This window comes from Nocardia sp. CY15 (genome assembly GCF_009829295.1).
In the GTDB taxonomy this organism is placed as follows: Bacteria; Actinomycetota; Actinomycetes; order Mycobacteriales; family Mycobacteriaceae; genus Nocardia; species Nocardia sputi.
In genome coordinates this window covers 55538-111353 of sequence record NZ_VUOT01000003.1, presented here as the reverse complement: position 1 = coordinate 111353, position 55816 = coordinate 55538, and the positions used below count along the sequence as shown (strand labels likewise).

57 protein-coding genes (2 of these 57 cut by a window edge) are annotated in these 55816 nt (G+C 69.2%); 22 read left to right on the top strand and 35 right to left on the bottom strand.

What is annotated here, in order from left to right; all coding sequences use genetic code 11:
• Nucleotides 1-678, top strand: the 3' portion of a protein-coding gene (gene purU, locus GVY39_RS07280) for a formyltetrahydrofolate deformylase (RefSeq protein WP_159921526.1). It extends 213 nt beyond the left edge of the window; the window shows 678 of its 891 coding nt (coding positions 214-891); its start codon lies beyond the left edge, outside the window; it ends in the stop codon at nt 676-678.
• A gap of 27 nt (nt 679-705) precedes the next feature.
• Here the strand turns inward: purU and GVY39_RS07275 are convergent, their stop codons facing one another.
• The 5 genes from GVY39_RS07275 to GVY39_RS07255 form a co-directional block, all read right to left on the bottom strand.
• Nucleotides 706-1749, bottom strand: coding sequence for an alpha/beta fold hydrolase (locus tag GVY39_RS07275; protein WP_159921528.1), 1044 nt, complete (start codon nt 1747-1749; stop codon nt 706-708).
• Nucleotides 1750-1841: 92 nt separating this feature from the next.
• Complete coding sequence (locus GVY39_RS07270) at nt 1842-2132, bottom strand: DUF2516 family protein (protein ID WP_321209637.1); 291 nt, start codon at nt 2130-2132, stop codon at nt 1842-1844.
• An 82-nt stretch (nt 2133-2214) separates the two neighbouring features.
• Complete coding sequence (locus GVY39_RS07265) at nt 2215-2901, bottom strand: heparin-binding hemagglutinin (protein WP_201295171.1); 687 nt, start codon at nt 2899-2901, stop codon at nt 2215-2217.
• Entirely contained in the window at nt 2898-3404 is a 507-nt protein-coding gene (locus GVY39_RS07260) for a helix-turn-helix domain-containing protein (RefSeq protein WP_223519077.1), read from the bottom strand. The genes GVY39_RS07265 and GVY39_RS07260 overlap by 4 nt, the downstream gene beginning before the upstream one ends.
• A 105-nt stretch (nt 3405-3509) precedes the next feature.
• On the bottom strand, nt 3510-4844 hold the full coding sequence (locus GVY39_RS07255) for a DUF445 domain-containing protein (RefSeq protein ID WP_195069613.1): 1335 nt from the start codon (nt 4842-4844) through the stop codon (nt 3510-3512).
• A gap of 233 nt (nt 4845-5077) precedes the next feature.
• Between GVY39_RS07255 and GVY39_RS07250 the strand changes: the two genes are divergently transcribed.
• The 4 genes from GVY39_RS07250 (at nt 5078) to GVY39_RS07235 (ending at nt 9314) form a co-directional block, all read left to right on the top strand.
• A complete protein-coding gene (locus GVY39_RS07250; protein WP_283779456.1) occupies nt 5078-5746 on the top strand; it encodes a TetR/AcrR family transcriptional regulator in 669 nt (222 codons plus the stop codon).
• A gap of 220 nt (nt 5747-5966) precedes the next feature.
• Nucleotides 5967-7385: an AarF/ABC1/UbiB kinase family protein gene (locus tag GVY39_RS07245; RefSeq protein WP_159921532.1), complete on the top strand. Its 1419-nt coding sequence runs from the start codon at nt 5967-5969 to the stop codon at nt 7383-7385.
• Nucleotides 7386-7418: 33 nt separating this feature from the next.
• The gene (locus tag GVY39_RS07240; protein ID WP_159921534.1) at nt 7419-8669 is read left to right on the top strand and encodes a trans-acting enoyl reductase family protein; all 1251 of its coding nucleotides are present in this window, start codon (nt 7419-7421) and stop codon (nt 8667-8669) included.
• 12 nt (nt 8670-8681) lie between these two features.
• A complete protein-coding gene (locus GVY39_RS07235) occupies nt 8682-9314 on the top strand; it encodes a class I SAM-dependent methyltransferase (RefSeq protein ID WP_159921536.1) in 633 nt (210 codons plus the stop codon).
• Here the strand turns inward: GVY39_RS07235 and GVY39_RS07230 are convergent.
• Nucleotides 9311-9898, bottom strand: coding sequence for a TetR/AcrR family transcriptional regulator (locus GVY39_RS07230; protein ID WP_159921778.1), 588 nt, complete (start codon nt 9896-9898; stop codon nt 9311-9313). The genes GVY39_RS07235 and GVY39_RS07230 overlap by 4 nt on opposite strands.
• Nucleotides 9899-9997: 99 nt before the next feature.
• On the opposite strand from GVY39_RS07230, the gene GVY39_RS07225 reads away from it, so the two are divergent.
• The gene (locus tag GVY39_RS07225; protein ID WP_159921538.1) at nt 9998-10429 is read left to right on the top strand and encodes a tautomerase family protein; all 432 of its coding nucleotides are present in this window, start codon (nt 9998-10000) and stop codon (nt 10427-10429) included.
• An 85-nt stretch (nt 10430-10514) separates the two neighbouring features.
• Here GVY39_RS07225 and GVY39_RS07220 read toward each other — a convergent pair whose 3' ends face one another.
• Together GVY39_RS07220 and GVY39_RS07215 are read right to left on the bottom strand one after the other, a co-directional pair.
• A complete protein-coding gene (locus GVY39_RS07220) occupies nt 10515-10706 on the bottom strand; it encodes a hypothetical protein (protein WP_159921540.1) in 192 nt (63 codons plus the stop codon).
• A 62-nt stretch (nt 10707-10768) separates the two neighbouring features.
• Complete coding sequence (locus GVY39_RS07215; RefSeq protein WP_159921542.1) at nt 10769-11512, bottom strand: GntR family transcriptional regulator; 744 nt, start codon at nt 11510-11512, stop codon at nt 10769-10771.
• Nucleotides 11513-11694: 182 nt separating this feature from the next.
• Here GVY39_RS07215 and GVY39_RS07210 point away from each other — a divergent pair, with 182 nt between their 5' ends.
• The 4 genes from GVY39_RS07210 to GVY39_RS07195 are packed head-to-tail and all read left to right on the top strand — an operon-like array spanning nt 11695 to nt 14397.
• Nucleotides 11695-12087, top strand: a complete 393-nt coding sequence (locus GVY39_RS07210; protein WP_159921544.1) for a hypothetical protein — start codon at nt 11695-11697, stop codon at nt 12085-12087.
• A 41-nt stretch (nt 12088-12128) separates the two neighbouring features.
• Nucleotides 12129-12794, top strand: a complete 666-nt coding sequence (locus GVY39_RS07205) for a hypothetical protein (protein WP_223519091.1) — start codon at nt 12129-12131, stop codon at nt 12792-12794.
• A 5-nt stretch (nt 12795-12799) separates the two neighbouring features.
• Nucleotides 12800-13516 carry an ESX secretion-associated protein EspG gene (locus GVY39_RS07200; protein WP_236565317.1) on the top strand — a complete coding sequence of 239 codons (717 nt, stop codon included), beginning with the start codon at nt 12800-12802 and terminating at the stop codon, nt 13514-13516.
• 32 nt (nt 13517-13548) lie between these two features.
• Nucleotides 13549-14397: a polyphosphate kinase 2 family protein gene (locus GVY39_RS07195; RefSeq protein ID WP_159921548.1), complete on the top strand. Its 849-nt coding sequence runs from the start codon at nt 13549-13551 to the stop codon at nt 14395-14397.
• Nucleotides 14398-14655: 258 nt separating this feature from the next.
• On the opposite strand, the gene GVY39_RS07190 is transcribed toward GVY39_RS07195, so the two are convergent.
• Together GVY39_RS07190 and GVY39_RS07185 are read right to left on the bottom strand one after the other, a co-directional pair.
• Nucleotides 14656-15519, bottom strand: a complete 864-nt coding sequence (locus GVY39_RS07190; RefSeq protein WP_159921550.1) for an LLM class flavin-dependent oxidoreductase — start codon at nt 15517-15519, stop codon at nt 14656-14658.
• A 71-nt stretch (nt 15520-15590) separates the two neighbouring features.
• Nucleotides 15591-16928: a carboxylesterase family protein gene (locus GVY39_RS07185; protein WP_159921552.1), complete on the bottom strand. Its 1338-nt coding sequence runs from the start codon at nt 16926-16928 to the stop codon at nt 15591-15593.
• Between the two features lie 94 nt (nt 16929-17022).
• Between GVY39_RS07185 and GVY39_RS07180 the strand changes: the two genes are divergently transcribed.
• The 3 genes from GVY39_RS07180 (at nt 17023) to GVY39_RS07170 (ending at nt 19123) form a co-directional block, all read left to right on the top strand.
• Complete coding sequence (locus GVY39_RS07180; RefSeq protein WP_159921554.1) at nt 17023-17598, top strand: TetR-like C-terminal domain-containing protein; 576 nt, start codon at nt 17023-17025, stop codon at nt 17596-17598.
• Nucleotides 17599-17780: 182 nt separating this feature from the next.
• The gene (locus GVY39_RS07175; protein ID WP_159921556.1) at nt 17781-18560 is read left to right on the top strand and encodes a thioredoxin domain-containing protein; all 780 of its coding nucleotides are present in this window, start codon (nt 17781-17783) and stop codon (nt 18558-18560) included.
• On the top strand, nt 18560-19123 hold the full coding sequence (locus GVY39_RS07170; protein ID WP_370523776.1) for a vitamin K epoxide reductase family protein: 564 nt from the start codon (nt 18560-18562) through the stop codon (nt 19121-19123). The genes GVY39_RS07175 and GVY39_RS07170 overlap by 1 nt, the downstream gene beginning before the upstream one ends.
• Nucleotides 19124-19132: 9 nt before the next feature.
• On the opposite strand, the gene GVY39_RS07165 is transcribed toward GVY39_RS07170, so the two are convergent.
• On the bottom strand, nt 19133-20248 hold the full coding sequence (locus GVY39_RS07165) for a S1C family serine protease (RefSeq protein ID WP_159921560.1): 1116 nt from the start codon (nt 20246-20248) through the stop codon (nt 19133-19135).
• A 161-nt stretch (nt 20249-20409) separates the two neighbouring features.
• Between GVY39_RS07165 and GVY39_RS07160 the strand changes: the two genes are divergently transcribed.
• Both GVY39_RS07160 and GVY39_RS07155 read left to right on the top strand, forming a co-directional pair.
• Nucleotides 20410-21462, top strand: a complete 1053-nt coding sequence (locus tag GVY39_RS07160) for an NAD(P)-dependent alcohol dehydrogenase (RefSeq protein ID WP_159921562.1) — start codon at nt 20410-20412, stop codon at nt 21460-21462.
• Between the two features lie 72 nt (nt 21463-21534).
• Nucleotides 21535-22731 carry an AI-2E family transporter gene (locus GVY39_RS07155; RefSeq protein ID WP_223519101.1) on the top strand — a complete coding sequence of 399 codons (1197 nt, stop codon included), beginning with the start codon at nt 21535-21537 and terminating at the stop codon, nt 22729-22731.
• A 13-nt stretch (nt 22732-22744) separates the two neighbouring features.
• Here GVY39_RS07155 and GVY39_RS07150 read toward each other — a convergent pair whose 3' ends face one another.
• Complete coding sequence (locus tag GVY39_RS07150) at nt 22745-24034, bottom strand: hypothetical protein (RefSeq protein ID WP_159989286.1); 1290 nt, start codon at nt 24032-24034, stop codon at nt 22745-22747.
• 122 nt (nt 24035-24156) lie between these two features.
• On the opposite strand from GVY39_RS07150, the gene GVY39_RS07145 reads away from it, so the two are divergent.
• On the top strand, nt 24157-24723 hold the full coding sequence (locus tag GVY39_RS07145; RefSeq protein WP_159921566.1) for a TetR/AcrR family transcriptional regulator: 567 nt from the start codon (nt 24157-24159) through the stop codon (nt 24721-24723).
• Between the two features lie 139 nt (nt 24724-24862).
• Complete coding sequence (locus tag GVY39_RS07140; RefSeq protein WP_159921568.1) at nt 24863-26197, top strand: lipopolysaccharide assembly protein LapB; 1335 nt, start codon at nt 24863-24865, stop codon at nt 26195-26197.
• On the opposite strand, the gene GVY39_RS07135 is transcribed toward GVY39_RS07140, so the two are convergent.
• The 14 genes from GVY39_RS07135 to uraD form a co-directional block, all read right to left on the bottom strand.
• Nucleotides 26169-26753, bottom strand: coding sequence for a TetR/AcrR family transcriptional regulator (locus GVY39_RS07135; protein WP_159921570.1), 585 nt, complete (start codon nt 26751-26753; stop codon nt 26169-26171). The genes GVY39_RS07140 and GVY39_RS07135 overlap by 29 nt on opposite strands.
• Nucleotides 26753-27175: a VOC family protein gene (locus GVY39_RS07130; protein WP_159921572.1), complete on the bottom strand. Its 423-nt coding sequence runs from the start codon at nt 27173-27175 to the stop codon at nt 26753-26755. The genes GVY39_RS07135 and GVY39_RS07130 overlap by 1 nt, the downstream gene beginning before the upstream one ends.
• A gap of 106 nt (nt 27176-27281) precedes the next feature.
• Complete coding sequence (gene metE / locus GVY39_RS07125; protein WP_195139155.1) at nt 27282-29588, bottom strand: 5-methyltetrahydropteroyltriglutamate--homocysteine S-methyltransferase; 2307 nt, start codon at nt 29586-29588, stop codon at nt 27282-27284.
• 216 nt (nt 29589-29804) lie between these two features.
• Nucleotides 29805-30674, bottom strand: coding sequence for a 3-hydroxybutyryl-CoA dehydrogenase (locus tag GVY39_RS07120; protein ID WP_159921574.1), 870 nt, complete (start codon nt 30672-30674; stop codon nt 29805-29807).
• A gap of 216 nt (nt 30675-30890) precedes the next feature.
• A complete protein-coding gene (gene aceA / locus GVY39_RS07115; protein WP_159921576.1) occupies nt 30891-32180 on the bottom strand; it encodes an isocitrate lyase in 1290 nt (429 codons plus the stop codon).
• A gap of 384 nt (nt 32181-32564) precedes the next feature.
• Nucleotides 32565-33482: an allantoinase PuuE gene (gene puuE, locus GVY39_RS07110; protein WP_159921578.1), complete on the bottom strand. Its 918-nt coding sequence runs from the start codon at nt 33480-33482 to the stop codon at nt 32565-32567.
• A 154-nt stretch (nt 33483-33636) separates the two neighbouring features.
• Nucleotides 33637-34614: an allantoicase gene (gene alc, locus GVY39_RS07105; protein WP_159921580.1), complete on the bottom strand. Its 978-nt coding sequence runs from the start codon at nt 34612-34614 to the stop codon at nt 33637-33639.
• Nucleotides 34615-34658: 44 nt separating this feature from the next.
• A complete protein-coding gene (locus GVY39_RS07100; protein WP_236565318.1) occupies nt 34659-35873 on the bottom strand; it encodes an aldolase/citrate lyase family protein in 1215 nt (404 codons plus the stop codon).
• A complete protein-coding gene (locus GVY39_RS07095) occupies nt 35870-38677 on the bottom strand; it encodes a molybdopterin-dependent oxidoreductase (RefSeq protein ID WP_159921786.1) in 2808 nt (935 codons plus the stop codon). Before GVY39_RS07095 ends, GVY39_RS07100 begins: the two co-directional genes overlap by 4 nt.
• Nucleotides 38677-39519, bottom strand: a complete 843-nt coding sequence (locus GVY39_RS07090) for a xanthine dehydrogenase family protein subunit M (RefSeq protein ID WP_159921582.1) — start codon at nt 39517-39519, stop codon at nt 38677-38679. Before GVY39_RS07090 ends, GVY39_RS07095 begins: the two co-directional genes overlap by 1 nt.
• Nucleotides 39520-39786: 267 nt before the next feature.
• A complete protein-coding gene (locus GVY39_RS07085; protein ID WP_159921584.1) occupies nt 39787-41148 on the bottom strand; it encodes an 8-oxoguanine deaminase in 1362 nt (453 codons plus the stop codon).
• Nucleotides 41136-42041 carry a factor-independent urate hydroxylase gene (pucL, locus tag GVY39_RS07080; RefSeq protein WP_159921586.1) on the bottom strand — a complete coding sequence of 302 codons (906 nt, stop codon included), beginning with the start codon at nt 42039-42041 and terminating at the stop codon, nt 41136-41138. Before pucL ends, GVY39_RS07085 begins: the two co-directional genes overlap by 13 nt.
• Nucleotides 42042-42048: 7 nt before the next feature.
• Complete coding sequence (gene uraH / locus GVY39_RS07075; RefSeq protein ID WP_159921588.1) at nt 42049-42366, bottom strand: hydroxyisourate hydrolase; 318 nt, start codon at nt 42364-42366, stop codon at nt 42049-42051.
• Nucleotides 42363-42866, bottom strand: a complete 504-nt coding sequence (gene uraD, locus GVY39_RS07070) for a 2-oxo-4-hydroxy-4-carboxy-5-ureidoimidazoline decarboxylase (RefSeq protein ID WP_159921590.1) — start codon at nt 42864-42866, stop codon at nt 42363-42365. Before uraD ends, uraH begins: the two co-directional genes overlap by 4 nt.
• A 136-nt stretch (nt 42867-43002) precedes the next feature.
• Here uraD and GVY39_RS07065 point away from each other — a divergent pair, with 136 nt between their 5' ends.
• Nucleotides 43003-43599, top strand: coding sequence for an NTP transferase domain-containing protein (locus tag GVY39_RS07065; RefSeq protein ID WP_159921592.1), 597 nt, complete (start codon nt 43003-43005; stop codon nt 43597-43599).
• A 13-nt stretch (nt 43600-43612) separates the two neighbouring features.
• Complete coding sequence (locus GVY39_RS07060; protein ID WP_159921594.1) at nt 43613-44650, top strand: XdhC family protein; 1038 nt, start codon at nt 43613-43615, stop codon at nt 44648-44650.
• Here the strand turns inward: GVY39_RS07060 and GVY39_RS07055 are convergent, their stop codons facing one another.
• From GVY39_RS07055 to GVY39_RS07040, 4 genes are all read right to left on the bottom strand, one after another.
• On the bottom strand, nt 44651-45739 hold the full coding sequence (locus tag GVY39_RS07055; protein ID WP_159921596.1) for an ABC transporter substrate-binding protein: 1089 nt from the start codon (nt 45737-45739) through the stop codon (nt 44651-44653).
• 90 nt (nt 45740-45829) lie between these two features.
• Nucleotides 45830-46627: an ABC transporter permease gene (locus GVY39_RS07050; protein WP_159921598.1), complete on the bottom strand. Its 798-nt coding sequence runs from the start codon at nt 46625-46627 to the stop codon at nt 45830-45832.
• Between the two features lie 49 nt (nt 46628-46676).
• Entirely contained in the window at nt 46677-47423 is a 747-nt protein-coding gene (locus tag GVY39_RS07045; protein ID WP_159921600.1) for an ABC transporter permease, read from the bottom strand.
• Complete coding sequence (locus GVY39_RS07040) at nt 47420-48223, bottom strand: ABC transporter ATP-binding protein (protein WP_159921602.1); 804 nt, start codon at nt 48221-48223, stop codon at nt 47420-47422. Before GVY39_RS07040 ends, GVY39_RS07045 begins: the two co-directional genes overlap by 4 nt.
• A 155-nt stretch (nt 48224-48378) precedes the next feature.
• Here GVY39_RS07040 and pnuC point away from each other — a divergent pair, with 155 nt between their 5' ends.
• Complete coding sequence (gene pnuC, locus GVY39_RS07035; protein WP_195069629.1) at nt 48379-49068, top strand: nicotinamide riboside transporter PnuC; 690 nt, start codon at nt 48379-48381, stop codon at nt 49066-49068.
• A 35-nt stretch (nt 49069-49103) separates the two neighbouring features.
• On the opposite strand, the gene GVY39_RS07030 is transcribed toward pnuC, so the two are convergent.
• The 5 genes from GVY39_RS07030 to GVY39_RS07010 all read right to left on the bottom strand — a co-directional run bounded on the left by GVY39_RS07030 (nt 49104) and on the right by GVY39_RS07010 (nt 53891).
• Nucleotides 49104-49895 (bottom strand): DeoR/GlpR family DNA-binding transcription regulator, encoded by a 792-nt coding sequence (locus tag GVY39_RS07030; protein WP_159921606.1) that lies wholly within the window; start codon nt 49893-49895, stop codon nt 49104-49106.
• A 117-nt stretch (nt 49896-50012) separates the two neighbouring features.
• A complete protein-coding gene (locus GVY39_RS07025; RefSeq protein ID WP_159921608.1) occupies nt 50013-50756 on the bottom strand; it encodes a TetR/AcrR family transcriptional regulator in 744 nt (247 codons plus the stop codon).
• A gap of 111 nt (nt 50757-50867) precedes the next feature.
• Complete coding sequence (locus tag GVY39_RS07020) at nt 50868-51761, bottom strand: carbohydrate ABC transporter permease (protein ID WP_159921610.1); 894 nt, start codon at nt 51759-51761, stop codon at nt 50868-50870.
• Nucleotides 51758-52639: a carbohydrate ABC transporter permease gene (locus tag GVY39_RS07015; protein ID WP_159921612.1), complete on the bottom strand. Its 882-nt coding sequence runs from the start codon at nt 52637-52639 to the stop codon at nt 51758-51760. Before GVY39_RS07015 ends, GVY39_RS07020 begins: the two co-directional genes overlap by 4 nt.
• Before the next feature lies 1 nt (nt 52640).
• Nucleotides 52641-53891, bottom strand: a complete 1251-nt coding sequence (locus GVY39_RS07010) for an extracellular solute-binding protein (RefSeq protein ID WP_236565319.1) — start codon at nt 53889-53891, stop codon at nt 52641-52643.
• 160 nt (nt 53892-54051) lie between these two features.
• Between GVY39_RS07010 and GVY39_RS07005 the strand changes: the two genes are divergently transcribed.
• Nucleotides 54052-54963 carry an SIS domain-containing protein gene (locus tag GVY39_RS07005; protein WP_159921614.1) on the top strand — a complete coding sequence of 304 codons (912 nt, stop codon included), beginning with the start codon at nt 54052-54054 and terminating at the stop codon, nt 54961-54963.
• A gap of 82 nt (nt 54964-55045) precedes the next feature.
• Nucleotides 55046-55816 carry the 5' portion of an ROK family protein gene (locus tag GVY39_RS07000; RefSeq protein WP_159921616.1) on the top strand. 303 nt of this gene lie beyond the right edge of the window, so the window shows 771 of its 1074 coding nt (coding positions 1-771); its start codon is at nt 55046-55048; the stop codon falls past the right edge of the window.

The following is a 55816-nucleotide window of genomic DNA, read 5'->3' as shown; positions in this document are numbered from 1 at the left end:
CTGCGTGACCGGTTCGCCGCGGTGGCGGCCGCCCTGGGTCCGGAGACCGAATGGCAACTGCTGGACTCCGGCGCGCGCCGCCGGGCGGTCCTGCTGGTCAGCAAGGACGGCCATTGCCTGCACGACCTGCTCGGACGCGCCGCCAGCGGTGAGTTGCCCGCCACCATCGAGGCGGTGATCGGCAATCACCCGGATCTTGCCGCGATGACGGAGGCGCACGGCGTGAAGTTCCATCACGTGCCGTTCCCGAAGGACCCGGCCGAACGCGGTCCCGCGTTCGAAGAGGTCCGCGCCCTGGTGGACGCGCACGACCCGCACGCGGTGGTGCTGGCCCGGTTCATGCAGGTGCTGCCCGCGCGGCTGTGCGAGCACTGGGCGGGCAAGGCGATCAACATCCACCACAGCTTCTTGCCGTCTTTCGTCGGCGCTCGCCCGTATCACCAGGCGTTCGCCCGCGGCGTGAAGCTGATCGGAGCCACCTGCCACTACGTGACCGCGGAACTGGACGCGGGCCCGATCATCGAGCAAGACGTCATCCGCATCGATCACGCCGACGAAGTGCGCGACATGGTCCGCCAAGGCCGCGACATCGAGCGGGTGGTCCTGGCGCGCGGGTTGCGCTGGCACCTGGAGGGGCGGGTCCTCGTGCACGGTCGCCGGACGGTCGTATTCTCCTGACCTGCGCGCGAACGGGAACCCGGTAGATCAGCCCGCGAGATCCGCGCGGGCGGGTTTGCCCACCGCGGCTAGCAGGCGCGCGAGCTCCTCGTTGAACCGCTCGTAGGCCTCGACATTGCCGAGATGGCCGGTCGGCAGCATCTGGTAGCGCACCGGACTGCCGGTCTGCCGGAGCATGTCGACGATCCGCTCGGAGTGGACCGGCGGCGTCATGTCGTCGAATTGGCCCGAGAGCACCGTCGTGGGGACCACCAGGTTGCGCGCCGACTGCCCGACATCCATCGTGGCGAGCAGGAAACCGAACTTCGAACGCACCCAGGCCGGGCACGAGCGAACGATGGCCATGCTGAAATCCAGCAGGTCGCCTTTCGCCGCGGTGCTGAGAATCTGGCGCGCGAACAGCCAGCGCACCGGCGCGACAGGCGGGAAGACGATCGGAGCGCCGAGGCCGAACCTGCCGAACAGGAACGGCAGCGGCACCTTCAATTGCAGCAGCCGCAGCGGCCGGTTCAACAGCGGCACCACCGTGGTCTCCAGGATGAGCCGGTCGGCCGCGGTATTGGTCAGCAGCACCGCCAGCGCCTGCCGCGCGACCCGCTCGGGATAGCGTCCCGCCCACGCCTGCAGGGTCATGCCGCCCAGGCTGTGGCCGACCAGCACGGCTCGCTGTCCGGGGGCGAGCGCGGCGTCGAGCACCGCGGCCAGATCGTCGGCCAGCAGGTCCGTGGTCAACTCGCTCGACCCGTATTCGCTCTCGCCGTGGCCGCGCTGATCGTAGGCGATCACTCGATAGTCGCCGGCGAACGCGTTGATCTGCGGGTTCCAGTATTCGAGGCAGCAGGTCCAGCCGTGGACCAGCACGACGACGGGACGATCCGACGGACCGTAGGCGTGAACTCGCAGCCGTGCCCCGTCGCCTGCCCGGACCGGAATCACCTCATGGCGCACGGTCGGGGGATTGAACGCGGCGGTCCGGTAGGTACGGGAACGCAAGTCGGCGCTGTGCGCGGCGCGCAAGCTCCGGAGCAGCCCCGGGAAGCTGGTCAACGCGGTCGGCAGCATGGCACGCATCGGACACTCCTTTGTGTTACTGATAGATACAGTAACCCCGATTCGCACCGCTTGCTAGTGCAAGCACCCTTATCCGTCGGCGAACTCGCCTCTCACCAGCGCGGACCTCGCTGCACCTCGTCCACCTTGGGCCGGACGTCGGCCAGGTAGATGCCCGTCGCGATGATGGCCGCGAAGGAAAGCAGGCCCAGACCTGCCGGGAAGAGAACGAGCACGAGCACGGCCGCCCCGAGAATCGCCAGCCAGATCGGCTTGGTCAGCTTGTCCACCGCGGTGAACGCGTCCGGACGCTGACGCACGGCGTGGATCAGCGCGAAAATCGTCGCACCGAGCGCCGCCAGCCACAGCACCAGCAGGATCATCCCGGTCAAACCGTGCACCATATTCACCCCACCCATCATAGAAGCAACGCCCCCGCACACCAGGGGTGTACGAGGGCGTCGGGCAGCCTCAGCGGCGTATCGGTCAGGCCTTCTTGGGGGCGGCCTTCTTCGCCGGAGCCTTCTTGGCGGCGGTGGCGGTGGCGGGAGCGGCCTTCTTGGCCGGAGCCTTCTTCGGCGCGCCGTTCACGACGGGAGCCGCGGCGGGCTCGGTGGTCACCTCGACGACCTCGGCCTCTACGACCGGCGCCGGATCGGCCACCTGCTCGGCCTCGGTCTCGACCTTGGCCGGGCGGCCGAGCAGTCCGTTGACGCGCTCGAGCACGTCCTCGGCGCGGCTCACCGCGTCGCCGTAGATGGTCTCGACCTTGCCGATCCGCTCCTCGACGAGGTGGTTGGCGCGCAGCCGGTCGATGGCTTCCTCACCGCGGACGGCGAGGTCGGCGTAGATGTCGAGCGCCTGCCGGTAGTACCTCTCGGCCAGCGTGCGCAGCTCCTCGGCGGTGAACTTCTCGCGCAGCTCGGCGAGGTCCTCCGGGAGTTCCGACGGCAGCCCGGACAGCCGCTCGCGCAGCGACTCGAACTGCGCCTGCACGTCGGCGGGGACGTTGGCGAAGCGCTCGCGCGCCTCCTCCACCCGGGCCTGCACCTCGGTGGCGACCGCACGCTCGCGCACCTGCGCGACGACGTCGTTGACGGCGGTGTAGAGGGCGTCACCCGCGCCGACGGTGGCGAGTAAGGGCTTGGTGACGGTGGCGTTCTTCTCGGTCATTGTGTTTCGTTCTCCTGGCGTGGCGGAGTGTCGGTTGTCGTACGCGGAACGTCGCTGTCCCATACGTCCCCCCCTGCCTCGTTTCCTCCGTTTTCCCGGCGAAACGATTCATAGATGTCCAGCAGCACCTGCTTCTGCCGCTCACTGATGAACGTGTCGGCGAGCAGTGCGTCCCGGACCGGACTGTGCGGCCGCTGCTCGAGATAGCCAGCCCGTACGTACAAGACCTCCGAGGAGACCCGCAGCGCCTTCGCGATCTGCGTGAGCACTTCGGCGGACGGGTTACGCAGTCCGCGCTCGATCTGACTGAGGTACGGATTGCTCACCCCCGCCAGCTGGGCGAGCTGGCGTAGCGAGACTTGCGCGGCTTCGCGCTGCGCCCTGATGAAGCCTCCGATGTCGTGCGCCGCACTGACGACGCGCCCTCCTCGTTCGCCGACGCCGGACGAGTGCTCGTCCGATCTGTCGGTGTACTCGGCGGAAACCTCGGGCTGGTCTGCCATCACTCACCTTCTGGCGGTTTGTACGGGTTCGATTCTAGGTCAGGGTGCTAGCTATTGCAAGCAGTCTGCTAGCAGCGACTGGGCAAACGTTCCGCGTGCCGTGGATCAACCGCCGAACATCAGATGCGAAATCGTGTAGATCGCCAGTCCGGCAAGCGAACCGACGACAGTTCCGTTGATGCGGATGAATTGCAGATCCCGGCCGACCTGCAATTCGATCTTCTTGCTCGCTTCGTCGGCATCCCACCGGGCAACCGTGTCGGTGACCAGGGTGCTGATCTCACCCGCATAGTTTTCCACCAAGTAGCGAGCGCCGCGGTCGATCCAGCCGTCGACGTTGGCGCGCAGGTCCGCGTCGTCGCGCAATCGCTCCCCGAGCTGCTGGACGTTCTCGGCGACCTTGCGCCGCAACGTGCTGCCCGGATCGTCGGCGGATTCCAGGATCAGCCGCTTCGCCGCGCGCCAAGTGGCCGAGGCCAAACCGGTGATCTCCTCGCGACCCATGATCTGCGCCTTGATGCGTTCGGCCTTCTTGATCATGGCGTCGTCATATTGCAGGTCCTCGGCGAATTCCTCCAGGAAGCGATTCGCGGCGAGGCGGACTTCGTGCTCCGGATTCGAGCGGACTTTCCAGGTGAACTCGACCAGTTCCCGGTAGATCCGCTCGGAAAGCAGGATGTTGACGAATTTCGGAGCCCACTGCGGCGCGTCCCGCAACACGATCCGGTCGATGGTCTCCTGCGAGCCGAGCGCCCACTGGTGCGCGCGCTCGGCGAGCAGGTCCAGCAGCGCCAGCTGCCGGTTGTCGGCGAGCAGTTCCGCCAGCACCCGCCCGATCGGCGGACCCCACAGCGGCTCGGCGATGCGCTTGACGATCGTGTTGTCGATGACCTGCTCGACATCCTCGTCGCGCAGCACGCCGACGACGGCCCGCAGGATCGTCGAACTCTCCTGCGCCACCCGCGCGGCATGACCGGGATCGGCCATCCAGCGCCCTACCCGCCAGGAGATCTGCGCTGAGTTCACCTTGGCCGACACCACTTCCGGCGCCAGGAAATTCGTGCCGACGAAACTACCGAGACTGGCGCCGAGCTGGTCTTTCTTTCGCCGGATGATCGCCGTGTGCGGAATCGGCAGGCCGAGCGGATGACGGAACAGAGCGGTCACCGCGAACCAGTCCGCCAGCGCGCCGACCATGCCCGCCTCCGAGGCAGCCCGCAGATAGCCGACCCAGTCGCCACCCGCCCCGCGCGATTCGGTCCAGCGGCAGAACAGATAGATCGCGGTGGCCGAGGCGAGCAGGCCGGTCGCGAGCGCCTTCATCCGCCAGAGGTCGCGACGCTTGGCGGCCTCGTCGAGCACGGCGTCGAAGCCGAAGGACGCGGCGGCAGGCGCGGCGGGGGCGTCCAGCACCGCGGTGTTGCCGGGGGCTTTCTCCATACCTCCCATTCTGCTGTGCGCGGCGAAGTAGGCGAGCGGGCGAGCGGATCTCGACACGCCCGACGCGCCCGACGCTGTGGTTCGTACCGCATCCGGGCCCAAACGCGCATATCACGGGTAGCGGGGACCTAAGCTGGTAGCCACCGGAGAAGTTACGAACGAGGGAGCCCACGCTGTCCACCGAAGATCTTGTCGATATCGACGAGCGACCGTCGGCGGTGCGCGGCGGCCGGATGGACGGCCGCAAGCGCCGGTGGCGGCAACACAAGATCGATCGCCGCGAGGAACTCGTCGACGGCACCCTGGCCGCGGTGCGCGCCCGCGGCAGCAACGCGGGCATGGACGAGATCGCCGCGGAGATCGGCGTCTCCAAGACCGTGCTCTACCGCTATTTCTCCGACAAGAACGACCTGGTCCACGCGACCATGCAGCGGTTCATCGAGACCACGCTGATGCCCCGGGTCTACGGCGCGATCAGCCTGGACGCCGACGAGTATCAGCTGGTGCGCTCGGCACTGGCCGAGTACGTCGGCACGGTCGACGAGGACCCGGAGGTCTACCGGTTCATCATGGGCAACGGCTCGGCCGACCAGTCCTCGCTCGCGGAGTTCGAGAAGCTCTTCGCCGAGGTGGTGTGCGCGGTCATCACCGAGCGCGCGCGGGAGCGGGGCGTGCGGACCGAGGGCGCCGCGCTGGCGTCGTACGTGCTGGTCGGCGGCATTCAGCTGGCGACGCACTGGTGGACGACCAACAAGTCGCTGTCGCGCGAGGACGTCATCGACTACCTCACCATGCTCGCCTGGAGCGCCATCGAAGGCATGGCCCGCGCGGGCGGTTCGCCCGCGGCGTTCAACGCCCAGACGCACGTGCTGTCCACCCCTGAGGCGCCCGCGCAGGACTGAACCGGCCCGATCCCCGGGGTGCTAGCTGGGCCGCTTGCTGAAGTTCACCGGCCCTCTCGACTTTGCCGGAACGTTGGCTAGTCTGAACCCGAGCGGTGCGCCGAGTGCGCTGCGTCACCGCCGGCGCCGTACGCGACGGCGGTCTGCGCGGGACACCACGGTCACGCAAGGGGCCGCCTGCGTCCGTCGCTCCGACCGCGGCACCAACGGAGGTACCTCGATGGCGAAGCAAGTACCGACCTCTCGGCTTGCTCGTGGCACCAAGCTGGGTGCGGTGGCAGCCAGTTCGGTGCTTCGCACACAGCGCGCACGGTTGACCATGCGGGGCAGATCCGAAGCCGTCCGGGCGAAGATGGCCGAGGAATCCATGATTCGCACCACCGAGCAGGTGGTCATGGTGCTGGGCACCATGAAGGGCGTCGCCATGAAGCTCGGCCAGATGATGTCGGTGCTCGACCTGGATCTGGTCCCCGAGGACCACCGGGAGCGATTCCAGAAACGCCTGGCCGTGCTGCGCAACGCGGCCCCGACGGTCTCCTTCGCGGCCATGCGCCAGGTGATCGAGGACGATTTCGGCAAGCCGCTCGACGCGGTCTTCGCCGAGTTCGACGCCGAGCCGGTCGCCGCCGCCTCGATCGGCCAGGTCTACCGGGCGCGACTACACGACGGCCGCCAGGTCGCGGTGAAGGTGCAATACCCGGGCATCGACGCCGCGGTGCGCGCGGACCTGAAGAATCTCGCGATGTTCCGGCGCGTGCTGCAATCCGCGATGCCGTGGGTGACGCCCGCGGTGCTGGACGAATTGCGGCTGAACATGGAAGCCGAACTGGACTACCGGGCCGAGGCGGCCACGCAATTGCAGATCGCCGAGCTCTACGCCGAGCATCCGTTCGTCATCGTGCCGCGCTCACTGCCGGAATTCTCCACCACCCGAGTGCTGGTCACCGAGTATGTGCAGGGCAAGGGCTTCGAGGCGATCCGGCAGTTGCCCCAGGCCGAACGCGACCGGATCGGCGAGATCATCTACCGGTTCTACGTGGGGTCGCTGTTCACCTTCAACGAGTTCTGCGGCGACCCGCATCCCGGCAACGTGCTGCTGGCCACGGACGGCCGGGTCGGGTTCCTGGATTTCGGGTTGTTCAACCGGATGGATGCCGAGCACGTGCAGTTCGAGCTGACCTGTCTGCGGGCCGCCGCGGAAGATCGCGCGGAAGATCTGCGCGAGTTGATGATCGAGCGCGGCGTCATCGATTCGCCGCAGGAGATCGGCGCCGAGGAGTGCCTGGAATACGTGCTGGCCGCCTCGGAATGGTGTCTGGTCGACGAGGAGCTGACCATCACCCCCGAACTGGCCAGCGGCGCCTTCCTGCTCGCGGTCGACCCGCGGGCCAGCGAGTTCACCGGCATGAAGCAACAGAATCTGCCGCCGGAGCACCTCTTCTCCCGCCGCGCGGACTTCCTGACCTTCGGCATGCTGGGTCACCTCGGGTGCACCGCCAACTGGCACCGCATCGCCCGGGAGTGGCTCTACGACGAACCACCGGTCACCGAGCTGGGCCGGACCCATCACGCCTGGCTCGCCGACCGTGCCCACACCGCGTCGCAACGGCCGCGGGCGCGCAAGAAGACCACGAAGTAGCCGATCGGCGACACGACCCCAGAACGGAAAACCATGGCAGACACTCGGGAATTCGACCTGGTCCTCTTCGGCGCGACGGGTTTCGTCGGCCAGCTGACCGCGGAGTATCTCCTCGCGGCAGCACCGGAATCCGCGCGGATCGCGCTGGCGGGCCGGTCGCTGGACAAACTGACCGCCGTGCGGGAGGGTCTGGGGCCGAAGGCCGCGAGCTGGGGGCTGGTAGTGGCCGACTCGAAGGACCAGACCGCGCTGGACGAGCTGGCCGCGCGGACCAAGGTCGTGGTCACCACCGTCGGTCCGTATCTGCGCTACGGGATGCCGCTGGTGGGGGCATGCGCCAAGGCCGGAACGCATTACGCCGACCTCACCGGTGAGCCGCTGTTCATCCGCGAGGCCATCGACGCCTATCACGAACAGGCCGTGGCCACCGGCGCGAGAATCGTGAATTCCTGCGGCTACGACTCGATTCCGTCCGATCTGAGCGTGTACCAGCTCTACCGCCGCACGGTCGAGGACAACGCCGGTGAGCTCGTCGACACCACGCTGGTCGCCTCGTTGAAGGGCGGTGTCAGCGGCGGCACCATCGATTCCGGCCGCGCCATGATGGAGGCGGTCGCCGCCGATCCGGCCAAAGGCGCGGTGCTGTCGCATCCGTATTCGCTGAGCCCGGACAAGTCGATGGATCCCGATGTCGGCCGCCAGTCCGATCAGGCGCTGGCCCGGGCGAGCGCGATCGACCCGAGTCTGGACGGATGGGTGAGCACGTTCGTCATGGCCGCGCACAACACCAAGATCGTGCGCCGCACCAATGGGCTGCTCGGCTGGGTGTACGGCAAGAACTTCCGCTACCGCGAAGTGATGAGCGCGGGGAAATCGCGGGTCGCGCCACTGGTCGCGGCGGGCGTGGCCGGCGGCATCGTGGCGGGTCTGACCGCGGGCGCGCTGCTGTCGCGGGCCGCCGCGGGCCGCAAACTGCTGGACCGCGTGCTGCCCAAGCCGGGGACCGGGCCCAGCGAGGAGGCCCGCAAGAGCGGTTGGTTCACCATGAAGACGTTCGCGCACACCACTTCGGGCGCGAAGTACGTGGCCACCTTCTCCGGCGCTGGCGACCCGGGATATCAGGCCACCGCGGTGCTGCTCGGCGAGAGCGGCCTGTGCCTGGCGTTCGACACCGGCAAGCAACCCGAACTCGCGGGCATCCTCACTCCCGCGGCGGCGATGGGCGACGCGCTCACCGACCGGCTGCGCGCGGCGGGCATGACCATCACGGTCGAGCGTGCCTGAGGTCGCACGCCGGTGAATCTCGCACGCAAGACGATGAATGCCCCGGCCCTCGCCGCGGTGTACGAACGAGCCTGGCGGCCGACGCTGTTCTATCTCGCCAGCGGGCGCACGACCGCGGCGGACCGGCGCGACGCGGTCGCCACGCTGCGGCTCGGCGGCGCGCAGAAGGTTCTCGACATCGCCTGCGGGCCGGGCAATTTCACCAGATACCTGAGCGAGGCGCTGTCGGGTGACGGCTACGCGATCGGTTTGGACTACTCCGAACCGATGCTGGCGCGCGCCGTCGCCGACAACGCCGGACCGCGCGTCGGGTATCTGCGCGGGGACGCGCGCAGGCTCCCGTTCGCGGACGGAACTTTCGACGCGGTCTGCTGTTTCGGCGCGCTCTACCTCATTCCCGACCCGCTCGTCGCCGCTCGGGAGATGATCCGCGTCCTCGCTCCCGGTGGCCGCATCGCCATCACCACCAGCCACCGAGCCCCCAACCCCGTCGGCGAGGTGAGCCGCGTGGTCGGCGGCTTGAGCGGTCTGCGGGTGTTCGGCACCCGGACGTTCCCCACCCTCTTCGCCGAACACGGCTTGGTGGAGATCGACCAGCGGGTCCATCGCCTGCTCCAGTACGTCAGCGCGACGAAACCGGCTTAGCCCCGGCGCTGCTCACCGGTGACGGCTCGGATCAGGAATTCGAGTTTGTCCACGGTGTGATCGAGCGGACGGATGCTGCGTTCGGCCCGGCACATCGCCACCGTGCCCTCCATCGCGGCAACGACCAGGGTGGCGGTCTGCTCGGCGTCGATCTCGCTCGCGCCGTGCTCGCGCAACGACCGTGCCAGCATTCCGGTCCAGTTCTCGAACGCGGCGGCGGCGGCACGCTGCGGTTGGTCGTCGTCGCCCGGATCTTCGATCGCGACGGCGAGCACCGGGCATCCTGCCTGGAAGTCGCTGTCCAGCACCACCTTTCGCCACATGTCCACAAATGACCGCAGACCGGCGACCGGCCCGGCCGCAAGCCCCCCGGCGAGTTTGCGGGCGGCCAGCGCGTCGGTGAACCGAACCGCTTCGGCGGCCAGTTGCGATTTGCCGCCCGGGAAATAGTGGTAGGTGGAGCCCAGCGGCGCCTGGGCGTGCTTGGCGAGTTCCCGCACGCTGGTCGCGTTCAGGCCGCGGCGGCGGATCATGTCGGCCGCGCCGGCCACCATCCGCTCCCGCGCCTGCGGCGTCTCGGCCATCGCTTCTCCTCCCTTGCTCATGACGACTGTCATAGCGTACCGTGCAGGAGTTATAACGATCGTTATAGACGCCGGTATTCGTTTCGAATGGAGTTCGACATGCCGATGATCCAGCTGACCCTGCCCACCGGAGTCCTGTCCGCCGATACTCGCGCCGCGCTGCGCGGCAGGCTCGCGTCCACCTTGCTGAAGTGGGAGGGAGCGCCCGACGCGGCGTTCTTCCGCGCGCTGGCCTGGAGCCGCATCGATGAGGTCCCGGCAGGCGCTTTCGGCAGCGACGAGGACGAGCTGCCGAGATTCCGGGTCGACGTCACCGTGCCCGCGGGGGCACTGTCCGATCGCCGCAAAGAGGGCCTGATCAAGGAGGTGACCGCGGACGTCTCGGCCGCGGCGGGACTCGGCGACGCCGACGGCTTACGAGTGTGGGTGCTCATTCACGAACAGCCCGAAGGCACCTGGGGCGCCGCCGGGAACGTGGTCCGCTTCGCTGAGCTGGCCGCTGTGGCCAAAGGTCAGCGCGCCGATGCGTGAGCCGCGCCTTCTCGAGCCATCCGCCACAGCTGTCTGTCGCTGCCTCGACCGCGGCTCACCATCTGAGAGTGCGGGCGCGAGGGGATCAGGGCGTGGGCGGGGCCGCGCCGAGATCGACCATGCGGTGGAGGATGGCAGGGGCCAAGGCCAATTCGAATTCGGTTCCGCTACTTTCGAAGACGAAGGCCAAGTAGTCGTCGCGAGCTAGTGGGGCCAAGCGGACCGAGCACTGCTCCCCCACGACCACCCAGCCGCCGACGGTCAACTGATCGGACATCGCCACTCCCCACCCTCCGACACTTCCGACAAGTGGACTATGCCAGTTGCGGGCTCGGGGTGTCAACGGCGGAAATCGGCCGCTGAGCTGGTGAAATACTCCTGTGCGCACCACTGGCCGGGCGGATGGGTGATCTCACGGTACTCGAGCGCGACGCGCCCGGCGTCGAGGCCGACGCGGCGCACCACCAACACCGCAGCCGGGTGTGGGAGCGCGAGGTGGCGGCGTTCGTCCTCCGTGGCCAGCCGGGCGCCGACGCTCTCGCGCACGACCGTGGTGACGCGACCGACCGCCGATTCCAGGTAACGCCGGACTTCACAGGGCAACGGATCGGAGCCGAGCAGGAGGGTGGCGGGTTCGGCGAATCCACCCGGAAACCAGCAGGTGATCAGCCGCGTGCCCGCGGAACCCGACTCCCGCAGCGTTGTTCGCACGATCACCCGGCTTCGCGCGGGCACGCCGAGCGAGTCGGTCACCTCTCGTGGCCCTTCGACCACCTCCGCGCGCAGCACGGTCACCGACTCGCCCGCGAGCGCGGACGATCCGTATCGGGGCGCGCTTTCGCGCATCAGCACGCCGCGTTCGGCGACATAGGTGCCCGATCCACGGCGGGTCTCCACGATTCCCTGTCGGCGCAGGACATTCAGCGCCTTGGCGGCGGTGGGTCGTGCCACCTTCCAGCGCGCCGCGAGCTCCCGTTCGGAGGGCACCTCGGCGCCGGGAGCCAGCTCGCCGCTCTCGATCAGCCCCAGCAGATACGCCGAGATCCTCAGGTATTTCGGATATACGTCATGGATTTCGGCCACCGGTCGCCCTCCCCTGCCGACACCGCCCCTCGGACCGCTGGCCAGTGTAACAACGGCGCGCGGGGTCGCCGGGGGCCTCGCACAAGCCGGTACCGAGTCGGTCCACGGTGTTGTACCGACCGGTAAAGTGCGGATCCAGTACAGCGCGGTACGAACAGGACCGAGCGGAAGGGGGCTTCCACGTGGCGGTACCCGATACCGGACAGGGGACGGCGCGAGAGCTGTACGCGGCGGCCATCGGCGCGGGCGGGGGCGAACCGTTCGAGCTGGACACCGCGGTGGCGGAGAATCTCGCCGCGGCGTGCGACAAGCTGGTCGACGATCTGGGTCGCGTGATGACCGACCAGCACTTGGTCACCGACGTGACCGGCTTCCCGGATCTGCCCACCGGACATGGCCTCACCCGCGGATTCGCCGACAAAGGACGGCAATACCTGGACACCCTCGCGGCGTTCCAGGAAACCGCGCTGCTGTTCAAGGCCGCATATCTCGCCGCGGCCAACCGGCTGGCCGAGGCCGAAGCGGCCAACCAGGCCGCGCTGCGGCTGATCGCCGAATACCTGGAGCCCCGATGAGCGGGCCTCCGCACGCCGGGATCGACTGAGGGGGACGAAGAATGGCAGACTCCGCAGCACGGGCCGCCGCCGACGACATCCGGCAGGAGCTGGCCGGATTCACCGCTGGTGCGACCGATCCCGCCTACGCGCCGGATCGAGAGCTGTTCGGCGCCTACACCCATCAGCAGATATGGGACCTGGTGCACGAAACGCTCGACCCGGCGGCGCTCGGCCGGGTCGCCGCGGCGTGGCACACCAACGCCGCCGCGATGGCCGAAGCGTTCCAAGCCTTCTCCGATGCCACCAACCGGGAGTTCGCACGCTGGTCCGGCCGGGCAGCCGACGCCGCCGTGGGTGCGACCAGGCAGTTCGTCCGCGCGGGCGAGGAGGCTCACGACGTGTGCCGGGCGGTCGCGCGGCTGATGGAGTTGAATAGCGATGCCGCGCAAACGGTCCGGGGCGCGATCGCGCCACCGCAGCGGTATCGGCCACTGGCGGACCCGGCCGCCGAAGCGGTTTACGGTGGAAAACGTAGGATGGAACACGATAGTGCGGCGGCAGACATCGAGGCGGATGTCCGGGACACGATGACTTACGTCTACACCCCGACGATGCCCGCCACCGGCGACCGCGTTCCCCAATTCCCCCAGCCACACGAAGGCTCGACCGCCGACAACGGCGCACCCGCTGATCCGGACTCCGTCCGCGGAGGCGGCGCACGGTGAAATGGGTGCTCACCCCGGACGAATTCACGCATGTCTGGACGAACGAAACGAGCCTGGACCGTAGGCCCTACCCGGTCAACATGGTCCCCTCGGCTACCGTGCGCACCGAATCGGAGTATCACGCCCTCGGTTTGCCGCAGCGCTTCTCCCGGCAGGCCGACCCCGATCTGGCCGCCGCGCTGATGCTCTGCGCGCGCCACGACGCGACCACCATCACCGTCTCCGGCGAGCGTTCCGCGGCGTCGCACAACGGCAGCGCGGCGGAACCCGTACGGATTCTCGCGTTCGCCGCGGTGGTGCACAACCACGCGAGCATCCTGGTCGCCACGCCGGACCGGGTGACCGTGCACATGTGCCATGTCCGGGCAGTCGGCGAACGCCTGGTGCAGATCATCGGTTCGGCGCGGCCGGGCAGACTCGCCCCGATGCGTGAGCCGCAGGACGCCGTGCTCAGTCCGGACCGCACCGAGCCGTTCGTCACCAACGGCCAGCGCGGCGCGGCGAAATTCCGCCGAACCCTGCGCAAGCCGGTGGACGGGCGCGGCTTCATCACCGTCACGGTGGAGCCGGAGAATCCCATGTCCCCACCCACCCGCCACCGCACCTGGCTGGACTTCACCGGTGACGGGCGCTACCTGCTCACCACAGCGCACGATCTCATCCTGACCCCCGTATCGGACGAGGAGTTCGCCGCCCAACTCCTGCGCCTCGCGCAGATCTGACCACTCGCGACTACCGCGGGTAGGTTCGGAACATGTCGAAGCTGTGGACGGTCACACCTACCGAGGCCCTGAAAGCGGACGGGTTGCGAGTCGCCGAGCTGGACACCTCCGGGCGCCCTGGATTCACCGGCGACAAGAAGACAGGCCTCGAACTGCTCGCCGAACGCAGCGTGGTGCTGTCGGATCTGCAGGAGAAGCTGTACGCCAACGGCCGGTCCGGCGGCGACCGGCGCAGCGTGTTGCTGATCCTGCAGGGCATGGACACCGCGGGCAAGGGCGGCATCGTCCGGCACGTGATCGGATCGGTAGATCCGCAGGGCGTCGACCACGCCGCGTTCGGCGTGCCGACGCGGGAGGAGCGGCGTCATCACTACCTGTGGCGCATCCGCAAGGCGCTGCCGCGCGCCGGTCAGCTCGGCGTGTTCGATCGCTCGCACTACGAGGACGTGCTCGTGGTGCGAGTGCACAATCTGGTGCCGCCCACCGTGTGGGAGCCGCGCTACGAGGAGATCAACACCTTCGAGCGCGAACTGGTGGACGAGGGCATCTCGCTGGTGAAGGTCGCGATGTTCGTCTCGCTCGACGAACAGAAGAGGCGGCTGGCCGAGCGGCTGGAACGTCCGGACAAATTTTGGAAATTCAACCCCTCCGACATCGATGAGCGCGCGTTCTGGCCCGCCTACCAGGAGGCATACCAGGCGATGCTGGAACGCACGTCCACCGAGTACGCGCCCTGGTACGTCGTGCCCGCCGACCGCAAGTGGTTCGCCCGCCTCGCGGTGACCGAACTGCTGATCGCGGCGCTGGAGCGGCTGGAGTTGGATTGGCCCCCGGCGAAGTTCGACGTCGAGCGGCAGAAGCAGCGGCTGGCGCAAGCCTGAGTCGACACGTCCTGTTGTCGGGCCCCAAGCGGCTCGCGCAAGACCACATCGCCGTGCTCCAGTCCGCCGGAGCCAGGCCGCCCCGCTCGACGTAGATCTCCGATGCCGTCCCTTCGAGCTGTCCGCCGGCGCGGCCGGGGCGGCCTGCGGCGCGGGGTTCCAGCTCCGAGTAGGCGAGTGCGCTGCCGACGACGTGGTCGCGGTGCCGCTGACCCGGCAGCGGATGCGCGTCGGGGGCCTGGACGCACTCCTAGCTGCTCACGGGACCAGAGGCCGGACCTCCTCGGCGACGAACCGGAGGAAGGCGGCGGGATCCGGATCGTCGGCCGTGGTCTGGAGCACGACGGTGTCGGCGCCCGCTTCGGCGAGCATGGTGACCGCCGCGGCGATCGCCTGCGCGTCACCGGCCACACCCGCGCCCGGCGCGTGCGCCGGAGTGCGTTCGGCGGCCAGGCGCGCGTCGGCCTCGGGGCCGGTGACAGCCAGCAGATTCGCCACCACGTGGTGGTGATCGGTGCGCCCCGCGGCGGCGCGGCCCTCGTCGATCAGCGTGCGGGCGGCCCGCACACCGCCGGCATCGGTGATCGAATCGAGCAGGGTGCCGTCGGCGTGCTCGCCGGACAACCGGATCGAGCGTGGGCCGCGCGCGCCCGCGTAGACCTTCGGCGCGGTCGCGGGTGGCCAGTCCAGCGCGACGTCGTCGAGATGCACATAGCGGCCGGAGACGGTGACCCGCTCGCCGCCCAGGAGAGCGCGCAGCGCGGCCAAGTGCTCGCTGAGCAATGTCACCGGCGATTCGACGCGGCCGCCGACCTGAGCCATCCAGCTCTGCACACCGTGTCCGACGCCGAGAGTCAGCCGGGCGGGGAACAGACGATGCAGCGTGGCGGCCTCCATGGCGGTGAGAGCGACGTTGCGCAACGGCACGGGTAGCAACCCGATACCGACGCGCAACCGCTCGGTCCACGCCAGTACCGCGGCAGCGCTGGCGATTCCGCTTTCCAGGAAGCAGTCCTCCCACAGCCACAGTTCCTCCAGGCCCGTGGCCTGGGCCACCTGAGCCGCCTCGCGCAGCAGTTCGGGTGGATTTTGCGGGCGGAACACAGCACCGAGAACAGTCATCCCACCATTCCTACCCGCCGAGCCCGGCGGACGCGGGTTTTCTCGCGTGGAGACGGCCGACACGGCCGCGCTCAGGGTAGCTGCCGGGCGAAACGCGAGTTCGGTCGATGTGCCGTCCAGTCGGGGTCGCCGATTCGTCCGGTGTGGACGAATTCCCCCCAATACCGCCGGGTTCGGATGCCCAGCGCGTCGATCTCGGCGGGGGTGAGCGGCGCGAGCATCGGCGCCGCGCGCCATGTATCGGCGTCGCCGAACAACAGCGGCAGGTCGACGCAGTGGCAGGCGCCGTACGGGTTCGCCGGATGCAGCCGTCCCACGCGGTAACAGTAGACGGTGGCGCCGGCATCGACCAGCTCGTCGGCAAAGCGGAAAAGTCCTTCCTCGAACGCTTTTCGCCCGATCAGGCGCTGCCCCGCCGAGTCGAGCCTGCCCCCGATCCCGGGCAATCGCCGCAGCCTGCCGAAGACCGGGTGCGGGCCGCCGTAGAACGCGCGCGCTTCCTCGGCCGCGCAACCGAGCACCACCGGCAGTCCGCCCGCCGCGTCCCGCACCGCCTGTCGCCACTCGCGCTCGCCGGGCAGCGGGCCCGCATCGGCTACGGGCAAGAAGGGCGGTGCGGAGTTCAGTGCTGCCGGTCCCGCCGCGCGGCGCACCGTACGACCCTGCGCGGCGAGCAGGTCGGACACCGGCGCGGTGAACGGATCGGCGCCGAGTTCGGCGAGGAACATCGCCCCCGTCCGCTCGGCTTGCCGGTGGTTGTGGAATCCGACGCCGAAGGGAGCGCTCTGCACGATCGCCTGGGCGAACAGCGGCCTCGCTTCCGCGATGCCCAGCAGCGCGACGACCGATTGCGCGCCCGCCGACTGCCCCGCCACCGTGACCCGCCGCGGATCGCCGCGGAACTCGGCGATGTGCTCGCGCACCCACCGCAGCGCCGCGATCTGGTCGCACAGCCCGAGATTCCCCGCCGAGACGCCCGGCGCGCGAAGGTAGCCCAGCACGCCGAGCCGGTAGCTCACCGACACCACCACGACGCGCGTCTCACGCACGAGCCGGTCCGCGTCGTACAGGTTCCATTGCCCGCTGCCCGCGAGGTATGCGCCGCCGTGCAGCCACACCAGCACCGGACAGCTGCCCGGTTCAGCGCCCGCTGGGATGGTGACGGTTAGCGCCAAGCAGTCCTCCGACTGCTCGAGCGGGTCCGCCCGCCCGATCACCCCCTCGAGCCGTCCGGGCAGTTGGGGTGCGACGGCGTAGCGGCGCGTCGCGTCGTACACCCCCGTGTGTGCCGCGACCGGCTCCGGCGCACCGAATCGCTCGGCCCGCGCGTAGGGGATCCCGCGGAACACCACGGCCGAGCCGCGGGTCTCGCCCCGCCAGCGCCCCGAGGGCGCGACCACGTCGTTCATGCCTCTCTCACCTTCTATCGCAAGTCTACTTGCGATAGCACCACGCTAAGGCTCGAAGGCGAAACAACGCAAGAGGAGTTGCGATAATCGACGCATGAGTGACTCCCCCGCGCAGATCCGTGGTGCGCGCCTGCAGAAGGCAGTGCTCGACGCGACACTGGCCCGCATCGAGTCGGCGGGCATCGGCAACGTGCGCGTCGCCGACGTGGCCGCGGACGCCGGCGTGCACGAGACCTCGATCTACCGACGGTGGAAAACGCTGCCTCGGCTGCTGCTGGACGCGCTGCTGTCCCGAGTGGCCGAGGAGATCCCGCTGCCGGACACCGGGTCGCTGCGCGTCGACCTGGAGCGGTTCATGACCGATCTCATCCGGTTCGCGCGGACACCGTCCGGCCAGGCCCTGATCCGGGGCACCGTGATCGCCGAGTCCGATCCCGAGGTCGACGCCGCACGGCGCGAATTCTGGGTACGGCGGCTGTCGGCGTCGGAGGAGATCGTCCGGCGCGGTATCACCCGTGGCGATGTGGCCGCGACGGTGGACCCTCGGCTGACCATGCTGACCCTCGGCGGACTGGTCCACCTGCACGTCACGCAAATCGGCGCGGAACTGCCGCCCGGCTTGGCCCGCGACGCCGTCGACCTCGTCCTCGGCGGCATCACGCCGCGTTGAGCGCGTCTTCTCGGCACGCTCCCGCCCGGTATCAGCGACCGTAGGCGGGATGTTTCGGAATCTCTCAGGTACGCCGACGATGATGACCGCGTGTGGCCCGATCACCCGGCAAGGTGGTCGGCGGATCTACCATCGTGGCGGTAGGAAACCGTCCGGCGAGCGAAAGGCGTGGTGAGCGCACGGTGAGCAAAAACCAGGGTGGGAAGTCGAACCCGCTGCTGGCGGCGGAACGCGCCGACCGCAACCGCAAGATCTTGATCCAGGTGGCCGTCGCCGCCGTGCTCGTCGGGTTGATCGCGGCCATCGGCATCGGCATCGCGGTGCAGAAGGCCCGCAAGGACGACCCGGGCCCCACCCCGTCCATCGCCGCGACCGGCGCGGCGAACGCGGGCCCGGTGGCCGCCTCGATCACCGACAGCGGCGCGGTCCGGATCGGCAAGCCGGACGCGAAGGTCAGCGTGCGCGTCGTCGCCGACCTCCAGTGCCCCGCCTGCAAGGCCTTCGAGTCGGCCAACGGTCAGGTGCTCACGGACGCGGTGAACAACGGCACCGCCGTCGTCGAGTACAACATCATCGCCTTCCTGGACAAAGCCTCCACCACGCGCTACTCCTCGCGCGCGGGCAGCGCCTCCTACTGCGTCGCCGAGGCCGACCCCACCAAGTACCAGGACTGGCTGAAGGCCATGTTCGCGCAGCAGCCGCCGGAGGGCGGCGCGGGGCTGTCCGACGACCAGCTCGTCCAGATCGCCAGGAGCGTCGGCTATACCGACGACGCGGTCGCGCAGTGCATCACCGAGCACAAGTACGACAAGTACATCCAGGCCCGCACCAAGGAAGTGCTGGAAAGCGGCATCCAGTCCACCCCGTCGGTGTTCGTCAACGGCAAGAAGGTCGAGTCCAGCCAGGAGATCTTCGGACCCGGCGGCCTCGCACCCGTGATCAGCGCCGCCGCTGCCCAGTGATCACCGCGGGGCCGCGCGCCGCGTGGGTGCTGCTGGTCGGCGGACTCGCCGGCTGGCTGGCCGCCGTCGCGCTGACGGTGGAGCGGTTCAAGCTGTTCACCGACCCCGGCTACACCCCGTCGTGCAGCATCAACCCGATCCTGTCCTGCGGGTCGGTGATGGTGACCGACCAGGCTTCGGTCTTCGGGTTCCCGAACCCGCTGATCGGCGTCGTCGGGTTCTCCGTCGTCGTCACGCTCGGCCTGCTGTCGGTGGCCGGGGTCGGCTTCCCACGCTGGGTCTGGGGCAGCCTGTGGCTCGGCGCCCTGCTCGGGGTCGGCTTCGTCTGCTGGCTGATCTTCGAAAGCCTCTACCGGATCAACGCGCTGTGCCCGTACTGCATGGTGGTCTGGGCGATCATCACGCCGCTGCTCGCGGTGTGCACCGATCAGCTGTGGGGAGGCTCGCGCGGTCCGCTCGGCGTGCTCGCCGAATGGCGCTGGACGATCGTCGCGCTGTTCTTCGCGGTCGTGCTGCTGCTGGTGTTCCTGCGTTTCCAGGACTACTGGTTGTCGCTGGTCTGATCCGCCGGTTCAGTTCGGCGGGCCCGCGACCAGGACCACGGCTACCGTGCGCGCCCCGTGTGCGCCGGTGACGCCCAACCGGACGGTGTCGTTCGGCTTGCGCGTGTTCAGCGCGGCGCGCAGGGACTGCGCACTGCTGACGGCGTGACCGTCGATCGAGGTGATCACGTCACCTGAGGCGAGACCGGCGGCGTAGGCGGGCATGCCGTAGATCGCCACGTCCACGCGCGCTCCCGTGCCGACGGGCAGCGCGTTGGAAACGAGCACACCGAGGGTTGCCGTCGGGCCGATGTGCACGGTGTCGGTCGGGGTGCCGGAGCGAATCTGCTGGACCACTCGCATCGCGGCGTCGATCGGCACCGCGTAGCCGTTCGCCGGCTCGTCCGCCGCGCGCGCCCCGTCACCGGATGCCGCGGCGATGACACCGACCACGTGCGCCTTCCGGTCGACCAGAGCTCCGCCGGATTGGCCGGGAGTGACCGCCGCCGCGACCTCCAGCATCCCGCTGAGCGCTTTGCGCGACAGATCGGCGGCGTTGACCGCCACGATCGCGCTGTCCAGGTCGGTGAGCGGGCCGTGCACCGCGGTCGGCGCGCCACCGGTCCCGCCCGCGTTGCCGATCGCGAGGACCTCCTCACGCAGGCGCAATCCGGCCGAACTGCCGATCGTCGCGATCGGCAGCTCGGCGGCGTCCAGGTCGAGCAGCGCGATGTCGGCCTCCGCGTCGTAGCCGAGCACGACCGCGTCGTAGACCTTCCCGTTGCCGACGTCGGTGACGGTCACGGTATCCGCGCCTTTGACCACGTGGTGGCTGGTGAGCACCTCGCCGTCGGCGGTGAGGACGATGCCGGACCCCGCCGCGCCGGGCCCGGACCGCTCGGTGGAGGCGTTGACGTTGACCAGCGCCGGACGCACCGCCGCGGTGACCAGTCCCGGGTCCAGCGGATCGGGCGGGGCGAACGCGACCGAGGCCGGGGCCCCAACGGTGCGATTGTGATCGGGCAACTCGCCGCGATACCCGAGGAAAGCGACGACCGTGAGCACGAAGGTGACGACGAGCACGAACACCCGGCCACCGCCCGGCGTGCGCCGCGCCCCGGTCCACTGCTGCCGTTCTTCGTCCATGGCTCTCCCGCCTCGGCCGAACCGCTCACCGATTCCATTGTCCCCACCAGACGCCGCCGAAGATCATCGAACCGGGGACCGCGCCCGAAAAATACCCCGTGACCGCGCCGTTCTCGTGTCCCAGTTGGCAACCGCACCCATGCGACGGTAGGCATGTCCTCATGAGCACAGCCGCCGCCTACGCCCTGAACGCCCCCGAGGGCTCGTTCGAGAAGGTCACGATCCAACGCAGGGACCTGGGCCCGCACGATGTGCTGATCGACATCAAGTTCGCGGGTATCTGCCACTCCGACATCCACACCGCGCGAGGCGAGTGGGGCCGGACCCGCTACCCCTGCGTGCCGGGGCACGAGATCGCGGGCGTGGTCGCCGCGGTCGGGTCCGCGGTGTCCAGGCACCGGGTCGGTGATCGTGTCGGCGTCGGATGCATGGTCGGTTCCTGCGGGGTGTGCGCACCGTGCCTGGCCGACGAGGAGCAGTACTGCGCCGCGGGCGCGACCATGACCTACAACACCGTGGTCGACCCGGCGGTGCAGCCGGGCGGGCACACCCTCGGCGGTTACTCCACGCAGATCGTGGTGACCGAGAACTTCGTGGTCGCGATCCCCGAGGGCATCGGCCTGGATGTCGCCGCGCCGCTGCTGTGCGCGGGCGTCACGCTGTACTCGCCGCTGCGGCACTGGGGCGCCGGACCGGGCAAGAAGGTCGCGATCATCGGCATGGGCGGGCTCGGCCACGTCGGGGTGAAGCTCGCCGCCGCCATGGGCGCCGAGGTCACGGTGCTCAGCCACTCGCTGAGCAAGCAGGACGACGGCAAGCTCTTCGGCGCCGCCGCCTACTACGCGACCGGCGACGAGCGGACCTTCCGTGAGCTGCGCGGCCGGTTCGACCTGATCCTCAACACGGTGTCGGCGGACCTGCCGATGGACGCCTACTTACGCCTGCTCGCTTTGGACGGCACCCTGGTGCTGCTCGGTCTTCCCGAGAACCCGTTGACCGTCCGGCCCTTCCACCTCGCCGCGTACCGGCGCTCGCTGGCGGGCTCGTCGATCGGCGGCATCGCGCAGACCCAGGAGATGCTGAACTTCTGCGCCGAGCACGGCATCGGCGCGGAGATCGAGTTGATCGCCGCCGACGAGATCGATGGCGCCTACGACCGGGTCGTGGCCAGCGACGTGCGCTACCGTTTCGTCATCGACATATCGACCATGTGAGCCTGCTCGCCCACCGGCGCGGCCACGCGGTGTCCGGCCGCTAACCGAACGCGGCGTGGGTACTTTGACCTTGTGTCTGTGGAGGACGAAGACGAGACGCCACCACCCGACAACGGTGGAGGCCGCGGCATGCCGCCGTGGGTGCCGCGAGCATTCCTGCTGGCGGCGGCGACGATCACCGGACTGCTGGCGGCCTTCTGGGTGCTGGAGCGCCTGCAGGGTCTGCTGACGGTTCTGCTCGTCTCGCTATTCCTCGCCTTCGCGATCGAGCCCGCGGTGAACTGGCTGGCGCGGCGCGGCATGCGGCGTGGGCCGGCGACCGGATTGGTGTTCCTGGTGATGACGGCCCTCGTCGTCGCCTTCCTCTGGACCCTCGGCGCGCTGCTGGTCGAGCAGGTCACCACTCTGGTCGAGAACGCCCCCGAATACGCGGACCGGGGCGTGGAGTGGATCAACAACACCTTCAAGACGGATGTGTCCAGCACCGACATCCAGAAGTACGCCACCGACTGGAGTTCCACCCTGGAGGGTTACCTCACCGGACTGGCGGGTGACGTGTGGGGCATCGGCACCGCCGCGCTCGGCGCGCTCTTCCAGGGCCTCGGCATCCTGCTGTTCACCTACTATTTCGCCGCCGACGGTCCGCGCATCCGCACTGCCGTCTGCTCGCTGCTGCCGCCGCGGCGTCAGCGGCATGTGTTGCGCGCCTGGGATATCGCGGTGGAGAAAACCGGCGGCTACATCTATTCGCGAGCTCTGCTCGCACTCTTCTCCACGCTCGCGCACTACGTGGTGCTGCGCGTGCTGGACGTGCCATCCGCGTTCGCCCTCGCGCTGTGGGTCGGCGTGGTCTCCCAGTTCATCCCCACGGTCGGCACCTATCTCGCCGGTGCGCTGCCGGTCATCGTGGGGCTGGTGCACGGCCCGAGCACCGCGCTGTGGATTCTCGGCTTCATCGTGCTCTACCAGCAATTCGAGAACTATGTGCTGCAACCGCGCGTCACCGCGACCACCTTGGACATGCATCCGGCCGTCGCTTTCGGGGCGGTGCTGGCGGGCGCGGCGATGCTCGGCGCGACCGGTGCACTGCTCGCCATTCCGGTCACCGCGACGGTGCAGGCGTTCTCCGGCGCCTACATCCGCCGCTACGACGTCCCGGCCGACGTGGAAGCCGACCTCGACCGCACGGCCCCGCGCAAACGACGGCGAAAGTTGGCCAGGCAGTTGACCCTTCGTCTGGCGGGCCGCCACAACCCGCCTCCGCGCTGAACCCGGCGCGGGGTCAGCCGGCGCGAACGGAGGTCAACGCCCCGATCAGCGCCTGGCGTACCGCGCCGAGCTGGGCGCCGCTGTGCCGCGCGGTGTCGTACTCCACCTGAATGGTCATCCTGCCGTCGACCGTGAAGACGGTCAGTTTGGGCGGCATGCCCGCCGCCATGGCGAAGACGTCGTCGCGGATGATCCGCACACCCGGCGGCGTGGAATGCGCGGGCAGCCGACCGATATTCGAGATGGTGAAGGTGTTCTGCGCCGCGAACATCGCGGCCGTGGCCGGATCGGTGACACGCTGTGCGGCGAGCATCATGCCCAGCGCTTCCCCGCGTTCGGCCGAAGCCCGCATTCCCGCCGCTACCACGTGCGCCAGCGCGACCGGGTCCGCTTCGGCTTCGACCAGCGCGAACGTGCCGACCCCGGACACGCAGTTGAGCACGGTGCTCGCAGGCAGCGGCGGCGCCAGATCCGCGCGGACGTCCGCCGCGTGGCCGCACACCATCGGCAGCGCTCCCGTCGATGGCGCCAACTGGGCCCGGAACGCGGCGAACGCCGCCCCGCCGATCAGGCTGTTCACCGTGAGACCGTGCGAGCGAGCGGCCGCGACCACGGCGGCGGTTTCGCTGTGATCCAGCTCGATACGGTCGAGGGTCAACCGGCCCGGCGCGCCGACGCCGAGTTCCGGCAGGTAGCGCGGCGCGAGATCCGGGCTCATCATCGCGGCGCCCGCGCGCATCAGGTCGAGCAGCTGGGCGACCTGCTCGTCGGAGACGATCCGGGCCAAGCGGATGTCCATCGCTTCGGGCAGGCGCTGATCGGATTCCGGTCGCGGCGCGAAGGCGCCCGTCACCTGCGCGGTGTAGCGCTCCCACAGTTCCGCCAGCAACGCGAAAGCCGATCTGCCATCGGCGATTCCGTGATGGAGGATCAAAACGATCCGATCGCGGTCACCCGCGCGGAACAGATGCGCGTGGAACAGCCCGTCGTTCCAGTCCTGCGGCGTGTTCACCAGGTCCAGGTACTCGGGTTCGCCGCCCTCGGTGATCGCCAAACGGGGCAGGTAGGGATCGTCGCGCCGGAAGTATTTCGCGCCGTGGTCGTCCACGAGCTGCTTGCTGCGCAGCAGGGGGTGTGCGGCCGCCAGTTCGGCGAGCACTTCGCGCAGTGTGGGCACGTCGAGCGCGCCCTGCACGGTCGAACCGATGAACAGCGGCATGCCGCCGACCGGGATGCTGCCGATTCTGGTGCCGGAGCCGAAGTAGCCGGCCTCGAAGGGGGACAGGACGCGCTGAGCAGTCATCATCTCGTTCTTTCTCGTGGGAGTGACCACCTGAACATACAAGCGTTTCAAACGTCTGTCACATACGATTGTTTGAAACATGTGTGTTAAACGCCTGTATGGCGCGCTGCTAAGGTGCAGGAGTGGGAACCCGGGAAGACCTTCTCGCCGCGGCCAAGCGGTGCCTGGCCGAGCGCGGTTACGCGCGAACCACCGTGCGCGAGATCGTCGCCGCCTCCGGCAGCAACCTGGCGGCGATCAACTATCACTTCGGCACCCGTGACAAGCTGCTCAACCAGGCGATGATCGAATCGAGCGCCGAAGCGGTGCAGCGGATCGCCGCGGCGCTGCCGCGGGACGACTCGGATACTCCGGCGGCGCGTCTGGAAGCGTTCTGGCGGGAACTCATCGCGTCGTTCACCGAGGACCGGCCGCTCTGGTCGGCGAATATCGAAGGCATGGCACAAGCGCTGCACTCCCCCCAGGTGCGCGCGGAGTTGGCGGTCGCGCAGGAACGCGCACGCGAGTCGATCTGGCAACTCTTCGGCCCGACGCGCGGCGCCGAAGCCGACCGCGCCGTAGGCGCTGTGTTGCACGCGCTGATCGGCGGTCTCATGGCCCAATGGCTGGTCGATCCCGAACACGCGCCCTCGCCCGATGACCTGATCGCAGGGTTGCGCACACTCGCGGGCGAGATCGGCGCCGACTGAGCCCTCCAGCACCCGGGTGCGGGTATGAGCCTTCCGAGAACCGGGGCGCACGGCCTATCCCACGCTGTGGGTAGCCATGGATCGCGCGCCGATGTACAACTCTTCGGAAACGATTAGCACCACTCGGTGCCGAGGCTGGATGGGAACAATGCTGAAGCGGCCGCCGGACCTGGCCTTCGACCTCGGCAAGATGCACCGCAGGCGCAACGACGTGGCGGCCGCGCGCGAGGCGTTCCAAATTGCGATCGCCTCCGGTCATCCGAACTGGGCGCCACTGGCCGCCGCGGAGCTGGGTGGGCTGCTCAGCGCGGTGGGTGACAAGCCGGCCGCGGAAGGCGCCTACCACGTCGCGGTCGATTCCGGTCACGAGGACGCGGCGCCACGCGCCGCCTACAACCTCGGACTGCTGCTGGCCGAGCGCGGCGACACCGCGGCGGCCGAGGCGATGTACGAGCGTGCCGCCGAGTCAGGGCATCCCGACGCCGCGCCCCGGGCCTGGATCAATCTCGGCTACTCGCGAGCCAAGCGCGGGGACTCGGACGCGGCGCGCACCGCCTACCAGCACGCGATCGACGCGGGCCCCGGTGACATCGCCCGGCTCGCCCTGTCCAATCTCGCCTACCTCCTTCGCACCGAAGACGATCTGGACGGCGTGAAAGCCGCCTATCGCGGCGTCATCGACGGCTGGCCCGAGGATCAGGCGCTCGTCGCCGCGGGCGATCTGGTCCAGCATCTCGGCGAGGCCGGAGATCTGTCCGGGGCCAGGGAGGTCAGCCGGTCCATGGCCGAATCGGACGATCCCGCGGTCGCCGCGCGGGCCAGCTTCGACGTCGGGGTGTTCAGCGAGCGGCTCGGCGAACCGGACGTGGCGCTGGCAGCCTTCCAGCGAGCGCTCGATTCGACGGATGCCGAAGCCCGGACCCGGACCGCCGCCGCGCTCGCCCCCATCTACCACGAGCGCGCCGCGACGGTGCTGCGCGAGACGGACTGGGCGGGGCTGTCACACGCCCACGGAGCAGCCCTCGACGCGCCCGCCATGCTCGCCGACCTGATCGGCGCCGCCGTAGAAGACCAGACCCGCGGCGTCGTTTTCCTGTACTCCGCTGTCCTGCATCAGGGTTCGATCTACTCGGTCACCGCGCCCGCAGCCGAAGTCGTGCTCGGCGCCCTGCTGCACGAGCGCACGGACGTGACCTATGCCCGCGCCTGGGTGCACGAGCCGCAACCGCTGCGCTTGGAGCTGCTCAACTGGCTGCACGAGGTGATCGTCACCGCCGCATGGCAATCCGCCGTCGAGGACGACGCCGAGACGACCCCGGCCGACCGGGACGCCGCCGCTGCCTGCTTGGCGCTGTTGCCGCACGTCCGCGCCGCCACATCGGCCGCGCTGGCCATGGCCGGAGCCGGCTCGGTCGCCAACGCCGCCACCGAGGTGCTCGCGACGCTCAGCGCGCTGTCCGCGGTCGGCGAGTGATCGCGCTCACCACCGCCGCGACCGACTGTTCGGCGAGTTCGTCCGACAGCGGCAGGTGGCCGAACAGCGCCCGGTAGTAGATCGGCGCGGCGACCGAGTCCAGGACGAAATCCAGATCGATGCCGGGGTCCACGTCGCCGCGCGCGATGGCCGAGCGCAGCGCCGTCGCCGTGGTCCGCCTGCGGGGTTCGAAGACGGTGGCCAGGAAGTGGGCGCGCAATTGCTCGTCACCCGCCAGATCGGCGACCAGCGCGGGCAGCACACGGTGCAGCGAGGTGTCGCGCAATGCCGCGACCAGATCGCGCATCGCGCCCACCAGGTCGGCGCGCAGGTCGCCGGTGTCCGGGGTCGGTCGCAGGCCGAGCAGGTCGGCGACGACATCCACCACCAAGTGCCGCTTGGACGGCCATCTGCGGTAGATGGCGGGACGGTGCAGGCCCGCCCTGGCGGCGACCCGGCCGATGGACAGGTCGGCGTATCCGACCTCGTCGAGCAGCTCACGCGCGGCCTCGAGCACCGCTGCGTCGATGCGGTCGTCGCGAGTTCGTCCCGCCATCAGAAGACCGGCCGCGGCATCAGGACGACCCGCCAGCCGTCCGGATCGGGAAAGGTCAAGCCGCCGTTGGCGGCCCAGAACGGATTCTCCGCCCGCACCGGTTCCACGCCGAACTCGCCGAGCCGCTGCGCCGCGTCGTACATCTGCGACTCGCCCTCGAAGTAGAGCACCAGCAGGTTCTCCGCGCTCGGCGCATCGCCGGGGCTGCCGTCCGCGTGCGTGGTGAATTCCAGATGGTATGCGGCCCCGGGCAATCCGAGCATCACCCCGTCATATCCCGCGTGGTTCCGGAAGCGGTAGAGCTCGCACAGGCCGAGCCCTTCGACATAGAACCGCACCACCTCGTCGAGCCGGTCGGTGGGGCGAGCGATCCGGACCTGCGCGACGCGCAGCGAGTCCGGCCAGTCGTTGTCGGTCTCCATACTCGAATATTACAGTACGTACTGTACCGAAATAGATCCCGGACAGACCGAGGGCCGCCCCGTTCGGTCGAACGAAGGCGGCCCTCGATGCGCTGTCGCGCCTATCTCACTCGGCGGCCTCCGCGCGCCTGCGGACGCGCCGAGCCGCGGCGACCATGTTGCGCAGCGACGGTTCGAGCTGCCAGTAGTGCCGGGTCTTCAGGCCACCGTCCGGATTGGCCCACAACCGTTGCGGTGTCACGGCTTCGGCCGCCGCGGTGAGCAATTCGTCCAGCTCGTCGATGTCCGGGATGCGCGCGGAACGGCTCTCGTACACGCCGGGCCCGACGCCGTGGCTCAGGCCGTGCCCGGAGGCGCAGTCCTCCTTCAGCGCCCGCAGCACCCACTCGATGGAGCGCGTGGCCACGATGGCGGTGACGTCGGCGTCGAGTTCATCGATCGCCTCGACCACCTCGGCACGGCCGGAATAGCCGATGTGCGTGTGGATCTGAGTCTCGGCCTGCACCCCGGAGGTGGCCAGCCGAAACGCGCCGATCGCCCAGCGCAGGTACTCCGCGCGGCCCTCCGGCCGCAACGGCAGCATCTCGCGGATCGCGGGCTCGTCGACCTGGATGATCGATATCCCCGCCTTCTCCAGGTCCACCACCTCGTCGCGAATGGCCAGCGCCACTTGATCGGCGGTCTCGTGCAGCGGCTGGTCCTGCCGGACGAAAGAGCGGGCGATCATGGTGACCGGCCCGGTGACCATGCCCTTGACCGGCTTGTCGGTGAGCGACTGCGCGTAGCTGATCCACTCCACCGACATCGGCGCCGGGCGCGACACGTCGCCGTAGATGATCGGCGGCCGCACGCAGCGGGATCCGTACACCTGCACCCAGCCGAAGTGCGTGGTCGCGAAGCCGTCGAGCAACTCGGCGAAGTACTGGATCATGTCGTTGCGCTCGTGCTCGCCGTGCACCAGCACGTCCAGGCCGATGTCCTCTTGCAGCCGGATCGTCGACTCGATCTCGGCCTCGATCCGCTTGCGGTACTCCTCGTAGGACAACCGGCCCTCACCGAGTTCGTAGCGCGCCTGACGGATCCGGGCGGTCTGCGGGAAGGACCCGAGCGTGGTCGTCGGCACCGGAGGCAGATTCAGCTTGCGCTGCTGGGCTTCCCTGCGGACCTCGTAGGGTTCACGCGAGCGCATGTCCGGGGTGACCGCGTACACCCGCTGCCGCACCGCGTGCTTCTGCTTGAAGTGCACCTCGGTCGGGCGCTTGCGCCACTTGTCCGATGGGCCCTCGGTGAGCGCCTTGGCCAGCGAGACCACCTCGCCCACCTTCTGTTTGGCGAAGGCGAGCCGGTCGGCGACGTGCCCCTCGATGTCGTACTCGATCAGCAGGTCGTAGGGCACGTGCAGCAGCGTGGTGCCGGTGGAGACGACCAGGTCCGGGCACACCTTGGCCAATTCGTTGAGGTATTCCAGCGTGACGTAGCGGTCGGCGCGCCACACGTTGCGGCCGCTGATCACACCCGCGTACAGGCGCTTGCGCCGGATGCCGGGAATCTCGGCCAGATCCTCCGGCCGCATCCGGTAGCTGGCGAGGTCGAGGCCGATCGCCTCGACGTTGGTGCTCGCGAGAATGGTCAGCGCCTCACCGAAATCGCCGTACTGGCCGGTGACCAGCATGCGCGGGCGCAGCGGCGCCTTCGCCAGCCGCTGATAGACGGCCTCGAACGCGGCCAGTTCGGCGGGCGTGCGCTCACTGGTGAACGCGGGCTCGTCCAGCTGCACGCAGGTGGCGCCGCGCTTGGCGAGGATCTCGAACAGTTCCTCGTAGACCGGCAGCAGCTTGTCCAGCAGGCTGATGGTGTCGAATCCGCCCGACTCGCCGGGGATGTGCCCGGCCTTGGACAGCAGCAGCAACGACACGGGGCCGAGGACGACCGGCCGCAGCTCGATGTCGACGGCCTTCGCGCGGTCGAACTCGTCGAGCAAAGCCTCGGGATGCAGCGAGAACTCGGTCTCGGCGTCCACTTCCGGCTGGCGGTAGTGGTAGTTCGTGCCGAAGAAGCGGACCAACTCGAGCGGCGGCAGGTCCGGACGGCCGCGGGCCATCAGGAAGTAGAAGTCCAGCGGGTGCATGCCCTCGCGGTAGGGCTCGAACCGCCTGGGCACCGCGCCGAACAGCAGCGCGTTGTCCAGCACGTGGTCGTAGAACGAGAAGGTGTTGCCGGGCACCTGGGTCAGGCCGGTGGCCGCCAGCTCGTTGAACTGGGTCTCCTGGATCTCCCGACCGACCGCCAGCAGTTCCTCGCGATCGAGCGAACCGTGCCAGTAGGCCTCCAGCGCCCGCTTGAGCTCGCGGTGCGGTCCGATCCTGGGATAGCCGAGAATGCTCGACCCGTAGCCGTCGGTCACGTTCACCATGAGCGGATTACCTTCTTTCGATCACCTGCGCGGCCCGCCGAGATCGACGGGTCGATCCGGCTGCGCTCTGGATACCCAGCCGCACCGTCGACATGGCCCGGCTGTTGTGCAGCTTATGCCGACCGTCCGAGTGTCCGTCGCGCATGCGCCGCGGGCGCGAGCGGCGGGCACTCGGACGCGAGACTCCCAGGGGCCGCGAACACGCGGCGCCGCGAATCAAGCCCGGTACTGGTAGAAGCCCGCTCCGGTCTTCTTTCCGAGCAGGCCCGCCTCGACCATGCGCATGAGCAGCGGCGGCGCGGAGTACAGGGGCTCCTTGAACTCGGCGTACATCGAATCGGCGATGGACTTCACCGTGTCCAGGCCGACCAGGTCGGTCAGCGCCAGCGGGCCCATCGGGTGGGCACAGCCGAGCACCATCGCCTTGTCGACGTCCTCTTTGGTGGCGAAGCCGGACTCGACCATGCGGATCGCCGACAGCAGGTACGGCACCAGCAGCGCGTTGACCACGAAGCCGGAGCGGTCCGCCGACCGGACGACCTGCTTGCCGAGCACGTCTCCGGCGAAGGCCTCGGCCCGCACGGAGACCGACTCGCTGGTCTTGAGCGTGGTGACCAGCTCGACCAGCGGCAGCACCGGGACTGGGTTGAAGAAGTGCATGCCGACCACGCGCTCAGGGTTCGCCGTGGCGACCGCGATCTTCATGATCGGGATGGAGGAGGTGTTGGAGGCCAGCACGGCCGAGGGGTCGGTGACGACCTTGTCGAGCTCGGCGAAGATGCTCGTCTTCACCTTCTCGTCCTCTAGCACCGCCTCGACCACCAGCTGGCGGTCGGCGAAGTCGCCGAGATCGGAGGTGAATCGCAGACGCCACGCGGCCTGTTCGCGTTCGCGCTCGGTGATCTTCCCGCTGCTCACACCGCGATCGAGGGACCGCAGGATGCGGGCGCGGCCCGCAGCGGCCAGTTCCCGGGTCTGCTCGAACACCAGCACGTCGATATGCGCCCTGGCACACACCTCCGCGATTCCGGCGCCCATCTGGCCGGCGCCGATAACACCGACGCGTTGGATCTTTTCGCTGCTCACGTCCCGCTCCTGCTGGGTTGTCTGGCTCTGGGGTGGCTGGTCTGCGAAGGTGTCGCTCCGGTGTGAGCGCGCCCTTCGATGGTCCAAGGTATAGGGATGCCCTCCCCGCCGGGGCTGTTCAGCGGGGAGGGCAGTACACCCCTACCGGAGTAGAGGAATGTCGGTTTTCACGTCGGGAACCTCACTTCCCTTTGCGAGCACCTGATGTGATTCAGCTCAGTGGAACTGGCCTTCTTCGGTGGAGCCCTTCAACGCCGCCGTGGAGGTGTTCGGGTCCACGGTGGTGGCGATGGTGTCGAAGTAGCCGGCACCGACCTCACGCTGGTGCTTGATGGCGGTGAAGCCACGCTCGGCGGCGGCCTTGAACTCGCGCTCCTGCAGGTCGACGAAGGCGGTCATGCCCTCGCGGGCGTAGCCGTAGGCCAGGTCGAACATGCCGTAGTTGAGCGAGTGGAAGCCGGCCAGGGTGATGAACTGGAACTTGAAGCCCATCGCGCCGAGCTCACGCTGGAACTTCGCGATGGTCGCGTCGTCCAGGTGGGCCTTCCAGTTGAAGGACGGCGAGCAGTTGTAGGCCAGCAGCTGGTCCGGGAACTCGCCACGGACGGCCTCGGCGAACTTGCGCGCGACCTCGAGGTCCGGCACGCCGGTCTCCATCCAGATGAGGTCGGCGTAGGGGGCATAGGCCTTGGCACGCGCGATGCAGGGCTCGATGCCGTTCTTCACACCGAAGAAGCCCTCGGGGGTGCGGGTGCCGTCCAGGAACTCCCGGTCGCGCTCGTCCACGTCCGAGGTGATCAGAGTGGCGGCCTCGGCGTCGGTGCGGGCGATGATCACCGACGGCACGTCGGCGACGTCGGCGGCCAGACGCGCGGAGGTCAGGGTGCGGATGTGCTGCTGGGTCGGGATCAGCACCTTGCCGCCCAGGTGGCCGCACTTCTTCTCGGAAGCGAGCTGGTCCTCCCAGTGCACACCGGCGGCGCCGGCGGCGATCATGGCCTTCTGCAGCTCGTAGGCATTCAGCGCGCCACCGAAGCCGGCCTCGGCGTCGGCGACGATCGGGGCCAGCCAGTTGGAGACGGCGGTGTCGCCCTCGACCTTGGCGATCTCGTCGGCGCGCAGCAGCGCGTTGTTGATGCGGCGGACCACGGACGGAACCGAGTTGGCCGGGTACAGCGACTGGTCGGGGTAGGTGTGGCCGGACAGGTTCGCGTCACCGGCGACCTGCCAACCCGACAGGTAGATGGCCTTCAGGCCGGCGCGGACCTGCTGGACCGCCTGGTTGCCGGTGAGGGCGCCGAGGGAGTTGATGTAGTCCTCGTTGTTGACGAGATCCCACAGGATCTCCGAGCCGCGGCGGGCGAGGGTGTGCTCCTCGACGACGGTGCCCTGGAGCTTCGACACCTGCTCCGCGGTGTAGTTACGGGTGACGCCCTTCCAGCGGGGGTTGGTGTCCCAATCCTTCTGGATTTCCGCGGCGGTCCTCGGGGTGCCGGTGGTCGACATCTGTGACTCCACTTCTTCGTTCGGTCCATGCCGCCCGGTCGAGCTACGAGGCAGCTCGTACTGCTGAAGCGGCAATTTGCAGGCTTGCTAGGCCCGTGGGGTGTACTTCCACACGATGGCACACGAAGAAATGGCCGTCTACCTGTTGTTCATGTGAATCTAAGCTAGGTTTCCAAGCCGCTTTGCTAACCCTGCAAAATTTGCCCCCGAATTGCAAAGGTGCAATCTACTGGCGGGTAGCCCTGACGTGGGGTTTTAGCGTAACGCTTGTACTGTTAGCGACCGACGAGCGGCCCCGCGCGGAGAGCCGTGCGCGGCCCGACTGTGAGCACCTTCACAAGCCCGCTGTGGCCGGCGCCACGTCCAGGATCCGACCGTTCCAGCTCACGACGAGGCATTCACCGGATGCACCGCGCGCCAGTGTTCGGCTATGTCGAGGCGTCGGGTGATCCATACCTGGTCGTAGGACTGCACGTGGTCGAGCAGGCGTTCCAGGGCGGCGGTGCGGGCGGGGCGGCCGATGAGGCGGCAATGCAGGCCGATCGAGAGCATTTTCGGGCTGCCCTCCGCCCCTTCGCGGTAGAGCACGTCGAAGGCATCGCGGACGTGTGCGAAGAACTGGTCGCCGGTCGGGAAACCGGCGGGTGAGGCGAAACGCATGTCGTTGGTGTCCAGGGTGTAGGGCACCACCAAGTGGTCGCGGCCGTGCACGCGCACCCAATAGGGCAGGTCGTCGGCGTAGGAATCCGAGTCGTAGACGAAACCTCCGTGCTCGACGACCAACTCCCTGGTGTGCGGGGAATCGCGACCGGTGTACCAGCCCAGCGGCGCGGCGCCGGTCAACTCGGTGAGGATGCGCACCGCCTCGGCCATGTGCGCCCGTTCGGTGTCGCGGTCGGTGAGCTGGTAGGACTTCCAGCGCAGACCGTGGCAGGCGATCTCGTGGCCGAGTTGCCGGAAGGCCGCCACCGCCTCCGGGTTGCGTTGCATGGCGCGAGCGACCGCGAAGATCGTCAACGGCAGGCCGCGTCGCTCGAAGACGCGCAGTACCCGCCACAGCCCGGCGCGTGAACCGTACTCGTAGAGCGACTCCATGCTCATATGACGGTTCGGAAACGCCTCCGCGGGCGTCATTTCCGACAGGAACGTTTCGGAGTGGTCATCACCGTCGAGGACGTTGTTCTCGCCGCCCTCTTCGTAGTTGAGTACGAACTGAACGGCGATCCGCGCCTTCCCCGGCCATTTCGGGTCCGGCGGATTCGGGCCGTAGCCGACGAAATCCCGTGCATCGCCCGCCGTCACGCTGCACTCCCCCCTCCGGCCCGACCGCTCACGACCACGCCCCGTCGCCGCTCGGCTGCCCGCCCTGGAGCTTGGCTCCTCACGACCGCGCCTGGTCGACGCTCCGCTCCCGCAGGAGCGGTGCGCGGTATCGACTTCCGCTCGCCGCGCATCCTCACGCGCCGAGTTCGCCGTACAGCCGCAGCCGCGCCAGCCCGCCGTCCGGGTAGATATCCAGACGGACCTGCTCCACCGACGCGGCCATCGGTGCGATCGGGAACCGGTGCCTGGTATCGGGTTGCAGCGCGGTGCGCGGCAACAACTCCAGCTCGGTGCCGTCGTTGGTGCGGCCGGTGAGCCGGGCCGCGCCCGGGCTGTTGCCCAGGAAGTAGGAGGTGTCGAGTTCGGCGAGCCGGATCAGTCCCGGACCGGCCAGGCGGATGCGCACCCAGTCGTTGCCGTCGTCTCTGCGCCGCGCTGTCTCCCAGCCCTCCCCCATGGTCCGGGCCCGGCCGGGATACAGCAACTGGTTCGGCGAGCTGTAGAAGCGGTTGGAGCAGTCCAGCACCAGCGCGCCGTTCTCCAGCGCGGCCAGATCCAGTGGGCCCAGTCCGAGCAGTCGCGGATCGGGCCTCCCCTCGCCGTGCACCCGCAGCCTGGCCACGCCGCCGTCGGGATGGATGGTGAGTTTCACGTGCGTCCAGCGCTTCTCGTTCTCGACGGAGAACAGGTTGCGGCTGTCGCCCGCCACCGGGGAGCGATCGACCAGCATCACCCAATCGTCACGCGCCGCGATGGATTCCGCGGATGGGTAGTCCTCGATCTCCAACGCCGAAACCGAGACGGCGGGCGGGTAGTTGCCCGTGAACCACGCGGTGTCCACGACGATCCCGCGGATCACGCCGGGCACGCCGAGTCGCACGATCGCGGAGTCGTCACCGGGGCGCCCTCGGTGTCTGCGGGTCTCCCAACCGTCGTAGATCTGCCCCTTGTGCCCGAAGGTGGACGGTTGGAACCGAGGCGGGCCAGGGTTTATCAGATTCTCCTTCTCCGCGAAGAATTCGTCGCTCGCCCAGATCACCGAGCCGCCGATCGGCCGGGCGGCCAGATCCGGCAGTAGCGTGAACTCCTCGTCGTCGCCCCGGTCGCCCATCGCTTCTCCCGTGTCGGTAGGGACCGTCCCGTTCGGATGGCCGGTCACGGCGTGTCCGTCGGCAGCGGCGCGCGTGCCGCCAAGGCGCGCAACACCGCCTCGGTCAGTTCCGGAGCCCCCGCGTCCGGACGGGCGCCGCATTGGATGCCGCGCAGTACGGTGGCGGCCAGCGCTTCCGCGGTGGCAGGCTCGTCGACGACGTCGCCTCCGCGCCGCGCCAGGTAGTCCCGCAGGCGCGGAACCGCCACGTCGATGGCCCCGCGGAAGAAGTCGTAGGTGGCCAGCCAGCGCGTGACCAGGTGACCCGGGTGCATGTCCCAGCCCTGGTAGTACCCGCGTCGCAACGCTCGCGCGACCAGGCGGTGATGGTTGCGCAACGCGGCTTCCGGGTCGCCGTCGGGCACGACCTGAGTGGAGCCGTCGCACACCCACACCCCGGTCTGCGCGGCGGCCACCTGCATGACCGCCTTCGCGTAATCGGCGGCCGGGTGGTCGAGCGCTTGGTCCGGCGCGGCGACGCCACAGGCGGCGGTGTAGTCGTAGGTGCCGAAATGCAACGCGCTGCAACGTCCCTCGGAAACACTGAGCATCGAGGCCACCGGCGCGGTGCCGTCCGCGGCGATGATCGCCTGCGGACTCTCGATCTGCAGCTCGAAGCGCAGGCTGCCTTCGGTGATGCCGTACGCACGCTCCAGCCCGACGCACAACTGCACCAGAGCCGTGACTTGCTGCACAGCGCGAATTTTCGGCACCGTGAAGACAAAACCCTCTGGTACCGCGCCCGCGCCCTCCAACACGAGGTCGAGTGTGCGCAGCGCGCGACGACGCTCCCCGCCGGCCAAACCCTTCATCCGGATGCCACTGCGGCCCGGTGCGTCCGAACGCCGCGCCCAGGCCGCGAGCGCGGCGCCCGCCGCCGCGGCCGCGCGATCCTCCTCGGCGTCGGGGCGCAGGCCGTAGCCGTCCTCGAAGTCGATGCGCAGATCCTGGACCGGGTCCACTTCCAGCCGTTTGCGCACGTCGGGCAGTGAACCCGTCTCATCGAGCGTGGCCAGCAGGTCGTGGTGGCGGTCGAGCAGTTCTACCGCGGTCGCGCCCCATTCCCTCGGCGTCTCCTCGGCGATCCGGTCGGCGGGGACGTACACCGTGTGGATCGGTTGCTGCCGCCCGTTCGATCCGGGATATCGGCGGCGCAGCTCGGCGTCGACCCCGTCGAGCATCGACTCTATCCGCGCGCGAACATTTTCCGGCACCTTCATCGTGACCCCTTCTCGCGCAGCGCGGCCCAGATCCGGTCCGCGGTCATCGGCAACCGGTCCAGCCGCACGCCGACCGCGTCGCGAATCGCGTTGGCCAGCGCGGGCGCCACCGGGTTGTACGGCGACTCGCTCATCGACTTGGCGCCCAACGGGCCGAGCGCGTCGGCCGTGTCGGCGAAGTACACCTCCGTGCGCGGCACGTCGGCGAACTGTGGCACATGGTAGTGCCGCAGGGTTCGCGCACCCACCACCCCGCGCGCACTGCGCATGTCCTCGTACAGCGCCGTGCCGATGGCCTGCGCCGCACCTCCCTCCACCTGCCCGCGGCACTGCACCGGATTGAGCACCGTGCCCGCGTCGGCGGCCTGGATCGACTGGAGGATGCGCACCGAGCCGGTGGCGGGGTGCACGGCCACGCGGAAGGCGTGCACGTTGAAGCTCACCGACCTCGGGCTGCCCCCGTGCTCGGCGTGGGCGGTGAGGTCGCCGCCGGTCAGCAGCTCCCGCGCGTCGAGCAGCCGGTCACCGCAGTGCACGCCGCCGGAGGTCAGCACGCAGTCGCCCTCCGGAACACCCGACAGTTCGGCCGCTCTGGCCAGGAGCAGTCCCCGCAGTGCGCACGCCGCCGCGTACACGGCTTTGCCGGCGACCACGATGCCGGTGGACCCGAACGCGCCGGTGTCGAAGTCGACCAGATCGGTGTCGGCGTGCCGGACCACGATGCGAGCGACCTCGGTGTCCAGCGCGGTGGCCGCGAGCTGGGCGTGCACGGTGGTGGTGCCGTTGCCGAACTCTGCGGTGCCGACTCGGATCTCGTAGCGTCCGTCGGGTAGCAGCGACGCCGTAGCCGCCGACCGGTGCCCGCGCGGCGGGATGGTCGCGATCATCGCGGCGGCCATGCCGGTGCCCACTCGCCACTGCGGGCCCGGCGCGTGCACGTCGTTGCCGCGCAGCAGCGCCCGTTCGGCGAGGTCGAGACACTGGTCGAGGCCGTAGCTGCCGAACTCGAGGTCGCTTTCGTTCACCGCCGCGCCGACGAACCGGTCGCCGGGCGCCACGACGTTGCGGCGGCGCAATTCGAACGGGTCCATGCCCAGCGCGTGCGCGAGTTCGTCCAAGGCCGACTCCACCGCGAAGATCACCTGCCCGAGCCCGTACCCGCGGAACGCTCCGGAAGGAACGTTGTTGGTGTACACCGCCTGTGCGTCCACCCGCTTGTTGGCGCAGCGGTACAGCTCCACCGACTCGCCGACGCCGTGATACATCACCCCGCCGCTGTGGTTGCCGTAGGCGCCGGTGTCGGCGAGCACGTCGACGGCCAAGGCGGTCAGCACGCCCTGCGCGTCGGCCCCCGCCGTCACCGCGACCCGCATCGGGTGCCGGCACGTCGCGGAGGTGAACTCGTCCGAACGCGTGAACTCGTACTGCACCGGCCTGCCGGTGCGCAGCACGGCCAGCGCGATCAGGTCCTCGGCCAGCATTTCCTGTTTCGCGCCGAACCCGCCGCCGACCCTGGCCGCGAACACCCGCACCCGCCTCGGCGGCAGACCGAACAGGCGGCACAGTTCGTCGCGGACGAGGAACGGAACCTGGGTGCTGCACCGGATGACCAGCCGCCCGGCGTCATCCAGCCATCCGACCCCGCCGTGCGTCTCCAAGTGCACGTGCTGCCCACGCGGCGAATGCCATACGCCCCGCACGACGTGAGCCGCGGCGGCCAAGCCTGCCTCGACGTCGCCCACCTCACCGTGCAGTTCGGCGACCAGGTTGCGGCCCGGATCGGCGATGCGGGCCGAATCCGGCTTGTCGACGTGCAGTTTCGGAGCGTCCGCGCCCAGCGCCTCCCGGGGGTCGAACACCGCGGGCAGGACCTCGTAGTCGACGACCAGCAGCCGGCACCCCGCACGGGCGAGCGCGACGCTGTCGGCCACTACCGCGGCCACCCGCTGCCCCACGAATCGGACGGTCCGGTCGAGCACATAGGTGTCGTCGGGGTCGTCGGTGCGCAGCTCGTGCCGCGCGGTGGAGAACGGCAGGTCCGGCGCGTCGGCATGGGTGAGCACCGCGTGCACGCCCGGCAGGGCCTCGGCCGCGGCGGTGTCGATCGAGCGGATTCGCGCATGGGGATGCGGACTCGTCAGCACCGCGATATGCAGCGGGGCGGTCGGCGGTGTGGTGGCGGCATCGCCCGATCGGGGGTGGTCGGCAGCGAGAACGGCGGCCGCTGGGAGGTCCAGGGTGAACGGCTCGCCGCCGCAGACGATGCGGGGTCCGGCCGGGGCGCCGACTCCCGCACCCGCGCCCACGGTGGTCGTCGCGGTGGGATCGGGGGCGACGGCGGCGGGGTCGTCCGGGGTGAGCGGCTCACCCAGGGCGGCGCGGATAGCGCGGTAACCCGTGCAGCGGCAGAGGTTTCCCTTCATCAGTTCGGCGAGTTCGTCCCCTGACCGCTCGGCGCGCTCATCGGCCCCACACCCCAGTCCCGCGGCCGTGACCACCATGCCCGCGGTGCAGAACCCGCATTGGAATGCGGCGTTGTCGATGAATCGCCGCTGCACGGGGTGCGGGCGCTCGGGGGTCCCGAGCCCGGCGGCGGTGGTGACGGAACGTCCGGCGGCCCGGTAGGCGGGAAAGACGCAGGAGTGCACCGTTGATCCGTCGACCAGCACCGAGCAGGCCCCGCAATCGCCCGAGTCACATCCCTTCTTCACCGCCAGGTTGCCGCTGTCCCGCAGCACCGTACGCAGGCACTGCCCCGGTAGCGCCTCGATCTCGACTGGCCTGCCGTCCACCTCCAACCGCATCACGGCCCCCGCAGTTCCTCGGCGACCTCGCGGGCGAGCAGCCCCGCGACGTGCCTGCGCCACTCCGGCGACCCGTGCGGGTCGTCGAACCAGAGTTCGGGGCCGATCGTGCCGAGGGCGTCGTGGATCTCGCGCTCGCTCGGCGGTGCGGCGAAGTCCAGGACGACCGGCTTGGTCGTGGCGGCCGTGATGGTGACCGCGCTGCGGCCGTCCCGTTCCCGGCGTCCCATCACGACGGCACCGGACCGGCCGAGCGGAGCGAGCGCGATCTTCCGGAAACTGGTGTGTGCCAGCAGACTCGAGCGCGGCAGGAGAATCGAGCGCAGCACCTCACCGCGCCGCAGCGCCGTGCGTCCCGGACCGATCACGAACTCCCGCAACGGAATACGCCTGTCGACCCGATCCGCCCCCCACACCGTCGCCATCCCGTCGAGCGCGACGAGCGCCCCGAGCACCGCGCCCGCGGGCAGCGCGAGGCAGACGTTGCCCCCGACGGTGGCGGTGCGCCAGATCTTGTGCGAGGCCAGCAGCGCCCGGCAGGACGGAGCGAACAGCGCGGTCCCCGGCCAGGCATTGTGCAACACCGGCATCCCCAGCTCACGCCCCGGCGCGGCTGCGGCGAACTCGGCCAGGGTGCAGGTCGCGGCGATCTCCAGTCCGTCGTCCACGACCTGGAGCGCGGGCCACCCCAGGCCGGTGATGTCGACCAGGCGCACCAGCTGATCCTGGGGTTCGGAGAACAGGAAGGTCCCTCCGGCGAGCACCGCGGTCGACGCGCCGAGCAGCGCCAGGTCTTCCCGTTCCCGGGCGATCACCACCTCGCGGATCGTGTCCAGGTCCACGTCTCACCTCGTTCCGGCCTCTCCGTCACCGTAGAGCCAGTCGGTTGCCGCCATATTGCGCGCGACGCACGTCAGGTTGCGCGGCAGTTACCTCGCCGCACGACGACCGCCCGCCGCCGCGGCCGAGCGCTCCCTCCGCGACACCACAGCTCCCGCCCACCGCACGCGGGCCGTGCGAGCCGACACTGCTTCAGTATCGCGCGTCCGGGCTGACCAGGCACGACGCCCCGCCCGCAGATTCGATGGCGATCTCCCGCGGAGGCCGGTTCACCCGGCCTTCGCGATCAACGCCGCCTGCGCTCGCGCCACCTGCGTGGCGACCACATCCATATCGACCGTCCGGACCTCGCCGTCGCGTACCACCTCGCGTCCGTCGACCAGCAGCGCCGCCAGCGGCGGGGCCGAGCCGAGCACCAGGGCGGTGACCGGGTCCGCGATCCCGGCGTGCGCGGCCGTGTCCACCCGCCACAGCGCCAGATCCGCCAGCTTGCCCACCTCGATCGACCCGATCTCGGCGTCCCGGCCCAGTACTCGCGACCCGCCGATGGTGGCCAGTTCCAGCGCGGTGCGCGCGCTCATCGCGCGCGGTCCGCCCCGGTTGCGTGCCCACAGCAACGCGTGCCGTGGCTCCTCGATCATCGAACCGGACTCGTTGCTCGCCGCGCCGTCGACGCCGAGCCCCACCGGGACGCCCGCGCGCACCAGGTCGGCGATGCGGGCGACGCCCGCGCCGAGCCGCGCGTTCGAGGTCGGGCAATGCGCCACGCCGGTCCCGGATTCGGCCATGGCGCCGATCGCGTCGTCGTCCAGGTGGACGGCGTGCGCGTACCAGACATCCGGGCCGAACCAGCCGAGCCGCTCCATGTACCGCGCGGGCGTGCAACCGAAGGTCGCCACGCAGTAGTCGTGTTCGTCGACGGTCTCGGCGAGGTGGGTGTGCAGCCGGACCCCGGTGGCGCGGGCCAGCGCCGCCGACTCGCGCAGCAGGTCCGGGGTGACCGAGAACGGCGAGCACGGCGCCAGCGCGATCCGCAGCATGGAGTCGAACGACGGGTCGTGCCACCGGGCGATGGCCTCCGCGCTCGCGGCGAGGATGTCGTCCAAGCGCTCCACCAGATGATCAGGCGGCAACCCGCCCGCGCTGATCCCGAGGTCCATCGAGCCGCGGCAGGGGTGGAACCGCAACCCGACCTCGGCCGCCGCGGTGATCTCGGCCGCGAGCGGATCACCGCCGTCGCGCGGGAACACGTAGTGGTGATCGGTGGTGGTGGTGCATCCGGTGCGCGCGAGCGCGGCGAGCGCACCCCTGGCCGCCACTCGCACCCCGTCCTCATCGATACCCGCCCACACCGGGTAGAGCGTGGTGAGCCATTCGAACAGCGTGTGGTCGGTGGCCAGGCCGCGGGTGATCCATTGGTAGAGGTGATGGTGGGTGTTCACCAGCCCGGGAGTGAGCAGGCAGCCGCGCCCGTCCACAAGCCGCGCACCCTCGCCGAGTGCCGGTGCGTCGCCTTCGCCGACCGCGTCGATCCGATTGCCGCGCACGACGACGTAGCCGCGCGGATACTCGGTCCCGTGCGCGTCGACGGTCGCGACGGCGCAGTCCGCGACGACGGTCACCTGGTCCACGCGGGACCGGCTTCCGGCGCGTCGGCACGCGCCACGGTGGCGTGGATCAGCCCGTAGGGACGGTCGTCGGCGTGGTAGACCTCGCCGCGATTCTCCATGCCGAAGCGGGCCAGGTCGTAGTCGAAGTGATGTTTGTTCGGCGCCGCGAGCCGGATCTCGGCCAGCACCGGGTACGCCGACAGCGCGGACTTGCCCATCTCGAACAGTGTCTGTTGCAGCGCCTTCGAGTGCAACGTCGCGAAGGTCTCCACCAGCCGCGCCCGCACACCGGTGTAGACCTCGTCCCAGTCGATGCCCGCACTGTGCGCGAACCGCCACTCGGCGACCAGCGTGGTGGCCAGCATCCGATCGTCCGTCGGCGCGAGCACGGTGAAGTCGTCGGTCAGGAAGTCCGTGAACTGCGAGCCGGTCGACTTCAAAATGGTCAGATCCTTCACCCCGCCGACGACCCACGCCTGCCGGTCGGCGCCGCTGCCCACCACGGTGACCGCCGCGGTGCGCACTTCGGGACCGCCGCGCACCCAGGTGTGGTCGTGCTCCACGCCGCCCACCGGCACGCGCCGCCAGGCATATTCGTCGACCTCGACGCGCGCGCTGCGCACCGGTTCGATGTCGGCGACGAAATGATCGGCCAGCGCCAGCGCGTAGTCCTCGATTCTCCGCAGGCCCGGCTGTTTGGCGAAGGCGTAGGCGGTCTGCTTCTGCGAGTCGGTGGGCAGGACCTTCGCCTGGTCGCCGGTGACGTACGCGTCGGCGAAGTCGCCGCGCAGCACTGTGGAGACGTTCACATCGCGGATCTCGTGCCGTGCGCCGTCCCGGCGGATACGGACGATCCGGTTCTCCGCCTTGCCGTAGCGGTGGTCGGTCAGCACGATCGGCCCGGTCAGTTCCATGCTCGGCTCAGCTTCCTCGATAGGTGGAAAAGGCGAAGGGCGACAACAGCAACGGAACGTGATAGTGCCGCTCCTCGGTGACGGCGAACGCGACTGTCACCTCCGGATAGAAAGTTTCGACCTCCCGGCCCGCGAAGTACGCGCCGGTGTCGAACACCAGCCGATAGGTTCCCGGCTCGATCGTTTCGCCGAACGCTCCGATCCGCCCGTCGACGTCCGTTTCGCCCGAATCGATCTGCCGTACCCCTCGATACAACGTCACTGTGACGCCCACGGCGGGCGCGCCGCGCACCGCGTCCAGCACGTGGGTACTCAGCGTGCTCACGGCCGATCCGCCAGCATCGCGTGCAGCCGGATACGGTTGATCTTTCCCAGTTCTGTTCGCACGACGCGCCTTTCGGTTTCGGGGTCATTGCGTAGCCGGGCGTTGAGCAGCGCGAGCAACTCCTCGGCCGACTTTCCGCTCGCGCACACCAGGTAGATGTGCCCGAACCGTTCCTCGTAGGCGCGGTTGCCTTCGGCGAGCGCCGCGCGTACGTCCTCGGCGGCTCCGGCCACACCGGCCTGTTCCCGCGCCGAAACCGCGCTGTGCAGCCGATCGCCGATGCGCGGGTGCCCCGCGAGCGCCAGGTCGAGTTCGGACTCCGGCAGTCGCGTCAACGCCGCGTCCGCCGCGTCGAGCAGCGCCTCGACGCTCCGGTACGGACGGCCTGCGACCAGCGACCGCGCCAGGCCCGGGGACGAGCAGCAGCCGAAGATCGCCTGATAGGCCGCGTCGTCGGACAGCGCGTCGAAGGCCGCGATCCCGGGTCGCTGATCCGTCATCGGACCAGCATCGAATACGACCCGGCGAGCCGCCACCGGAACGGGACGGAACCCTTTCGGCGTGTCGCCCCGGGAAGCCGCCTGAGCACCGTTTTCACATCGTGCGAGGCAAACCGCGCGGTATTACCGTTTATCCATGGCCGACTCCGATCGTCCCGCCGTGGCACCCTGCGCGGGCGTTGTGCTCGCCGCGGGCGCCGGAACCCGCTACGGAAAACCCAAGGTGCTCGCCGAGGACGGCGCGTGGCTGCGAGCGACGGTCGCCGCGTTACGCGACGGGGGCTGCGATCCGGTGATCGTGGTGCTCGGCGCGACCGGACCGACGCCGCGGATCGTCGATCTTCCGCCGGGCGTGCGGCACGTGTGGGCCGCCGATTGGGCTACCGGCCTCAGCGCGTCACTGCGTGCGGGGCTGATCGCCGCGGCGGCCACCCCCGCGCGCTATGCCGCGATCATGCCGGTGGACACCCCCGACGTCGGGGCCGACGTGATCGCCCGGGTGCTCGCCGCCGCGCTCACCGCCCCGAGCGGCTTGGCACGCGCTGTGTTCCACAACACACCCGGCCACCCTGTTGTTATCGCCCACAAGCACTGGAATGCGATTTCTGGGTCCGCCGCCGGAGATTCCGGAGCCCGCACCTATTTGACCGGGAGAAACGATATGGTGTGCGTCACGTGCGACGATTTGGCGACGGGCGTCGATCGTGACTTCCCGGCCACGACCGCACGGTGATCGGAGCTAGCTGATGCGGGACATCGTCGACGACCTGTTGCGGGTGTGGCACTCGGGCCGGACCGGCGGACTCGGCACCGTCGTGCGCACCGTGGGCGCGGCCCCGTTGCCGGTGGGCTCGGCAATGCTGGTCGACCCGGAGGGGGGTGTCTACGGTTCGGTCGCCGCGGGCGGGCTGGAGGAGATCGCCTACGAGGCGGTGCTCCAGGCAGCGCGGACCGGCCGTCGCGCGATGCACCGCTTCGGCGTTGCCACCGGCCTCGAGGCGGGCGCGAACGGCGAGGGGATGCTGGACGTCTTCACCGAACCGTTCTCCCGAAGACACTTCCCGGAGTTCCCGGATGTCGCCGCGGAGATCGCGGCACACCGCAGGGTCACCGTGTTCACGGTGGTGTGGAACTCCGATGCCGACCTGATCGGCCAGCACCTGATCACCGACAAGAAGCACGCCACCGAACTGGTCGCGCTACCGGATTCGGACGTGTTCGTCGCCTCGTTCGCCCCGCCGCCGCGGCTGATCGTCTTCGGCGCGAATTCCTTCGCCGCCGCGCTGACCGTGCAAGCCGAATTGCTCGGCTACCGGGTGATGATCTGCGATTCGCGCCCCAATTTCGCTACCCCGGAGTCGTTCCCCGGCGCCGAGGTCGTGGTCGACTGGCCGCACCGCTACCTCAACACCCTCTCCGCCGCGGGTGAGATCGACAGCAGCACAGCCATAGTCGTGCTCTCGCACGATCCCACCTTCGAGATTCCGCTGCTCACCGTGGCGCTGCGACTACCCGAGCTCGGTTATCTCGGGGCGATGGGATCACGACAGGTCCACATCCGGCGCATGGAGGACCTCCAGGCCTGCGGTTTCAGTGCCGAGACGCTCGCGCGTCTGCACTCGCCCGCGGGCATGGACATCGGTGCGCGCACCGCGCCGGAGGTGGCGGTCGCGATCGCGGCCGAGCTGCTGGCCGCCCGCGCCGCGCAACCGGTGCGCGCGGTCGATCCCTACAGCGGCGAAATCCCGGTCACGCCGAAAACCGCGGTCGGACTCGGTATCTGATCACTTCAGCCCGGGATTCTCGGCATACACCTCGCGCAGCACCGACAGGTCGAACAGCTGCTCGGCCTTGATATCTATCTTCGCGGTGCGCAGCGCGGCGATATTCTGTTCGATCAACGCGTCGGTCATGGTGAGCAGGCCGTTGGTGACCGTGTCCGGTGAGACCACCAGATCGTTCTGCGCGATGGCCTCTTTCGTCTGCTCGGCCAAATCCAGCTTTTGATCCTTGCCGTAGACCTCGACGGCGAGCCGGGCCGATTCGGCCGGGTCGGCCACCGCGTCCTTCCAGCCCTTGATCTCGGCGACCAGGAACGCCTTCAGCTTGTCGCGCTCGTTGTCGATGGTGGACTGCGCGACCGTGAGGGTCTCGGCGACCAGCGGCAGATCGAAGTCGGCGAACAGGAAATGCGTGTTCTGGAAGCCCTTCGCCGCCAATGTGATCGGCTCGTTCGTCACATAGCTGACCCAGCCGTCGACCTCGCCGTTGGCCAGTGGGGTGGGATCGAATTGCGCGGGCACCACGGTGACGTCACCGGGCTTCAACCCGTTGGCGGTCAGCAACGCGTTGAAGATCAGCTGGTTGGTGTCCTGCACACCGATCTTGCGGCCCTTCATGTCCTCAGGCGACTTGATCGGCTTCGCCGCGGAGGAGACGATCGCGAACGGATTCTTCTGATAGGTGGTGGCGACGATCTTCGCGGGCAGTCCCTCCAGGATCGCCGGTGCGGTGGTCTGCGGCGCGGACAGGCCCAGCCACACTTTCCCGGTGTCCAACCCGGCCTCCACCGAAGTGCTGGCCGCGCCACCCGCGATCAGCTCGACCGAGCCGAAACCGGCTTCGGTGAAATAGCCTCTGGCGTCGGCGAAGTATTCACCCGCGAATTCTATGTTCTTCAGCCAGGACAGCTGCACCGCGACGCGGCCGTGTTTCGATCCGTCCGGAGTGGAGCCGCCCGGCGCGTCGCCGGCATTCCCGCCGCAGGCGGCCAGCGCCCCCGCACCACCGAGCGCGGCCCCGGCGAGCGCGGAGTAACGGAGAAACGAGCGTCGGTTCAGGTGCCCGAACGTGGAGCGTTGCACGGGTGTCATGGGCCGAATCTAAGGGGAAGGCGTTTCGTTTTCTTTACTTTGGCGTTCCGAGCGCGAATTCGCGCGAATATCATCGGTCGGACATATCGGTCAGCTTCGCCCGGCTTCGGGTCCGAACCGCGCGAGCACCAGATTCTCGACCACCCCGACGATCGCGTAGAGCGCCACCGAGACCAGGGTGACGATGACGATCGAGGCCCACAGCTTGCTGTATTGGAACGTCGGGATGGCGCGGATCAGGCTGGCGCCCAACCCGGTGCCGCTGCCCAGCCACTCCCCGAGCAACGCCCCGATCAGCGCGCCCGGCACCGAGATCCGCGCCGCGGCGAACACCGAGGGCAGCGCGGCGGGCACGGCCACCATGCGCAGCCCGGTCCACCGCGACCCGCCATAGGCGGCCACCAGCTCCAGCGCTTGCCGCGGCGCGCCGCGCAGGCCCGCCATGATCATGACCAGAGCGGGGAAGAACACCACGATCGCGGCGAGCACCGCCACTCCGGCCAGGCCACGGCCGAACACCAGCACGATGATCGGCGTGAGCGCAACCAGCGGCACCGAGCGCAACAGCATCGCCACCGGAAGGAAGGTCTGCTCGACCGCGGCGAACGACACGAACAGCGCGGCGACCACCAGCGCGGCGAGCATGCCCGCGTCGAATCCGATGGCCGCGTCGCGCAGCGTGATCCGCAAATCGTCGATGATCGCTTCCCGCGCGGCGTCGGCGCCCTGCGCCGTCACCAAGTAGGTCCAGATATCGCCGGGCGTCTTGCCGACCCGCGGGCCGACCTGCGGGAACGCCTTCAGGAAGACGTACCAGATCCCCAGCATCAACAGCAGCGAGGTGCACAGCGGGAACAGGAAGACCCCGATTCGGCGCAGGAGGTTCATCCGGCGTCCTCCACATTCGCGGTCGAGACAAGGCCCGCCGCATGGCTTTTCATCGCGCCTCCTGCGCGGTCCACGGAGCGGCCATCCGGGCGGCCAAGGCTACCAACGCGTACCCGAGTCCGGCCAGCGCCGCGGCGGCCAGCGCCATACCCCAGGTGCGCGGCACGTTGTAGGACGTCTGCGCAGCGGTCAGCGCCACCCCGATACCGCTGTCCACGCCGCCGAGATACTCGCCGATGATCGCGCCGAGCACGGCCGAGGGCGCGGCGATCTTCAACGCCGCGAAGGTACTGGGCAACGCCGAAACCGCCCGCACCCGGGACAACTGCTGCCAGCGGCCGCCGCCGTAGGCGCGCACCAGGTCCAGACTGGTCCGGTCGGCCGAGCGCAGACCGGTGACGGTGCCGACCATGGTGGTGAAGAAGCAGTACATCGCGGCGAGGAACACCGTCGGGGTGCGTCCGCCGAAGACGACCAGGATGATCGGGCCCAGCGCGAGCAACGGAGTGCAGTAGCTCAGGATCGCCAGCTGGGTGGCCAGCGACTCGATCGGCGGGATCAGCACGATCAGGATTGCCAGCGCGATGGCCAGGCCGTTGCCCCAGACGAATCCTTGCAGCGCGCCGAGGGCGGTGATCCGGAAATTCGGGCCGTACAGATCCCATCCGTCGGTGTACATGGTGTGCAGCACTCGCCAGGGGCTGGGTATGGTGCCGCCCGCGACCTCGAACGCCGCCAGAGCCCACCACACGGCGACCAGTCCGAGAACGCCGAGCGCACCACCGAAGCGCTTCATGCCACCCCTCCTTTCCCCGAGGTCCCGAACAGCAGCTCCGACAAGTAGTCGTGCAACTTGTGGAACTCCGGCGTGCGCATCATCTCCGGCAGTCGCGGGCGCGGCAGATCGATCTCGACCAGTTCCAGCACCCGTCCCGGCCGCGGGCTCATCACGGCCACCACGTCGGACAGGAACACCGCCTCCGCGATGCCGTGCGTAACCATCAGCGTGGTCGCGGGCTTCTCGGTCCAGATCCGCAGCAGCTCCAGATTGAGCCGCTGCCTGGTCATGTCGTCGAGTGCGCCGAACGGTTCGTCCAGCAGCAGCACCGCCGGCTGCACCACCAGCGCCCGCGCGATCGAGACACGCTGGCGCATACCGCCGGACAACTGCGCGGGTTTGGCCTTCTCGAACCCTTCCAGCCCCACCAGCCGGATCAGGTCATCGATCCGATTCGCCTCCGGCGTGATGCCCGCGACTTGCAGCGGCAGCTTGATATTCGATTCCACCGAACGCCACGGCAACAGCGCCGAATCCTGGAAAGCGATGCCCAGCGCGTGGCGTCCGCGCAGCTCGGCGGGGGTCGCGCCGTCGATCAGCGCCTTGCCCGCGGTCGGCGTCTCCAGCCCGGCGAGAATGCGCAGCACGGTCGACTTGCCGCAGCCGGAAGGACCGAGCAGCGACAGGAAGGCACCCTGCTCGGTGTGCAGATCGACGCTCGCCAATGCCTGCACGGTTTTCCGCCCGACCCGGAAGGTCTTGGTCAATCCGCTGAGATGAATTCCGGTCCCCCCGGCGGCGGCGCTGTCCGTGCTCATGACGGCCACCCTAGGAGCACGCCATTGCACCGATATTGCGAATCGCGCCGCCAGATTGCGCAATCGTTAAGGTCCGCACCGCGGCCGCGAGGTGGATTTCGAATCGCGGCGATCCGATCAGGATGAGAAACGGCCCGCCGCGGGTTGCACGACAGGTGAACCCGATCCTCACGCTGCTCGACGCCAAGTTGCACATCGCGGGCTCGGAGATCCTCTGGCGCGAAGTGATCGGCAACGGCTTCGGCTTGGCCTCCGCGATCGGCGGCATGCGGCGGCGCGTCTGGGCCTGGCCGGTCGGCATCGCCGGGAACGCCCTGCTGTTCACCGTGTTCGTCGGCGGCGTCTTCCACACCCCTCAGCAGCTGAACATGGCCGGGCAGGCCGGACGCCAGCTGATGTTCGTCGCGGTCAGCGTGTACGGCTGGTGGAGCTGGTACCGCCACGCGGCGCGGGAGACCGGGCTCGAGCATCGCGGCGTCGACCCGCGCTGGGCAAGGACGCGCGAACGCGTCGTGCTCGTGGCGGCGATGCTCGTGGGCACGGTGGTGTTCGCCCAGCTCTTCGAGTGGCTCGGTTCCTACGGTCCGTGGGCCGAGGCGTGGATCTTCACCGGCTCGGTTCTGGCCACCTACGGCATGGCCCGCGGGCTGGCCGAGTTCTGGCTGATCTGGATCGCGGTCGACCTGGTCGGCATCCCGCTGCTGGTGCGCGCGGGCTACTACCCCTCGGCCGCGCTGTATTTCGTCTACGCGGGCTTCGTGGCCTGGGGATTCCTCGTCTGGACACGCGGCATGCGGCCGGACGCCGAGACCCCGCGGCCGCTGACGCCCGCCACCGCGGAGTAGGCCGGAAAACGGGCAGCGTCCCGTATCCGGCTCCGCTACACCACGTCGACCCGCACGCCCGCCGCTCGGATCTTCTCCACCGCGACCGGATCGGCGTCGGTGTCGGTGACCAGCACGTGCACCTGCTCGATGCCGCAGATGCGAGCCAGGGCGGTGCGTTCGAGCTTGTCTCCGGTGGCCACCACCAGCACCCGCCCGGAACGCCGCACCATCTCGGTGGTCACCCCGGCCTCGTCGATGTGCCTGCACTGGGCGCCGCCCTCGGCGGAGATCGCGTTCACCCCGAGCACGAGCTCGTCGAGCCGCAATTCGGCCAGCGCCCGTTCGGCCAGCGGCCCGTGCAGCTCGTAGGACTCCCGCCGCGCCACTCCGCCGAGGACGATGGTGCGCATGTGCGGCCGCAGCACCATCTCTCCCGCGATGTTCAGCGCGTTGGTGACGATGGTCAGCTGCTCGTCCCCCGACGAACCCGGATCGGTGCGCCCGGCCAGCGCCCTGGCCACCGCCGTTGTGGTGGTGCCGCCGTTCATCCCCACCACCGCGTGCGGATCGACCAGGGATGCGGCGTGCTCGGCGATGCGCTGCTTGGCCTCGCCCGCGCTCTGCCGGTAGCGGGCGGGCAGGTCGTAGGCCACCGAGGTGGCCACAACACCGCCGTGCGTCCGGGTCGCCAGCTGTTGCTCAGCGAGCGCGGTGAAATCGCGGCGCACCGTCGCGGCGGACACGCCGAGCCGCTCGGCGGCCTCCTCCACCGAGAGCCGACCGGACTCGGCGAGCAGCTCGAGCAACCGGTTCCACCGTTGCGGTCGATCCGTCGACCCGGTCATCTCACACCGCCCCGCTCGCACGGGGGACCTGCTGTTTCGGCGAGCACGCGAACAATATGACCACACGCACGCGCCGACCGCGAAGATTGCCTGCGGCCGGTGCCGAGCCGGGTCGGCTCAAGGCACATCGACCTCGACCGCGGGCCTCGACCGGAGCGTCGGTGGGTGGGAAAAGCGTCCGGCCCCGTCTCCCCTGGGCACATCGGCCCCTGTGAGAGACAGACCGGAGTTCACGAAATAGGCAATTTCTTCGCAGATTTCGTCCAGACTCACTGTCGCGTCCGGGGCGGTGCTGTGCACCAATTCCTGGGCCAGGGACGTGACCGCGCCGATCACCGCCAGCGCGAAGAGATCGAAACGCCGCGGGCCGGTCTCGCCGCGGCCGACGGCGCGTTCGGCCTCGCTGATCAGCAACGCCGAGAGCAAGCGGCGCTGCTGCCTGCGCCACTCCTCCACCGCGGCGCTGACACCGACGATCTCCACATAGCAAACTCGCGCGCACCGGGCGTCGGCACACGTGACGCCCAGATACGCGCGGAAACTCGCCACCACGCGCGTGGGCAGGGGCTCGTTCTCGGTGGCCGCCAGCGCCGCGATCGCGCATTCCAGCGCACGGGAGGTGATGCGATTGGCCAGGGCGATGAGCAGTGCCTCGCGGCTGCCCATGTCCTCGTAGAAACTGCGCGTGGAGACATTCGCCACGGCGCAGAGGCGTTCGATCGATGTGGCCGCGTAACCCTGGGTGCCGAATAGTTCGAGAGCGGCGTCGATCAGCCGGGTCTGCCGCTGGGCAACCCGCTGTGGCTTGGACAGTCCGCCGTAGCTGCGACCGTCTCTGGGTCGGTGATCCCGCCGTGTCACCGTTCGATGCTACCGCGCGGCTACCTTTCGTCAGCGCGCTGAACGGTAGACACGCGACCATGTCGCCGGACGTTTCCGCCATGGGCGGCAACGGAATCGATCGTGCCCGAACTATTTCACGCTGCCCGCCGTCAAGCCGGCGACCAGACGCTTCTCGATGACAGCGAACAGCAGCACCACCGGGATGATGCCGACGGTGGAGATCGCGAACACGTACTGCCAGGCGGTGTCGTACTGGCCGACGAACTTGGTCAGCGCCACCGACAGCGGCTGATTCTCCGGCGTGGTCAGCACGACCAGGCTGGCGGCGAATTCGTTCCAGCACGCCACCGCGACGAAGATCGTCGCCGTGACGATGCCGGGCCAGACCAGCGGCAGGCTCACCCGCACCAGCGTCTGCCAGCGGCCGAGTCCGTCGAGCATCGCGGCTTCCTCGATCTCCACCGGGATCGCGGCGAAGAAGCTGTGCAGGATCCACACCGCGAAGGACAAGTTGAACGCGGCGTTGACCAGGATCATGGCCAGCCAGGTGTCGTTGATGCCGAGCGCGAAGAACTCGCGGATCAACCCGGTGACCAGCACCGTGGGCTGCAACATCTGGGTCACCAGCACCACACCGAGAAACACTCCGCGACCCGGGAACCGGTGCCGGGCGGTGTAGTACCCCGCCGGTATCGCCACGGCCAGCACCAGCGCGGTGGCGCAGACGGTGATGATGATCGTGCTGGCCAGATTGAACGGCAGCGGCGTCTCGGGGGTGTCCCACATCGTCGTGTAGTTGTCCGGATGCCAGGACTGCGGCAGATACGTCGGCGGGATGCGCAGGATCTCGGCTCCGCTCTTCAACGACCCGAGCACCATCACGACGAAAGGCAGCAGGAACCCCGCGGCGAGCACCACGCCGACCGCGGTGAGCTCCCAGCGCCGTCGCTCCCGCCGCGCGGGTTCGGCCGCGGCGACCGGCGCCACGGGCACCTGCTCGCGTACCCGCACCCGCGTCGTCATCGGTCGACCTCCCGGGTCGGGCGGACCAGCCGGACGTAGATCGCGATGACGACGACGATCAGCGCGAAGTTCAGCACGCTCATCGCGGCGGCGGTGTCGACCTGCTGGTTCTGCCGGATCAGCTTGAACGTGAGCGTCGTGGTGGTGTCCGCCGAGAACCCGGCGATGCTGCCGGTGATCACTTGCAGGATCGGCAGCGAATTGAACACGTTGATGATGTTGATGATGGTCGCCACCGCGATCGCCGGACGCAGCTGCGGCAACGTGAGATAGCGGTAGCGCTGCCACGCGCTCGCGCCGTCGACCCGCCCCGCCTCCTCGATCTCCGCCGGGATCGACTGCAACCCGGCCAGAATCGTGTAGGTCGTGAACGGCACCGAGACGAATACCGCGACGGCCATCGCCACGAGGAACGCCTGTGCCGGCTGCTTGGTGAAGCCGTAACCGCGGTCGAGCAGGCCGATGTCGACCAGGAACCGGTTCGCGATGCCGACGTCCGGGTCGAGCATGTAGTAGAAGATCGTCGTCGTCATCACCACCGACGCCGCCCACGGCACCAGGATCGCCATCCGCACGGCGGTGCGGCCGGGGAAGTCCTTGTGCAGGAACTGGGCCAGCGCCGCGGACAGCACCAGGGTGAGCAGCACGACGCCGACCACCCAGACCACCGTGTGGGCAAACACCGAGCCGAGTTCCGAGATCGCGAACAGGGTCCGGTAGTTGGCCAGTCCGGCGTTGCCGCGGTCCTGGCCGTAGGCGGTGAGGTCCCTGGTGCTGGTCCACACCATGTAGCAGGCCGGGAAGGCGACGATGCCCGCGATCAGGACCAGCGAAGGCGCGATCCACGGCAACGCCGCCGGCAATCCCCTGCGCCGCACGTCAGTTCGCGGCTTCCTGGATGCGACGCAATACCTGAGCCGGGTCCGCGCCCTGTCCGATCGTGCCCATCTGCTGGCGGATGGCGCCCTGAGCCGCGGCCCATTTCGGGTTGTTGCTCGGGTAGAACCGTGCCACCGAGAGCGTGGCGGCGAACGCTTTCGTCACGGGGTCATCGGCGAGCGCGGCGGCGGCACTGTGCGTGATCGGGATGAAGCCCTCGTGCTTGACGAAGTTCGCGTACACCGCGGCCGAATAGAAGTAGTCGAGGAACTTCTTGATCGACTCGGCTTTCGCGCCGTCCTTCTTGAACGCCATCAGGTGGTCGGCCACACCCAGCGTCACCGGGTTGCCGGTCTTGGTCGGCGACGGCGCGGTCGCGTAGCGCAGGCCGGGGTTCTTCGCGGTGATCTGGCCGATGGTGGGCGGCAGCGCTTCGATCATGCCGATCTTGCCCTGGATGAAGGCGTTGATCACGTCCTTGCGGTCGGTCGCGCCCGGATTCGGCTGAGTGGCGCCGGCATCGATGAGTTCACGCATGGCCCGCACACCCTCCAGGTTCTCCGGGGTGTCCACGGTGATCCGGTCGCCGTCGGCCCAGGAGCCGCCCGCGCCGAAGGTCCAGATGGAGGCCTCGCCCTGCGCCTCCTCGCTACCCAGTGGGAGCCCGTACCCGGAGACGCCGCCGCCGAGCGCCTGGATCTTCTTCGCCACGTCGGTCAGCTCGGCCCAGGTCTTCGGCGGCCGGACGATGCCCGCCTTGTCGAACAATTCGGTGTTGTAGAACAGGGTGCGAGTGGAGGCGAACAACGGCAGTGCGTACTGGGTGCCGTTCAGCGACGCGTTCTGCGCGAAGGCCGGCTGGATGTCCGCCAGCACCGGCGCGGAGACGATGTCGGTGGCCGGGTAGAGCAAGCCGTCTGCGGCGAAGCTGGCGTAGGCGTCGATGTTGAGGATGTCCGGGGTGGTCGCCTGCGACTGGAGCTTCGTGCGCACCACGTCGTTGATCGAGTTCCACGATTCCATCTGCAAATTCACCCTGATGCCCGGGTTCTGCTTCTGGAATTCGGCGATGATGCCGTCCCACAGCGCCTTGGTGCCCGTGGCGCCGTCGCTGTAGGCGGGGGCCAGGAGATTGATCGTAGTGTCGGAGTCCGCGGCATTCTTCGGACCGAACCCGCAGGACGAGAGGGTCAGCGCGAGGCCGGTGACCATCGCGACTCCGGCAAGCACGCGGTGGAATGGTCTTTTCACGAGCAGAACCTTTCAGATTTACCCACCCGGCGCCAGCGGAGCCGCCGATGATGGGAGGACACACCGTCCGTGCGCCTCAATCTAGCCCGGATGGTGATCATGTGTGACCGATTTGATCGTAAATTTGACATGAACGATCACGTCGAGCGAAGCTGTTCAGGTGCCTACGCCTGCCGACCACACGCCGGAACCACATCTGGCCACCGAGGTGGCGACCCAGCCGGACGACTGGACGCACGCCGCCACCATCGCCGCGGATCATCACGCCGCACTGCCGAAGCCGGGCGAGCGCGTCGCCGTGATCGGGTGCGGCACGTCGTATTTCATGTCCCGGGCGATCGCGGCGCTGCGGGAGGGCGCGGGCCGGGGGCTCACGGATGCCTGGCCAGCCAGCGCGGTCCCGGCCCGGGAGTACGACCGCTACCTCGTGATCTGCCGCTCCGGCACCACCACCGAGGTCATCCGCGCCATGCGGGCGATCCCGGCGCGCGTCCCTCGCGCGGTGATCTGCTCCAGTCCCGGCACACCTGTCCTCGAACTGGGTGATCCGATCCTCATCGAGCAGGTCGACGAGCGGTCGGTGGTGCAGACCCGTTTCGCGACCACCACCCTCGCCATCCTGCGCAGCCACCTCGGCGAGGACCTCACGCCGGTGATCGCCCAAGCTCGCGCCGTGCTCGCCGAGCGGCCCGCCGAGTCGCTGGCGGCGGTACGCGGCGCCGAGCAGATCAGCTTCGTCGGCATGGGATTCGCGGCGGCCATCGCCGACGAGGCGGCGCTCAAGCTGCGCGAATCCTGCCAGTCCTGGACGGAGGCCTATCCGGCGACCGAGTACCGCCACGGCCCCATCGCCATCTCGGCGCCGGGCCGGGCGGTCTGGGCCTTCGGGCCGCTGGAGCCGGGATTCGCCGACGATGTCGCCGCCACCGGCGCCCACCTGGAACACCGCGAGATCGACCCGATGGCGGATCTGCTGCGGGTGCACCGGCTCTGCGTCCTGCGTGCCGCCGACCTGGGGCTGGACCCGGACCATCCGCGCGGCCTGAATCGCTCCGTGGTCTTGAAGTCGTGATCGAGCACGTGCGGTGAGAACCGGTCGTGGCCAGGCCGCGCGCACCCTGGCCCAGGGTTCGCCACGAACTACTCTGCCGAGCATGGGAAACGAACAGCCGAGGACACCGGCGGGTTCTGGTGCGTCCGTGGCCGGGCCGCGCACCCCTGAGACCAACTCGCGCCGCGACGAGCCGACCGGGCGTTCGGGCTCGGGGCGGGCCACGACCGTGCTCGGCACGACGACGCTCACCGCGCCGCTACCGGGCGAGGCGCTCGTGCTCGGACTGGATGTCGGCGGAACCACCATCAAAGGCGAGGTCACCGATGCCGAAGGCGCGGCTCTGGCGATGGGCTCGGTCGCCACGCCCCACGGTCCGGTCGCCTTCGACGCGATGGGCGAGCTCGGCGAGCGGTTGCTGGCCGAACTGCCGGAATCCGACCGCGGCCGGGTGCGCCGCGCGGCGGTGGTGCTGCCGGGGATCGTCGATACCACGCGCTCGATCGCGGTGTTCAGCAGCAACGTCGGTTGGCGCGACGTGCATGTGGGCGATCGCTTCACCGAGCGCTGGGGCGTGCCGACGCTGATCGAACACGATGTCGCCGTGGCCGGTTGGGCGGAATGGAAGTACGGCGCCGGGCAGGGCCACGAGAACGTGTGCGTCGTCATTCTCGGCACCGGTATCTCCGGGACGCTGTCGGTCGGCGGGCGGTTGGTGCGCAGCAGCTACGGGCAGGTCGGCGAGTACGGGCACGTGCCGGTGCGGCGCGCGGGCGGCTTGCCCTGCCCGTGCGGCAATACCGGCTGCGTCGAGACGATCGCGTCGGGCGCGGCCATCGCGCGCGCCTACACCCGCCGTACCGGACGGGAGACG

Coding starts and splice junctions, on each gene's coding strand:
- GVY39_RS07275 (WP_159921528.1), bottom strand. CDS start 1,749: ATGCGTGCCATGCTGCCGACCGCGTTGACCAGCTTCCCGGGGCTGCTC.
- GVY39_RS07270 (WP_321209637.1), bottom strand. CDS start 2,132: ATGGTGCACGGTTTGACCGGGATGATCCTGCTGGTGCTGTGGCTGGCG.
- GVY39_RS07265 (WP_201295171.1), bottom strand. CDS start 2,901: ATGACCGAGAAGAACGCCACCGTCACCAAGCCCTTACTCGCCACCGTC.
- GVY39_RS07260 (WP_223519077.1), bottom strand. CDS start 3,404: ATGGCAGACCAGCCCGAGGTTTCCGCCGAGTACACCGACAGATCGGAC.
- GVY39_RS07255 (WP_195069613.1), bottom strand. CDS start 4,844: ATGGAGAAAGCCCCCGGCAACACCGCGGTGCTGGACGCCCCCGCCGCG.
- GVY39_RS07250 (WP_283779456.1), top strand. CDS start 5,078: ATGGACGGCCGCAAGCGCCGGTGGCGGCAACACAAGATCGATCGCCGC.
- GVY39_RS07245 (WP_159921532.1), top strand. CDS start 5,967: ATGGCGAAGCAAGTACCGACCTCTCGGCTTGCTCGTGGCACCAAGCTG.
- GVY39_RS07240 (WP_159921534.1), top strand. CDS start 7,419: ATGGCAGACACTCGGGAATTCGACCTGGTCCTCTTCGGCGCGACGGGT.
- GVY39_RS07230 (WP_159921778.1), bottom strand. CDS start 9,898: ATGGCCGAGACGCCGCAGGCGCGGGAGCGGATGGTGGCCGGCGCGGCC.
- GVY39_RS07225 (WP_159921538.1), top strand. CDS start 9,998: ATGCCGATGATCCAGCTGACCCTGCCCACCGGAGTCCTGTCCGCCGAT.
- GVY39_RS07220 (WP_159921540.1), bottom strand. CDS start 10,706: ATGTCCGATCAGTTGACCGTCGGCGGCTGGGTGGTCGTGGGGGAGCAG.
- GVY39_RS07205 (WP_223519091.1), top strand. CDS start 12,129: ATGGCAGACTCCGCAGCACGGGCCGCCGCCGACGACATCCGGCAGGAG.
- GVY39_RS07195 (WP_159921548.1), top strand. CDS start 13,549: ATGTCGAAGCTGTGGACGGTCACACCTACCGAGGCCCTGAAAGCGGAC.
- GVY39_RS07190 (WP_159921550.1), bottom strand. CDS start 15,519: ATGACTGTTCTCGGTGCTGTGTTCCGCCCGCAAAATCCACCCGAACTG.
- GVY39_RS07185 (WP_159921552.1), bottom strand. CDS start 16,928: ATGAACGACGTGGTCGCGCCCTCGGGGCGCTGGCGGGGCGAGACCCGC.
- GVY39_RS07180 (WP_159921554.1), top strand. CDS start 17,023: ATGAGTGACTCCCCCGCGCAGATCCGTGGTGCGCGCCTGCAGAAGGCA.
- GVY39_RS07165 (WP_159921560.1), bottom strand. CDS start 20,248: ATGGACGAAGAACGGCAGCAGTGGACCGGGGCGCGGCGCACGCCGGGC.
- GVY39_RS07160 (WP_159921562.1), top strand. CDS start 20,410: ATGAGCACAGCCGCCGCCTACGCCCTGAACGCCCCCGAGGGCTCGTTC.
- GVY39_RS07150 (WP_159989286.1), bottom strand. CDS start 24,034: ATGACTGCTCAGCGCGTCCTGTCCCCCTTCGAGGCCGGCTACTTCGGC.
- GVY39_RS07140 (WP_159921568.1), top strand. CDS start 24,863: ATGGGAACAATGCTGAAGCGGCCGCCGGACCTGGCCTTCGACCTCGGC.
- GVY39_RS07135 (WP_159921570.1), bottom strand. CDS start 26,753: ATGGCGGGACGAACTCGCGACGACCGCATCGACGCAGCGGTGCTCGAG.
- GVY39_RS07130 (WP_159921572.1), bottom strand. CDS start 27,175: ATGGAGACCGACAACGACTGGCCGGACTCGCTGCGCGTCGCGCAGGTC.
- metE (WP_195139155.1), bottom strand. CDS start 29,588: ATGGTGAACGTGACCGACGGCTACGGGTCGAGCATTCTCGGCTATCCC.
- aceA (WP_159921576.1), bottom strand. CDS start 32,180: ATGTCGACCACCGGCACCCCGAGGACCGCCGCGGAAATCCAGAAGGAT.
- alc (WP_159921580.1), bottom strand. CDS start 34,614: ATGGGCGACCGGGGCGACGACGAGGAGTTCACGCTACTGCCGGATCTG.
- GVY39_RS07100 (WP_236565318.1), bottom strand. CDS start 35,873: ATGAAGGTGCCGGAAAATGTTCGCGCGCGGATAGAGTCGATGCTCGAC.
- GVY39_RS07095 (WP_159921786.1), bottom strand. CDS start 38,677: ATGCGGTTGGAGGTGGACGGCAGGCCAGTCGAGATCGAGGCGCTACCG.
- pucL (WP_159921586.1), bottom strand. CDS start 42,041: ATGGAACTGACCGGGCCGATCGTGCTGACCGACCACCGCTACGGCAAG.
- uraD (WP_159921590.1), bottom strand. CDS start 42,866: ATGACGGATCAGCGACCCGGGATCGCGGCCTTCGACGCGCTGTCCGAC.
- GVY39_RS07065 (WP_159921592.1), top strand. CDS start 43,003: ATGGCCGACTCCGATCGTCCCGCCGTGGCACCCTGCGCGGGCGTTGTG.
- GVY39_RS07060 (WP_159921594.1), top strand. CDS start 43,613: ATGCGGGACATCGTCGACGACCTGTTGCGGGTGTGGCACTCGGGCCGG.
- GVY39_RS07055 (WP_159921596.1), bottom strand. CDS start 45,739: ATGACACCCGTGCAACGCTCCACGTTCGGGCACCTGAACCGACGCTCG.
- GVY39_RS07050 (WP_159921598.1), bottom strand. CDS start 46,627: ATGAACCTCCTGCGCCGAATCGGGGTCTTCCTGTTCCCGCTGTGCACC.
- GVY39_RS07045 (WP_159921600.1), bottom strand. CDS start 47,423: ATGAAGCGCTTCGGTGGTGCGCTCGGCGTTCTCGGACTGGTCGCCGTG.
- GVY39_RS07040 (WP_159921602.1), bottom strand. CDS start 48,223: ATGAGCACGGACAGCGCCGCCGCCGGGGGGACCGGAATTCATCTCAGC.
- GVY39_RS07030 (WP_159921606.1), bottom strand. CDS start 49,895: ATGACCGGGTCGACGGATCGACCGCAACGGTGGAACCGGTTGCTCGAG.
- GVY39_RS07020 (WP_159921610.1), bottom strand. CDS start 51,761: ATGACGACGCGGGTGCGGGTACGCGAGCAGGTGCCCGTGGCGCCGGTC.